General features: G+C 71.9%; 52 protein-coding genes and 1 pseudogene (1 of these 53 running past the window's edge). 19 read left to right on the forward strand and 34 right to left on the reverse strand.

Annotated elements, in window-relative coordinates; translation table 11 throughout:
• Positions 1-1276, forward strand: the 3' portion of a protein-coding gene (locus tag ACIBSV_RS00490; RefSeq protein WP_395858665.1) for an MFS transporter. The gene continues 254 nt to the left of window position 1, outside the view; the window shows 1276 of its 1530 coding nt (coding positions 255-1530); the start codon falls outside the window, past its left edge; its stop codon occupies positions 1274-1276.
• Between the two features lie 98 nt (positions 1277-1374).
• Here ACIBSV_RS00490 and ACIBSV_RS00495 read toward each other — a convergent pair whose 3' ends face one another.
• From ACIBSV_RS00495 to ACIBSV_RS00505, 3 genes are all read right to left on the reverse strand, one after another.
• Positions 1375-3024: an alpha/beta fold hydrolase gene (locus ACIBSV_RS00495; protein ID WP_395858666.1), complete on the reverse strand. Its 1650-nt coding sequence runs from the start codon at positions 3022-3024 to the stop codon at positions 1375-1377.
• Positions 3025-3225: 201 nt separating this feature from the next.
• Positions 3226-4020, reverse strand: a complete 795-nt coding sequence (locus ACIBSV_RS00500; RefSeq protein WP_395858667.1) for an SDR family NAD(P)-dependent oxidoreductase — start codon at positions 4018-4020, stop codon at positions 3226-3228.
• Positions 4021-4200: 180 nt separating this feature from the next.
• Positions 4201-5235: an LLM class flavin-dependent oxidoreductase gene (locus ACIBSV_RS00505; RefSeq protein ID WP_395858668.1), complete on the reverse strand. Its 1035-nt coding sequence runs from the start codon at positions 5233-5235 to the stop codon at positions 4201-4203.
• A gap of 189 nt (positions 5236-5424) precedes the next feature.
• On the opposite strand from ACIBSV_RS00505, the gene ACIBSV_RS00510 reads away from it, so the two are divergent.
• Positions 5425-6315, forward strand: coding sequence for a Gfo/Idh/MocA family protein (locus tag ACIBSV_RS00510; protein WP_395858670.1), 891 nt, complete (start codon positions 5425-5427; stop codon positions 6313-6315).
• Positions 6316-6346: 31 nt separating this feature from the next.
• Here the strand turns inward: ACIBSV_RS00510 and ACIBSV_RS00515 are convergent, their stop codons facing one another.
• Positions 6347-7192 (reverse strand): SAM-dependent methyltransferase, encoded by an 846-nt coding sequence (locus tag ACIBSV_RS00515; RefSeq protein WP_395858671.1) that lies wholly within the window; start codon positions 7190-7192, stop codon positions 6347-6349.
• A 178-nt stretch (positions 7193-7370) separates the two neighbouring features.
• Positions 7371-7652 (reverse strand): type B 50S ribosomal protein L31, encoded by a 282-nt coding sequence (locus ACIBSV_RS00520; RefSeq protein ID WP_395858672.1) that lies wholly within the window; start codon positions 7650-7652, stop codon positions 7371-7373.
• 177 nt (positions 7653-7829) lie between these two features.
• On the opposite strand from ACIBSV_RS00520, the gene ACIBSV_RS00525 reads away from it, so the two are divergent.
• Entirely contained in the window at positions 7830-8627 is a 798-nt protein-coding gene (locus tag ACIBSV_RS00525; protein WP_395858673.1) for a maleylpyruvate isomerase family mycothiol-dependent enzyme, read from the forward strand.
• Between the two features lie 89 nt (positions 8628-8716).
• Here ACIBSV_RS00525 and ACIBSV_RS00530 read toward each other — a convergent pair whose 3' ends face one another.
• The 4 genes from ACIBSV_RS00530 to ACIBSV_RS00545 all read right to left on the reverse strand — a co-directional run bounded on the left by ACIBSV_RS00530 (position 8717) and on the right by ACIBSV_RS00545 (position 12984).
• Positions 8717-9358, reverse strand: coding sequence for an SGNH/GDSL hydrolase family protein (locus ACIBSV_RS00530; RefSeq protein ID WP_395858674.1), 642 nt, complete (start codon positions 9356-9358; stop codon positions 8717-8719).
• Positions 9359-9484: 126 nt separating this feature from the next.
• Positions 9485-11572 carry a HelD family protein gene (locus ACIBSV_RS00535; protein ID WP_395858675.1) on the reverse strand — a complete coding sequence of 696 codons (2088 nt, stop codon included), beginning with the start codon at positions 11570-11572 and terminating at the stop codon, positions 9485-9487.
• 33 nt (positions 11573-11605) lie between these two features.
• On the reverse strand, positions 11606-12241 hold the full coding sequence (locus ACIBSV_RS00540) for a TetR family transcriptional regulator (RefSeq protein WP_395858677.1): 636 nt from the start codon (positions 12239-12241) through the stop codon (positions 11606-11608).
• A gap of 107 nt (positions 12242-12348) precedes the next feature.
• Positions 12349-12984 (reverse strand): hypothetical protein, encoded by a 636-nt coding sequence (locus ACIBSV_RS00545; protein ID WP_395858678.1) that lies wholly within the window; start codon positions 12982-12984, stop codon positions 12349-12351.
• 348 nt (positions 12985-13332) lie between these two features.
• Here ACIBSV_RS00545 and ACIBSV_RS00550 point away from each other — a divergent pair, with 348 nt between their 5' ends.
• Both ACIBSV_RS00550 and ACIBSV_RS00555 read left to right on the forward strand, forming a co-directional pair.
• Positions 13333-13935: an HD domain-containing protein gene (locus ACIBSV_RS00550; RefSeq protein ID WP_395858679.1), complete on the forward strand. Its 603-nt coding sequence runs from the start codon at positions 13333-13335 to the stop codon at positions 13933-13935.
• A gap of 223 nt (positions 13936-14158) precedes the next feature.
• Positions 14159-14626, forward strand: a complete 468-nt coding sequence (locus ACIBSV_RS00555) for a pyridoxamine 5'-phosphate oxidase family protein (RefSeq protein WP_395858680.1) — start codon at positions 14159-14161, stop codon at positions 14624-14626.
• Positions 14627-14712: 86 nt separating this feature from the next.
• On the opposite strand, the gene ACIBSV_RS00560 is transcribed toward ACIBSV_RS00555, so the two are convergent.
• The 9 genes from ACIBSV_RS00560 to ACIBSV_RS00600 all read right to left on the reverse strand — a co-directional run bounded on the left by ACIBSV_RS00560 (position 14713) and on the right by ACIBSV_RS00600 (position 26880).
• Positions 14713-15594 (reverse strand): LLM class flavin-dependent oxidoreductase, encoded by an 882-nt coding sequence (locus ACIBSV_RS00560; protein WP_395858681.1) that lies wholly within the window; start codon positions 15592-15594, stop codon positions 14713-14715.
• Positions 15595-15796: 202 nt separating this feature from the next.
• The gene (locus ACIBSV_RS00565) at positions 15797-17887 is read right to left on the reverse strand and encodes a fibronectin type III domain-containing protein (RefSeq protein WP_395858682.1); all 2091 of its coding nucleotides are present in this window, start codon (positions 17885-17887) and stop codon (positions 15797-15799) included.
• A gap of 150 nt (positions 17888-18037) precedes the next feature.
• On the reverse strand, positions 18038-19996 hold the full coding sequence (locus ACIBSV_RS00570; protein ID WP_395858683.1) for a fibronectin type III domain-containing protein: 1959 nt from the start codon (positions 19994-19996) through the stop codon (positions 18038-18040).
• 232 nt (positions 19997-20228) lie between these two features.
• Complete coding sequence (locus tag ACIBSV_RS00575; RefSeq protein ID WP_395858684.1) at positions 20229-21050, reverse strand: ABC transporter ATP-binding protein; 822 nt, start codon at positions 21048-21050, stop codon at positions 20229-20231.
• On the reverse strand, positions 21047-22057 hold the full coding sequence (locus ACIBSV_RS00580) for an ABC transporter ATP-binding protein (RefSeq protein WP_395858685.1): 1011 nt from the start codon (positions 22055-22057) through the stop codon (positions 21047-21049). The genes ACIBSV_RS00575 and ACIBSV_RS00580 overlap by 4 nt, the downstream gene beginning before the upstream one ends.
• A complete protein-coding gene (locus tag ACIBSV_RS00585; RefSeq protein WP_331770766.1) occupies positions 22057-22935 on the reverse strand; it encodes an ABC transporter permease in 879 nt (292 codons plus the stop codon). The genes ACIBSV_RS00580 and ACIBSV_RS00585 overlap by 1 nt, the downstream gene beginning before the upstream one ends.
• Positions 22932-23882 (reverse strand): ABC transporter permease, encoded by a 951-nt coding sequence (locus ACIBSV_RS00590; RefSeq protein ID WP_395858686.1) that lies wholly within the window; start codon positions 23880-23882, stop codon positions 22932-22934. The genes ACIBSV_RS00585 and ACIBSV_RS00590 overlap by 4 nt, the downstream gene beginning before the upstream one ends.
• A 43-nt stretch (positions 23883-23925) precedes the next feature.
• Positions 23926-25572: an ABC transporter substrate-binding protein gene (locus tag ACIBSV_RS00595; RefSeq protein WP_395858687.1), complete on the reverse strand. Its 1647-nt coding sequence runs from the start codon at positions 25570-25572 to the stop codon at positions 23926-23928.
• A 162-nt stretch (positions 25573-25734) separates the two neighbouring features.
• The gene (locus ACIBSV_RS00600; protein WP_395858688.1) at positions 25735-26880 is read right to left on the reverse strand and encodes a C45 family autoproteolytic acyltransferase/hydolase; all 1146 of its coding nucleotides are present in this window, start codon (positions 26878-26880) and stop codon (positions 25735-25737) included.
• Between the two features lie 200 nt (positions 26881-27080).
• Here ACIBSV_RS00600 and ACIBSV_RS00605 point away from each other — a divergent pair, with 200 nt between their 5' ends.
• Positions 27081-28010 carry a MurR/RpiR family transcriptional regulator gene (locus ACIBSV_RS00605; protein WP_395858689.1) on the forward strand — a complete coding sequence of 310 codons (930 nt, stop codon included), beginning with the start codon at positions 27081-27083 and terminating at the stop codon, positions 28008-28010.
• A 62-nt stretch (positions 28011-28072) separates the two neighbouring features.
• On the opposite strand, the gene ACIBSV_RS00610 is transcribed toward ACIBSV_RS00605, so the two are convergent.
• From ACIBSV_RS00610 to ACIBSV_RS00620, 3 genes are read right to left on the reverse strand one after another with little or no spacing between them, the layout of a single operon-like run.
• Positions 28073-28933 (reverse strand): ABC transporter permease, encoded by an 861-nt coding sequence (locus ACIBSV_RS00610; protein ID WP_395858690.1) that lies wholly within the window; start codon positions 28931-28933, stop codon positions 28073-28075.
• Complete coding sequence (locus ACIBSV_RS00615; RefSeq protein ID WP_395858691.1) at positions 28933-29760, reverse strand: ABC transporter permease; 828 nt, start codon at positions 29758-29760, stop codon at positions 28933-28935. Before ACIBSV_RS00615 ends, ACIBSV_RS00610 begins: the two co-directional genes overlap by 1 nt.
• Complete coding sequence (locus tag ACIBSV_RS00620) at positions 29757-30689, reverse strand: ATP-binding cassette domain-containing protein (RefSeq protein WP_395858692.1); 933 nt, start codon at positions 30687-30689, stop codon at positions 29757-29759. Before ACIBSV_RS00620 ends, ACIBSV_RS00615 begins: the two co-directional genes overlap by 4 nt.
• A gap of 123 nt (positions 30690-30812) precedes the next feature.
• On the opposite strand from ACIBSV_RS00620, the gene ACIBSV_RS00625 reads away from it, so the two are divergent.
• Complete coding sequence (locus ACIBSV_RS00625; RefSeq protein WP_395858693.1) at positions 30813-32027, forward strand: sensor histidine kinase; 1215 nt, start codon at positions 30813-30815, stop codon at positions 32025-32027.
• A complete protein-coding gene (locus tag ACIBSV_RS00630; RefSeq protein ID WP_395858694.1) occupies positions 32024-32674 on the forward strand; it encodes a response regulator in 651 nt (216 codons plus the stop codon). The genes ACIBSV_RS00625 and ACIBSV_RS00630 overlap by 4 nt, the downstream gene beginning before the upstream one ends.
• A 537-nt stretch (positions 32675-33211) precedes the next feature.
• Here ACIBSV_RS00630 and ACIBSV_RS00635 read toward each other — a convergent pair.
• Positions 33212-33550 (reverse strand): hypothetical protein, encoded by a 339-nt coding sequence (locus ACIBSV_RS00635; RefSeq protein ID WP_395858695.1) that lies wholly within the window; start codon positions 33548-33550, stop codon positions 33212-33214.
• Between the two features lie 192 nt (positions 33551-33742).
• Complete coding sequence (locus ACIBSV_RS00640) at positions 33743-34384, reverse strand: DUF7003 family protein (RefSeq protein WP_395859306.1); 642 nt, start codon at positions 34382-34384, stop codon at positions 33743-33745.
• Between the two features lie 257 nt (positions 34385-34641).
• Here ACIBSV_RS00640 and ACIBSV_RS00645 point away from each other — a divergent pair.
• A pseudogene (locus tag ACIBSV_RS00645) lies at positions 34642-34776 on the forward strand (glycoside hydrolase family 1 protein); the annotation flags it as partial.
• A gap of 195 nt (positions 34777-34971) precedes the next feature.
• Complete coding sequence (locus tag ACIBSV_RS00650) at positions 34972-35586, forward strand: GNAT family N-acetyltransferase (RefSeq protein ID WP_395858696.1); 615 nt, start codon at positions 34972-34974, stop codon at positions 35584-35586.
• 134 nt (positions 35587-35720) lie between these two features.
• On the opposite strand, the gene ACIBSV_RS00655 is transcribed toward ACIBSV_RS00650, so the two are convergent.
• The gene (locus tag ACIBSV_RS00655) at positions 35721-36080 is read right to left on the reverse strand and encodes a hypothetical protein (RefSeq protein WP_395858697.1); all 360 of its coding nucleotides are present in this window, start codon (positions 36078-36080) and stop codon (positions 35721-35723) included.
• A 196-nt stretch (positions 36081-36276) separates the two neighbouring features.
• On the opposite strand from ACIBSV_RS00655, the gene ACIBSV_RS00660 reads away from it, so the two are divergent.
• Entirely contained in the window at positions 36277-36789 is a 513-nt protein-coding gene (locus tag ACIBSV_RS00660; RefSeq protein ID WP_395858698.1) for a VOC family protein, read from the forward strand.
• Positions 36790-36881: 92 nt separating this feature from the next.
• Here ACIBSV_RS00660 and ACIBSV_RS00665 read toward each other — a convergent pair whose 3' ends face one another.
• The 4 genes from ACIBSV_RS00665 to ACIBSV_RS00680 form a co-directional block, all read right to left on the reverse strand.
• Positions 36882-37448 (reverse strand): dihydrofolate reductase family protein, encoded by a 567-nt coding sequence (locus ACIBSV_RS00665; protein WP_395858699.1) that lies wholly within the window; start codon positions 37446-37448, stop codon positions 36882-36884.
• Between the two features lie 172 nt (positions 37449-37620).
• Positions 37621-38871 (reverse strand): RNA polymerase sigma factor, encoded by a 1251-nt coding sequence (locus ACIBSV_RS00670; protein ID WP_395858700.1) that lies wholly within the window; start codon positions 38869-38871, stop codon positions 37621-37623.
• Complete coding sequence (locus ACIBSV_RS00675; protein ID WP_331770782.1) at positions 38868-39230, reverse strand: YciI family protein; 363 nt, start codon at positions 39228-39230, stop codon at positions 38868-38870. Before ACIBSV_RS00675 ends, ACIBSV_RS00670 begins: the two co-directional genes overlap by 4 nt.
• A 399-nt stretch (positions 39231-39629) precedes the next feature.
• Positions 39630-40877 (reverse strand): MFS transporter, encoded by a 1248-nt coding sequence (locus ACIBSV_RS00680; RefSeq protein ID WP_395858701.1) that lies wholly within the window; start codon positions 40875-40877, stop codon positions 39630-39632.
• Between the two features lie 88 nt (positions 40878-40965).
• On the opposite strand from ACIBSV_RS00680, the gene ACIBSV_RS00685 reads away from it, so the two are divergent.
• Complete coding sequence (locus ACIBSV_RS00685; protein ID WP_395858702.1) at positions 40966-41973, forward strand: DUF5937 family protein; 1008 nt, start codon at positions 40966-40968, stop codon at positions 41971-41973.
• On the opposite strand, the gene ACIBSV_RS00690 is transcribed toward ACIBSV_RS00685, so the two are convergent.
• Both ACIBSV_RS00690 and ACIBSV_RS00695 read right to left on the reverse strand, forming a co-directional pair.
• Positions 41963-42775, reverse strand: a complete 813-nt coding sequence (locus tag ACIBSV_RS00690; protein ID WP_395858703.1) for an SGNH/GDSL hydrolase family protein — start codon at positions 42773-42775, stop codon at positions 41963-41965. The genes ACIBSV_RS00685 and ACIBSV_RS00690 overlap by 11 nt on opposite strands.
• 137 nt (positions 42776-42912) lie before the next feature.
• Positions 42913-43911: a GlxA family transcriptional regulator gene (locus ACIBSV_RS00695; protein ID WP_395858704.1), complete on the reverse strand. Its 999-nt coding sequence runs from the start codon at positions 43909-43911 to the stop codon at positions 42913-42915.
• 156 nt (positions 43912-44067) lie between these two features.
• Between ACIBSV_RS00695 and ACIBSV_RS00700 the strand changes: the two genes are divergently transcribed.
• A complete protein-coding gene (locus ACIBSV_RS00700; RefSeq protein ID WP_395858705.1) occupies positions 44068-45003 on the forward strand; it encodes an NADP-dependent oxidoreductase in 936 nt (311 codons plus the stop codon).
• A 218-nt stretch (positions 45004-45221) separates the two neighbouring features.
• A complete protein-coding gene (locus ACIBSV_RS00705) occupies positions 45222-45764 on the forward strand; it encodes a hypothetical protein (RefSeq protein ID WP_395858706.1) in 543 nt (180 codons plus the stop codon).
• 32 nt (positions 45765-45796) lie between these two features.
• Here the strand turns inward: ACIBSV_RS00705 and ACIBSV_RS00710 are convergent, their stop codons facing one another.
• Positions 45797-46588, reverse strand: a complete 792-nt coding sequence (locus ACIBSV_RS00710) for an SDR family NAD(P)-dependent oxidoreductase (RefSeq protein WP_395858707.1) — start codon at positions 46586-46588, stop codon at positions 45797-45799.
• Positions 46589-46807: 219 nt separating this feature from the next.
• Here ACIBSV_RS00710 and ACIBSV_RS00715 point away from each other — a divergent pair, with 219 nt between their 5' ends.
• The 3 genes from ACIBSV_RS00715 (at position 46808) to ACIBSV_RS00725 (ending at position 51346) form a co-directional block, all read left to right on the forward strand.
• Positions 46808-48358, forward strand: a complete 1551-nt coding sequence (locus ACIBSV_RS00715) for an alkaline phosphatase D family protein (protein WP_395858708.1) — start codon at positions 46808-46810, stop codon at positions 48356-48358.
• A gap of 326 nt (positions 48359-48684) precedes the next feature.
• Positions 48685-50313: an ABC transporter substrate-binding protein gene (locus ACIBSV_RS00720; RefSeq protein WP_395858709.1), complete on the forward strand. Its 1629-nt coding sequence runs from the start codon at positions 48685-48687 to the stop codon at positions 50311-50313.
• Between the two features lie 85 nt (positions 50314-50398).
• Entirely contained in the window at positions 50399-51346 is a 948-nt protein-coding gene (locus tag ACIBSV_RS00725; protein WP_395858710.1) for a MerR family transcriptional regulator, read from the forward strand.
• A gap of 180 nt (positions 51347-51526) precedes the next feature.
• Here the strand turns inward: ACIBSV_RS00725 and ACIBSV_RS00730 are convergent, their stop codons facing one another.
• Both ACIBSV_RS00730 and ACIBSV_RS00735 read right to left on the reverse strand, forming a co-directional pair.
• Entirely contained in the window at positions 51527-53659 is a 2133-nt protein-coding gene (locus ACIBSV_RS00730) for an MMPL family transporter (protein WP_395858711.1), read from the reverse strand.
• Positions 53660-53968: 309 nt separating this feature from the next.
• Positions 53969-54514 carry a hypothetical protein gene (locus tag ACIBSV_RS00735; RefSeq protein ID WP_395858712.1) on the reverse strand — a complete coding sequence of 182 codons (546 nt, stop codon included), beginning with the start codon at positions 54512-54514 and terminating at the stop codon, positions 53969-53971.
• A gap of 244 nt (positions 54515-54758) precedes the next feature.
• Here ACIBSV_RS00735 and ACIBSV_RS00740 point away from each other — a divergent pair, with 244 nt between their 5' ends.
• Together ACIBSV_RS00740 and ACIBSV_RS00745 are read left to right on the forward strand one after the other, a co-directional pair.
• On the forward strand, positions 54759-55196 hold the full coding sequence (locus ACIBSV_RS00740) for a hypothetical protein (protein ID WP_395858713.1): 438 nt from the start codon (positions 54759-54761) through the stop codon (positions 55194-55196).
• Positions 55091-55807 (forward strand): MFS transporter, encoded by a 717-nt coding sequence (locus ACIBSV_RS00745; protein WP_395858714.1) that lies wholly within the window; start codon positions 55091-55093, stop codon positions 55805-55807. The genes ACIBSV_RS00740 and ACIBSV_RS00745 overlap by 106 nt, the downstream gene beginning before the upstream one ends.
• A gap of 63 nt (positions 55808-55870) precedes the next feature.
• On the opposite strand, the gene tsaA is transcribed toward ACIBSV_RS00745, so the two are convergent.
• A complete protein-coding gene (tsaA, locus tag ACIBSV_RS00750) occupies positions 55871-56287 on the reverse strand; it encodes a tRNA (N6-threonylcarbamoyladenosine(37)-N6)-methyltransferase TrmO (RefSeq protein ID WP_395858715.1) in 417 nt (138 codons plus the stop codon).
• Positions 56288-56359 lie beyond the last annotated feature (72 nt).

Consider the following 56359-nt stretch of genomic DNA (forward strand, 5'->3'; position numbering starts at 1 on the left):
CTTCATCGTCGGCCTGACCGGTTTCGCCGCCGCGTCCGCGCTCGGCGGCATAGCCGCGAGCACCGGCATGCTGCTCGGCGCCCGGGCGCTCCAGGGCGCGTTCGGCGCGCTGCTCGCCCCGTCCGCGCTGTCCCTGCTCGCGGTGATGTTCACCGACGCCAAGGAACGCGCCAAGGCGTTCGGCATCTTCGGCGCGATCGCCGGTGGTGGCGGCGCGGTGGGCCTGATCCTGGGCGGCGTGCTCACCGAGTACCTGAACTGGCGCTGGACCTTCTTCGTCAACATCCCGTTCGCCGCGGTCGCCGCGGCCGGTGCCGTACTGGTCATCAGTGAGCCCGCCGGGACCCGCAACCGCTCGCCGCTGGACATCCCCGGCGTGGTGCTGTCCTCGGTCGGCCTGGGCACCCTGGTCTACGCCTTCACCCGCGCCGAGAGCCACGGTTGGACCTCGGGCAGCACGGTGGGCCTGTTCATCGCCGCGGCCGTCCTGCTCGCGTCGTTCGTCTTCGTGGAGAGCCGGGTCAAGGCCCCGCTCCTGCCGCTGCGGGTGATCGCCGAGCGCAACCGGGCCGGCATCTACCTCTCGCTCGGCCTGGCCATCATCGCGATGTTCGGCATGTTCCTGTTCCTCACCTACTACCTCCAGATCGTCAAGGACTTCTCGCCGGTGATGACCGGCCTGGCGTTCCTGCCGATGATCGCGGGCATGATCACCGGCTCGACCCAGATCGGCGCGCGCCTGATGACCCGGGTCCCGGCCCGGCTGCTGATGGGCCCCGGCTTCCTGACCGCCGGTGTCGGCATGCTGCTGCTCACCCGGATCGAGGTCGGCAGTTCGTACGTCGGGCTGATCCTGCCCGCGCAGATCCTGCTCGGCCTGGGCATGGGCACGGCGTTCATGCCGGCGATGAGCCTGGCCACCCACGGCGTCCAGCCGCGGGACGCGGGTGTCGCCTCGGCGATGATCAACACCTCGCAGCAGGTCGGCGGCGCGATCGGCACGGCGCTGCTGAACACCATCGCGGCGAGCGCGACCACGGCCTACGTGGCCTCGCACACGGCCGGTTCGGCCGGCCTGGAGCAGCTCAAGATGCAGGCCATGGTGCACGGCTACGCCACCGCCATCTGGTGGGCGGTCGGCATCCTGGCGCTGGCCTCGGCGATCGCCTTCACGTTCATCACCGTCGGGCACGGCGACAGCACGGTGGTCGCCTCGAACGACAAGGACGCGGACACCGACGCGGACGAGTTGCCGGTTCCGGTGCTCGTGCACTGACCGCACGATCGGTGCCGCCGGGTCTTCCGGACCTCACGGCACCTCGGTCGCGGGCCCCATCGCCGTCGGCGGTGGGGCCCGCGCCGTGTCCGGGACCGCTATCCGGGTCCGGGCGGCCGAGGGTCGCGGCCCGCACGCGGGGGTTGCGGACCGGCCGCGCCGACCGGGTGCACGACGTCGTCCAGCGGGAGCGGCAGTGCCTCGCAGACCACCGTGCCCGGCCGGGCGCCGCGCGCGAGGTAGGCGTTGACCCGGGCGTCGACACACGCGTTGCCGCTGTCGTAGGCGATGTGGTTGCCCGCGTCCCGGACGAAGATCATCGGCTGGTGCGACTCGGCGGCGGCGATCAGCGCGCCGTCGGCGGGCGTCGCCGGGTCGAGCTGGTTCTGCACCATCAACATCCGGGGCAGCGTGGCCGCGTTCGGCACGACCGGGTGCGCGGTCGCGAACGGGTAGAAGGCACAAGGCTGTTCGGTGGCGAGCGAGCCGGCCAACGGATAGCGCGCGCCGAGCCGGTCACCCTCGGCGACCCAGCGGGCCGGGTCCCGCGGCCACCGGGCGTCGCCGCACCGGATCGCCCAGTGCGCTCCGCTGTCCGGCATGCCGACCGGCACCCTGGGCGCGGCGAGCAGGTCCACCGCCCGGGTCGGATCGCCGCGCAGCGTGACCAGCAGTTCGGCCCACCGCGGCCAACCGTCGGAGTTGTACAGCACGGTCGCCTGCGTGGCGTCCAGCGCCGTACCGCGCCCCTGCCCGGCGACGGCGGCGCGCAACTCCTCGTACGCGGCGCCCGCGGCCTCCGGGGTGTCGCCGAACCCGTACCGGTCGTGGTGGCGGGCGAGCCAGGGCAGGAACTGCACGTCGAAGCGGCGCCGGAAGCCGCGGGCCCACGACTCGACGAAGACCTCCTCCGGCGTGGACAACCAGTTCATGCTCGAATCGAGCACGAAGCGGTCCACCCGATCGCGGAACGCGGCCGCGTACCACACGCCCAGCCAGGTGCCGTAGGAGAAGCCGAGGTAGTCGATGCGGCGCTCGCCGAGCACGGCTCGGATCAGGTCCAGGTCCCGCGCGGTCTGATCGGTGGTCACATACGGGGCGAACGCCGCGTCCGCGCAGGCCTGTCCGACCAGGCGCGCGTTCGCGAGCTGCCGTGCGACGTTGGCCGGCGAGCGGTCGCGGGCGTCGGCGACCGAGTCGTATCGCGTCCAGTCCACGTCGCAGTCCAGGCTCGTGGAGGGCGCGACTCCCCGGGGCGCGAAGCCGATGATGTCGTGGGTCCGCAACAACTCGGGCTGGGACCGGGCGATCCGGGTCGCCGACGCCGAGCCGTCGATGCCGGGGCCGCCGGGGTTGACCAGGAGCACGCCGCGCCGCGCCGATCCGCCGGTGCTCGCCACCCGGGTCACCCGCACGGTGATCGTGCCCTTGCTCCGGTCGTACCAGTCCAGCGGCGCGCGCACGTCCGCGCAGGAAGTGACCGGGTGGTCCCGCCAGTCGGGATCGCGCGGGCCGGGCGAGGTGTACCAGTCGCACACCCGCCAGTGCGGACGCTGCGCGCCGAGGGAGCCGTACGGGTTGACCGCGCCCGCGTTCGCGTCGGCACCGGAGGCGGCCTGTGCGTCGGTGCCGACGAGGGTGCCGGCTACGCCGGCGAGCAGCGCCGCGCACGAAACGGCGATCCGCAGGCCGCGTCGGGGGGTGGTGCGGCGCCGGGCCGGCGGGAGCCGGGGGTCGGGGGACTGCATGGGGCTCCAGTCGAGCGGGGCCGAGAGCCGGGCCACAGGGGAGGTGGGGTGCCCCGCCGCGGCCGGGGGTGCCGGGGGTGGGATGGGGGTGGGGCGGGGGACGCCGGAAGTGTGCCGGGGGTGCCGGGGATCTGCGGTGGGGGTACCGCCGTGTTGTCCGGGAGGCCGGGTTCGCTCGGGCCCGACCCGGCCCGGCCTCGCTCAGGGGAGGATCGCGTCCACGTACCCGCCGTCCACCCGCAACGCACCGCCCGTGGTCGCCGACGCGAAGTCCGAGCTGAGGTAGACCACCATGTGCGCGATCTCCTCGGGCTCGATCAACCGCTGGATCAGCGACTGGGGGCGGTGGCGCCGCATGAACTCGCGCTGTGCCTGTGGCCACGGCAGCGCCGGGTCGACCAACTCGTAGACGAAGTCCTCGACTCCGCCGGTGTGGGTCGGCCCGGCGATCACCGAGTTGACCGTCACCCCGCTACCGGCCGCCTCTTTGGCGAATCCGCGCGACACCGCGAGCAACGCCGTCTTGGACATGCCGTATTGGATCATCTCCGCCGGGATGACCACCGCCGAGTCGCTGGCGATGTTCTGGATCCGCCCCCAGCCGCGCTCGCGCATCCCGGGCAGGTGGGCGCGGATCATCCGCACCGCGGTGAGCACATTCACCTCGAAGTAGCGCCGCCACTCGGCGTCGTCGATCTCCAGCGCGGGCCGGGCTCCGAAGATGCCGAGGTTGTTCACCAGGATGTCCACGTCCGGCGCCGCCGCCGATACCCGCGCGGCCCCCTCGTCGGTGGCGATGTCCCCCGGCGCCGCCCGGAACTCCCCGCCGGGCACCTCGCCGCGCATGCGCTCCACCGCCGCGTCCACGGACTCGGGGGTGCGCCCGTTCACGGCGACCCGGGCCCCGGCCCGGGCCAACCCCACCGCGATCGCCGCCCCGATCCCCTGGGTCGACCCGGTGACCAACGCGCTCTTCCCGGCAAGATCGATCAACACGCTGCGAACCCTTCGTCCGACACCCATCCCCGACCACGTCCAGTAGATCATTCGAGCGACCGGTTCGGAGTCGGCGACGGGCCGACCATCACGAGGGATCCGCGGATGCCGCGCCGTGCCACGAGCGCCGTGGGCACTCCCACCCGCTGCCGGGCGGGTGACAGCGCCGCCCGGCCGGCGTCACCGGAACGCCGGGATCACCTCCTTGCCGAACAGTGCGATCATCGAGGCCAGTTCGTCGAAGGAGCCGCGCGTGGACGTCGGGCCGGTGTCGCCCGGCAGGCCCGCGCCGAAGGCGGCGTGGATGTGGTCGCTGCCGGTACGGTCGCGGTAGTCGGCGATCTGGGCGATCACGTCCTCGGGGCCACCCCACAACAGCCGGTCCCGGGCGATTTCCTCGGCGGGGACGTGTTCGCCGGCGTCCAGGCGGTGGAACAACTCGCGCTCCGTGGCGTCCTCGGCCGATTCGCGCCAGTGCTCGAGCAGGCCGCCGACGTACGCGGGCAGCACCTCCTCGGCGACGGTACGGCGGTCCTTGCCGAGCCACGCGTACCGGCGCAGCACCCAGTCGGGTCGCCGGGCGTGCCGCGCGCACGCCGCCCGGTAGACCGCCAGGCAGGATCGTGCCTTGGCCAGGGACTGGACCGGGCCGCACAACCACGCGTCACCCAGGCGCGCGGCGCGCTCGACGGCGGCGTCCGCGACGCCCGCCACCCACAGCGGGATGCCCTCCTGCACCGGGCGCGGGTACACGGTCAGTTCGGGGAAGTCGTGGAAGCGGCCCCGATAGGCCACGTTCTCCCGGGTCCAGACCAGACGGAGAATCTCCAACGCCTCCTCCATCCGCGCACCCCGGGTGCGGAACTCGGATCCGTGCGCCGCGTACTCCAGCGGCCACCAGCCCAGTCCGACGCCGAGGGTGACCCGTCCGCCCGAGATCTCGTCGATCGTGGCGACCTGTTCGGCGACCCGCAGGGGATGGTGCACCGGGAGTTGGAAGATGCCGGTGCCCACCCGCAGGATGTCCGTCCGGGCGGCCACGGCGGCCAGCAGCGTGAGCGGGTCGCTCATGTTGCCCGGCATGAAATGGTGGTGGCCGACGGTGGCGGTGTCGAAACCGGCCTCCTCGGCGATCCGGGCCAGCGCGAACGTGCGGTGATAGGGCTGCGCGTGACCGGGATCGCGCAGCACGGGCAGGGACATGGAGAACCTCATGCGCACGACCTCATCCGAAGAGCCTCATGCGGGCGGAAGCTAGCAGCGACCTCGCGAGCTCTCCAGAGCCATGACACCGTCCGTCGTTCGATACCCGAGTGGCGCGGTCGCACGACGCGAACCGCCCGGTACGCTCGGCCGGCGGGAAGCGCCGCGGGCGCGGGCAGCACGACACCGGAGGCGAAGACGATGAGCGAGCAGGTCGCGGTGGGTCTGGTCGGGGCCGGACCGTGGGCGAGGCTGGTGCACGCGCCGGTGTTCGCGGCCGGGCCGGAGACCCGGCTCGCCGCGGTGTGGGCACGCCGGCCGGAGGCAGCCCGGGAACTCGCCGAGTCCTACGACGCCCGGGCGTGCGCGGAGTTCGACGAGTTGCTCGACGCGTGCGAGGCGGTGGTCTTCGCGATCGCCCCCGAGGCCCAACCCCCGCTCGCCGAGCGCGCGGCGCGGGCGGGCAAGGCGGTGCTGCTGGAGAAGCCGATCGCGGCCGACCCGGACACCGCACGCCGGCTGGCCGATGTGATCGACACGGCCGGGGTCGGCTCGATGGTCGCGCTGAGCGCACGATACGCGCCGCGTGTACGGGAGTTCCTGGCCCACCTGGAGAGCGCCGAGACGCCGTGGCGCACGGGCAGGTTGACCTGCGTCACCGGCGCGTTCCTCGGCGGTCCGTTCGCGGCGTCGCCGTGGCGACAGGCGCGCGGCGCGATCCTGGACGTGGGGCCGCACGCGTTCGACCTGATGAGCGTCGCGCTGGGCGACATCGTGGACCTGCGGGCCGACTCCGCGGGCGCGGGCTGGGCGGCGCTTCAGCTCGTCCACGCCGGCGGCGCGGTGTCCCAACTGGTGTTGTGCTGCTCGGCCGAAGGCGGTCACCGCTACGACGTGGACGTATACGGATCGGCCGGGGCCGCCACGCTGGACCTGTCCACGGCGATCGACGGGTCCGCCTTCGCGGTGCTGCGCGCGGAGTTCGCGAGCCTGGTCCGCGACGGCGGCCGGCACGTGTGCGATGTTCGTCGCGGACTGTACCTCCAGGAGATCGTCGCCCGCGCCGAACAACAACTCGCCGCGGCACGCTGAGTCGCGCGCCGCGACGCTCCGCCCCGGCGGATCAGGCCGTCGGCTTGCGGCCGATGCCACCGGCCATCAGCTTCTGACCGACCGTCAGCGGCTCCTCGACCGATTCCTCGGGCTGCCACAGCGGCAGGAAGACCACGCCCGGCTCGACCGGTTCGAGGCCGTCGAAGTACGCGGAGATCTCCTCGATGGTCCGGAATCGTCCCGAACCCAGGTCGGTGAGCAGCGCCTTCTCCAGCGCGACCGCGTCCGGGCTGGACGCGCAGAAGTGCGTGAGGAAGAGGAAACTGCCGGGCGGCAGCGCCTTCTTGTAGGCCTCCACGATCGCCTCGGGGCCCTCGTCGTCGTTGAGGTGGTGCACGACACCGACGAGCATCAGGCCGATCGGCTGGTCGAAGTCGATCAGCGCGAGCACGTCCGGGTGGGACAAAATCTCGGCGGGCTCGCGCAGGTCGGCGGTGACCACGGTGGTCCGGTCGTTCTCCGCGAGCAGCGCCCGGCCGTGCGCGAGCACGATCGGGTCCTTGTCCACGTAGACCACACGGGCCTCGGGCGAGTGCTCCTGCGCCACCTGGTGGGTGTTCTGCACGGTGGGCAGGCCGGATCCCAGGTCGAGGAACTGACGGATGCCCTGCTCCGCCATGTACCGGACCCCGCGCCCGAGTATCGCCCGGTTGTACCGGCCGACATCGCCTATCTCCGGGACGATCGCCAGCGACGCCTCGGCGATCGCCCGGTCCACCGGGTAGTTGTCCTTGCCGCCGAGCACCGCGTCGTAGACCCGCGCGATGCTGGGCGTGGAGATGTCGATGCCGACCGGTCGCCAGTCGTCGTCCGATCCGACCGGAGAGTTGCCCGCCGCTTGCGAGTCGTCTGCCATGAAAGGCTCCAACCATGGGGTGAGTGATGATCAGTTCCCGTTGACGGCAAGCCTATTGGTGCCGGACTCGGTTTGTTGGCCGGGGCAAGGACCAACGCCCACCCTCCCCCGTCACTCCGGAATGTCCTCGAACTCCCGTGCGAATAAAGCGAGATGACGGGAGATCAACACGCCCGGATCACCGCGATTCGCCCCCCGCGTCGGTATCCTCGCTCCCCTGGCCGCCGTAGCGGCGCTCGAATTTGGCGATCGCCCCTTCGGGGTCCACCGGGCGGGCATTGCCGGTGTAGAACGGATGGCTCTTCGAGGAGATCTCCACGTCGACGACGGGGTAGGTGTTCCCGTCGTCCCACTCGATCGTCTCCTCGCTGACCGCCGTGGACTTGGTGAGAAAGGCGTATCCGGCGGACCTGTCCCGAAAGACCACCGGACCGTACGACGGGTGCTTGTCCTGCTGCATCGCTGCTCCTCGGCTGGATCTCGATAGGCCACCGACCCGACGCGCGCCACACACGCGCTCTCTTCCGACGGCCTCGCCAACACCCTCGCGAACAATCCCCGCCCCCGCGAGACCACACACCCGTCCGGCTGAACGGAACCACCTGTCCGGCAACGCGAACCACCCGATAATCGAGGCATGGATCGCATCAGCCATTTCCGTCGTGAGGTCCGCGCGTTCGAGGCCGCCGCGCGACGATGCCTCGACGGCGGGGACGCGCCCGTCGTGCCGTCCTGTCCGGAGTGGACCATGTCCGATCTGGTCGTCCACCTCGGGGGTGTACATCGCTTCGTGACGCGGGTCGTCGACGCGCGGCTGGGCGAACCGCCGGATGTCTCCGACGTCGGCATCTTCGCGCTGCCCGAGGACCGCGCCGGTTGGCCGGACCCGGTGGGGCCCACGCCCACGTGGGGACCGCTCGCGCCCGGGCTGGTCGACTGGTTCGCCGCCGGGGCGGACGAGTTGGCTCGGGCGTTCGCGCGGACCGCGGCCGAGGAGCGGGTCTGGACCTGGTCCGACGAGCAGACCGTCGGCTTCTGGCTGCGCGTGCAGACCATCGAGGCCGCCGTGCACCGCTGGGACGCCGAGAACACGGTCGGGCCCGCGGCGCCGATGCACGCCGAGTTGGCGGCGGACGCCGTGGGTCAGCACTTCGAGGTGATGATCCCGGCCCGGCGAGCCCGAGTGGCGGCCGCGGCCGGGTCCGGGGAGCGCCTGCGGCTGCGGCGGATCGACGGTCCGGGCGTCTGGGCGGCGCGCTTCGCCGGCGATCGGGTCCTGCTCGGCGACACCGACCGACCCTGCGATGTCGAACTGGCCGGCACCGCCTCCGACTTGATGCTCTTCGTGTGGGGACGCCTCGCGGCGGACCGGCTGGAGATCACCGGCGACCGCGACGTGCTCGACCGCTACTCGACCCTCGTCCCCTCCGTGTAGGGCGGCGTCGACCCCGTCTCCGCCGGGAGCCCTCCGGCGTAGCCGCGCGTCGCCCGACGGCGCGGCGCGGGCCGACCCGGGCCCGGTGCTCAGTCGTCCGGCGGCGGGGCGTCCGTCGAGGCGTCCAGGACCCTGGGGAAGGGGCGCGGGTAGTGCACGCCGAGGTGGAATCGGTCGGCGAGGACGTCGGCGAACGCCGCCGCGATCCGGTACTCGCCGGCCGAGTTCGGGTGCAGGCCGTCGCCGGTGTGGTCGGCCGCGACGAATTCGGCGTCGGTGCGGGCCACCACGACCGGGGACTCGTCGGTGTTCAGGTCGGCCGCGATGGCGTCGATGCGGGCGTTGAAGCTCGCCGCGCGGGCGGCGAACTCCGGATCCGGGCCCGCCTGGTGGGTGGGCAGGACGTGGCCGAGCACGATCCGCAGGCTCGGCCCGGCTCGGCGGGCCTCGGTGATGAAGTCGCGCAGCTTGGCCTCGAAGGCGGCCGGCTCGATCGGGGGTCGGCGCAGGTCGTCGACACTCATCAGGACCAGGAGGTAGTCGGGTCGGTACTCGGCCACCTCGGCCCCGATGTCGCCGAGCGGATCCTTGGAGCCGACCAGGTCCAGGCGCACGTCGTGGGCGCGCAGGTGGCGCCACAGCCGGTAGCGCCAGGTCCGGTCGCCGCTGCCGACGTGACCGATCGAATCACCGGCGATCATCACCGGGACCTCGTGCCTCGCACCCGTCATCGTGCCTCCCGGGTCGATCCACCGGCCGCGTCCGGGCACCGGTCCTCCCCCAAACGGTAGGTTCGACTGCCCCGGGCCGCCCGCCCGACTACCGCGAACGGGTGGTGAGCGCCCGGGCCCGTCCCGTCATCCGACCGCCGTGCGCAGTACGTCCGGCAGCGGCCGGCTGTGCACGATGTGCAATCGGGACACCGCCCTGGTCAGCACCACGTACAGGCGGCCCGCGCCCCGCGCCTCGGCGGCCACGATCGCGGCCGGTTCGACCGCCACCACGTGGTCGTACTCCAGGCCCTTGGCCAGCGTCGCGGGCAGGACGGTCACCCGTACCTCGCCGGTGGGATCCGGCGTGTCGGCCGTGCCGGTGGCGATGCCCGCCTCGGCCAGCGCCGCGCGCAGCGGTTCGGTGCCCGCGCCGTCCGCGATCACCCCGATCGAGCCCTCGTGGGCGAGTGCGGCGCGCACCGCGGCGACCGTCGCGGCGACCGGGTCGGCCACCTCGTGCACGGTCAGCGCGCCGTCCTCGCGCAACGATCGGGCCGCGGGTACGTCCACGTCCAGGCTCGCGAGCAGACGGTTCGCCAGCGCGACGATCACCGCGGGCACCCGGAAGCCCACGGTCAGCGGGGCCACCTCGGCGTCGGGTCGACCCAGGTGGGCGAGCAGTTCGGGCCAGGTACGGGCCGACCACGGCGTGGTGCCCTGGGCCAGGTCGCCGAGCACGGTGACCGAACCGAAGCCGATCCGGCGGGCCAACGCGCGGCACTGCATCGGGGACAGGTCCTGGGCCTCGTCGATCACCACGTGGCCGTAGCCGGCCGGGCGCTCGATCAGCCCGGCGACCTCGTCGAGCAGCACCAGGTCGGCGGCCGACCAGCGGGCACTGCGCCACGAACGCGGCGGCTTCGCCCAGCCGATCGCGCGCTGCTCGTCGGCGGTGAGGATGCCGTCCGCCGCGGCGGCCAGCGCGTCCGGGTCGGCGAGGATCCCGGCCAGGACCTGTTCCGGGCCGGTCTGCGGCCAGCACCGGTCGACGAAGCCGCCGACCGCCTTGGATCGGCCCATTCGGCGCAGCCAATCACCGGTCGGCGGGCCGGAGTTGCGCTCGGCCTGGCGTTGCAGCACGGCCACCGCGCGGGCCCGGACCCGCTCCCGGCCGACCTGGTAGGGGGTGTCCTCGGCGCGTACCCCCTCGACGATCTCGGCCAGCTCCTCCAGGGTGATCCGCCGTCGATAGGAGCCGTCCGGTACGGCGACCGGTTCGCCGGGCGGGGCGATCCGCGCGTAGAGCGCACGACGCAGCACGCCGGCCATCCGGGCGTCGTGCTTGACCAGTTCGGCGGCCGGTTCGTCCCGGGCCCGGATCGGGTGTCGGCCGACCTCGTCGTCGATGGTGGCCTGGCGGATGCCGGTCTCGCCGAGGGCGGGCAGCACCTCGGCGATGTAGTGCAGGAAGGCCCGGTTGGGGCCGACGATCAGCAGGCCGCCGCGTTGCAGGCGTTGCGGGTGGGTGTAGAGGAGGTAGGCCGCGCGGTGCAGGCCGACGGCGGTCTTGCCGGTGCCGGGGGCGCCCTGGACGCAGATGGAGGCGGTCAGGTCGCGGCGGACCAGGTCGTCCTGCTCGGGCTGGATGGTGGCGACGATGTCGCGCATGGGGCCGACCCGGGGCCGGCCGATTTCGCCGGCCAGGATCGCGCCGGGGACGCCGGGTGCGCTCGCGCCGGGTGCGGGCCGGGCGTCGAGGTGTTCGTCCTCCAGGCTGGTCAGGTCCTCGGCGGCGCCCGTGCTCCACGGCGCCCAGCCGAACCGGCGGCGGACCGCGACGCCCTGCGGGTCGCGGGCGCTCGCCCGGTAGAAGGCCCGGGAGATCGGCGCGCGCCAGTCGACCACCAGCGGCGGGGCGGCCAGGTCGGTGGTGATCCGGCGCCGGCCGATGTGGTAGCGGCGACCGCGGTGCTCGCCCGCCGCCGCCGTCCCGGCGAAGTCGAGTCGGCCGAAGAACAGCGGGGTCTGCGCGAGTTCGCCCATCTCCTTGGCGCGGCTGCGCAGCGTGTAGCCCAGCGCCTCGGCGTCCGCGCCGGACGCGGAGACGTCGGCACCGGTGACGACGTGTTCGGCGGCGCCCGCGACCATCGCGGCCATCGCCTCGCGGCAGACCTCGTGGTAGTCGCGTTCCCGACCGAGTTCGGCATCGAGTGCGGCATCGAGTGACGTCATACCGACCAGGGTAATGCAACTCGGTTAAATATGTTACCGAGTAACGCTTCCGTAGCGGGTCAGCCCCGCCTCCAGTTGGTCGAAGGCCCGTTCCGCGGTCGCGCCGGCCACCGCGCGCAGGTCCGCCGCGCGCTCGCCCGCCGCGATCCGCCGCCAGTTCTCCCGAGCCAGGATCCGTTGCACCGCGATGATCTGGCCGGCCGCCAGGCGCGCCTCGACCTCGTCCGGGCCGCCCAGCGCGGCGGCCAGCGCCTCCTCGGCGCCCTCGGTGTACGCGAACACGCGGGCGAGCAGCGCGGGGGTTCCGTACAGCAGTCGGTGGAAGGCCAGTACCTGCGGGTCGTCGCTGAGTCCGGTCACCGGATCGTGCCGATCCAGCCCGGCCAGGAAGTGGCGGCGCAGCGCCGTCAGCGCGGAGACGTCCTCGGGTCGCCCGGCCACCACCCGGCCGGCCTCGTCCTGGTGGTCGGCGAACCGATGCAGCACCAGGTCCTCCTTGGTCGGGAAGTACCGGAACAGCGTCGGTTTGGAGACCTCCGCGGCCTCGGCGACCTCGGCCACCGACACCGCGTCGAAGCCCCTGGCCAGGAACAATCCGATCGCGACGTCGGAGATGTTCGCCGCCATCCGCAACCGCTTCCGCTCCCGCAGCCCCATCTCACCGCTCATGCGCGGCACCTTACGGGAGACCGCCGCGGTGGGCGTCGGGTGCTGCGCCGGGCGACGTGCACTCCTCCGGGGTCCGGGGCACCATCGCCGGCCGGGCCCGCGACGACCTATGCCGCGTCCACGACCCCGATCTCGCGCGCGTGCAGTCCGGCGAACACCACGTCCGCCACCGACCGCGAACCGCATCCGTCGATGTCGACCACGATCGCGTGCCGGGGATCTGCCTCGAGCGCGAGCGCGACGTGCGCCTCCGCGACCCGTTCGAGCGCGCCCCGGCGGGTGAGCCAGCCCCGGTCGTCGGCGGACAGCACCTGCTGCGCGGACAACCGGTCGCGCAGCGTGCGGGCCGACCCGGTGAGGTGGACGGTGACGGTCGGCTGCTCCAACACGGCCCGGTACTCGGCGACCTGGGCACTGAGCCGGGTCCCGTCGGCGCGGTAGATCGCCGCACCGTCGGCGGCGACTCCGGCCGCCCAGGTGTGCACGACCACCGGCCCGGCCGGCCGCTGCCGCTTGACGAGCGCGTCGGCCCGGAGCAGCCCGGCCAGGCCCAGGCCGTAGCCGGGTCGGGCATCCAGGCGGATCGATTCGGCGCGCCCGGCGATCGGCGTACAACCGAGCGCGGTGCCGAGGGTGTCCGCCAGCGCGGCGCCGCCGGCTCCGGGCGGTCCCTCGATCGCGATGAACGTGTGGTGGTCGGTGCGCCCGGCGGGAGCGCGCCCTGCGAGCGTGGTCGGGGTCATCGCGGTGTCCTGGTTCGCTGGGATGGCCGTCGGTCGCGGACGGACCCGCCCGAGCGTGCGAGCACGTCGCCGGCCGTCGCCCCTCCACGTTGCCCGATCCCGGGATGCCCCCGCAGGATCGACCGGGCGAACATCAGGCAACCACGAGGGTACCCGTCGGGGCGGCCGAACATCGAACTCGCGCTGCGTGAAGCCACGTTCACACGGGCACACGGCGCATTCCGGGACCGTTCCCGGCACGGCGCCGAGCCCCCGACGGGACGGCCGGTCGCGCCGCGGGCAGTTGCCGCCACGCGGGCCCGCCGCCCATGGGGACAAACCCGACGGCCTCTCGGTTAGGCTCCCCGAATGGCACAACTTCCGACGGTCGCCGAGATCACCGCACTGCACAAGGCCTACGCACCGAGCCGGGCGATCTTCGAGAAGGTACACACGCACTGCCACATCGTCTGGCGGATCGCCGATCACCTGACGGCCGGCCCCGGCGGCGCGGACGTGGACCGCGATCTGGTCCGGGCCGGGTGTCTGCTGCACGACATCGGGGTCTACCGCCTCTACGACGAGAACGGCCGACTGGACGGCGCCAACTACGTGCGCCACGGGCTGCTCGGTGCGGAGATCCTGCGCAAGGAGGGCCTGGACGACTCGCTGCACCGCTTCTGCTCGTGCCACACGGGTGTCGGATTGACCCGACACGACGTGGTGAGCCAACAGTTGCCGATCCCGGTCGACGACTACGTCGCGGAGTCCGCCGAGGAGCGGCTGGTGATGTACGCGGACAAGTTCCACAGCAAGTCGAATCCGCCGCGCTTCCTGCGCCCCGACACGTTCGCGGCCAGGATCCGCCGCTTCGGGGACGACAAGGTGGTCACGTTCGAGGCGCTGAAGGCGGAGTTCGGTACGCCCGAACTCGACGCGCTCGCGACCGAGTTCGGCCACCGGGTGAGCTGAGCGCGGCGGGTCGGGGGCCTGGCGGGTCGGGGCCTGGCGGGCGGGACGCGGGTCGGATCGCATCTGCGGCGTGGCGCTGCCGGGGCATCCGGAGTGCCGACCTTCACGGGTCCGTATCCGGCATGATCGATCGCCGGAAGATCCGTTCGCGACAATCACTCGCGACGATCACTCGCGAGAACCGCCCGACAGCCGAGAGCACCGATCCGGAGGCACCGTCATCGTGACCCCACCGCCACCCTCCGCCCGTACCGCCGAGCAGCGCAAGCAGGACACCCTCGATCGGCTCGAGAACGACGTCGACGCGTGGGTGGCCACCGCCGACGCGCAGACCGGAACGCCGTACCTGGTACCGCTGTCCTTCCTGTGGGAGGGCGAAACGCTGCTGATGGCCACCGCCTCGGCGAGCCCCACCGCTCGCAACCTGCTGGCCGGCGGCACCCTGCGGCTCGGTATCGGACCCACTCGGGACGTAGTGCTGATCGAGGCCACCGCCGAGGCGTTCCCGGCGGCGGACATCGCCGACGACCTCGGCGACACGTTCGCCGCCAGGATCGGTTTCGATCCGCGTGTACTCACCACGTCCTACCACTACTTCCGGGTCCGTCCGCGTCTGGTCCAGGCCTGGCGCGAGGCCAACGAGATCAAGGGCCGCGACCTCCTGCGCGACGGCACCTGGCTCGTTCCGTAGCCGGCACCGCCGCGGGCACCCACCGGCCGGAGTGCTCCCGCCGGTGGGATCCCGGCACTTCGCGGTCCGTGCGTCCGGGGCGTGTCCTAGGACTCCAACGCCTCGCGCGTGCGCTCGAGTTCGTCGGGGTCCGCCGTGGTGGGGACCAGGAAGAGTTCGTCGAAACCGGCCTCGCGGACGGTGTCGACGGCCTTGCGCAGCGCCTCGGGCGTGTACGCGGTGACGTTCTCGGCGACGGCCTCGCCGATCTGCTCACCGAAGACCTTCAGATAGTCGAACGCGTAGGTGCGCAGCCGGGATTCGGCGTCGGTACCCAGGGCGTACCACAGGCTCGTGGACAGGTGTGGTCGGTCGGTGCGGCCCGCGTCGCGCCACGCGCCCCGGACCCGCTCGGCGACGTCGCGCAGCGTGTCGGGATCCGGTGCCGCCACGGCGGAGCCGTCGTCGACGCCGGCGGCCCAACGCGCCGCCCGGGCGGTCGCCATCGGGCCCATGGCCCCGGCGACCAGCGGCGGTCCGCCCGCCTGGATCGGGGGCGGTCCGACCGGTTCCAGGTCGGGTGCGGGCGGCTCGCCGGCCCAGATCGAGCGCATCGTCGCGACCTGGTCGTCCATGCGTTGCCAACGCCGCTCGAACGGGGCGCCGACCGCGCGGTAGTCCTGTTCACGACCGCCGACCCCGATCCCGACGGTCAGTCGTCCCGCGCTCAGTCGGTCCACCGAGGCCAGGTCCTTGGCCATCCGGACCGCGTTGTGCGACGGCAGGATCACGATCGTGGTCCACAGCCGGACCCGCTCCGTCAGCGCGGCGGCCGCGGCGAGTTGCACGGTGAGCGAGTGGCTGGTGTAGGTGATGCGCTCCGGTACCGCGAGGCTCGACCACGGACCCTCGTCGATGCCGCGACACCAGCGCAGTACCTCGTCGCGTCCGTGGGGCAGCATGGTCGGCAGGGTCATCGCTATGTCCATGCCGCCGGATGGTGCCGCATCGGGTCGACGGGAACAATGGCCGGCGCGCCGGACGCGGGGTGGACCGGCCCGCCGCCGGTCTCTCGTGGGTGCCGGCGGCGGGGGTCGCTTCGGGAGACTCGGCTGCCGGGGGACGGCGGCAGCCGAGTCGCATCGGGTGGATCGGGCCGGGGCACGCCCCAGCGGCGGAACCGTGCTCCGGTCAGCTACCGAAGTAGTTGTCGAAGTTGCGGGAGAACTCGAGGTTGTTGAATCGGTCCCAGTTGATCGACCAGCTCATCAGCCCGCGCAGGTTCGGCCGTACGCCGCCGCGTGGCGTGTAGCTTCCGCAGTTGCTGCCCTTGGTCAGGCAGTCGAGTGCCTTGTTCACCTCGGTGGTGGACACCCAGCCGTTGCCCGCCTGGACCGAGGCCGGCATGCCGATCGCGACCTGTTCGGGCCGCAGTGCCGGGAACACGTTGTTGGTGTTGCCCGCGACCGGGAAGCCGGCGAGCAGCATGTCCGTCATCGCGATGTGGAAGTCGGCACCGCCCATGCTGTGGTACTGGTTGTCCAGGCCCATGATCGAGCCGGAGTTGTAGTCCTGGACGTGCAGCAGGGTCAGGTCGTCGCGCAGGGCGTAGATGACCGGCAGGTAGGAACCACAGCGCGGGTCCTGGCCGCCCCACTGTCCCGACCCGTAGTACTGGTAACCCATCTGCACGAAGAACGTCTCGGGCGCCATGGTGAGCACGAATCGGTTGCCGTACTTGGCCTTGAGCGTCTTGACCGCCGAGATCAGGTTGACGATCACCGGTGTGGTCGGGTTCTTGAAGTCGGTGTCGCCGGTGTTCAGCGACAGCGAGTGGCCCTCGAAGTCGATGTCCAGGCCGTCCAGTCCGTATTCGTCGATGATCCTGCCGACCGATTCGACGAACTTGTCCCGCGCGGCGGTGGTGGACAGTTGCACCTGGCCGTTCTGCCCGCCGATCGAGATCAGCACCTTCTTTCCGGCCGCCTGCTTGGCCCTGATGGCGGCCTTGAAGTCGGCGTCGCTCTCCACGCTCGGGCACTCGGTGACCGGGCAGCGCACGAACCGGATGTCGCCGGAGGTGACCGACGTCGGCTCGCCGAAGGACAGGTTGATCACGTCCCAACTCGCGGGTACGTCGGCCATTTTCGTGTAGCCCGCCCCGTTGGCGAAGCTCGCGTGCAGGTAGCCGACCAGCGCGTGCGGGGGCAGTTGGCCGCCTCCGCCGTCGGTGCCGGTGGTCGCCGTGACGGCCGCCGACTTGGCCGACTCGCCCGCCGAGTTGGTCGCGCTGACCTGGAAGTTGTAGGCGGTGGCCGGGGTGAGTCCGGTCACCGTGGCACTGGGCCCGGTCGCCGTCTGGGCCAACGTGCCGTTGCGGTAGACGTTGTAGCCGGTCGCGCCGGGCACCGCGGTCCACGACAGCGGCACGGTCGTGGCGGTCGGCGTACCGGCGGCCAGGCCGGTGGGGGTGGCCGGGACCACGACGACGCCGGAGGTGGTCGCGCTCACGGCCGCCGACTTGGCCGATTCGCCGGCCGAATTGGTGGCGCTGACCTGGAAGCCGTACGTCGTCGCCTGGGTCAGGCCGGTGACGGTCGCGCTCGTGCCGGTGACCGTCTGGGCCAACACGCCGTCGCGGTAGACCTTGTAGCCGGTCGCGCCGGGCACCGCGGTCCACGACAGCGGCACGCTGGAGGCGGTCGGCGTGCCCGCCGCGAGCCCGGTGGGCACCGCCGGGATCTGGGTGCCGCCGCCGGGGCCGGTCAGGGACAGGTCGTCGGCGTAGTAGGCGCCGGTGCCGTACCAGCCATGCGTGTACAGGGTCACCGACGTGGTGTTGGGGCCGGTGCGGAACGTGGTGGTCAGCCGGGTCCAGTCCGGCGCGGAGCCGGTCCAGGTGGCCGGGTCGGTGGTGCCGGTGCCACTCGCGCCGATGTATACGTAACTGCCGCGTACCCAGCCGGAGATCACGTAGTCGGAGGAGGGTTGCACGGTGACGGTCTGGACGCAGCGCGCGTTGTCGCTGCCGGCCGGGGTCGCCTTCAGGGCGGAAGTGCCGCCGTGCACTGGGGTGCTGACGGTGGCTCCGCTGCCGGCGCTACAGGTCCAGTCGGACATGCCGGACTCGAAGCCGCCGTTGCGGACGAGTTCGGCGGCATCGACCGCGTCGGCGGTGCCGCCGGCGGCGGTGAGCATGGCGGCGGTCAACAGGGCGGTGCTTGCCGCGGCCACGAGGGGGCGCAGCCGTTTGGGGGGACGAACGCTGGTGGATCCGGACATGGGAATCCTCGCGTGGTCGGAACGGGACTGGGCGGGGCGGGACCGAGCGTGGTTGAGCTGAGCCGGGCCGGCCGAGCGGGGGCCGGCCCGGGCCGAGCGGGATGGGGCCGCGCCCGGGCCGGTCGCGTGGTCCGGCCCGGGCGCGACGCGCTACGGGAGCGTGTCGAGGTGCGGGCCGACCGTGTTGGAGAACTGGTTGCCGTTCAGGGCGTCCCAGTTGGTCGACCAGGTCATCGCACCGCGCAGACCCGGGTAGGTCTTGCTCGGCTTGAACGTGCCGCAGCCGGTGCCCTTGGTCAGGCAGTCGAGCGCGTTGTTGACCACGCTCGGGGGCACGTAGCCGGATCCGGCGCCGCGCGGCGACGCGGGCAGACCGAGGCCGACCTGCGAGGGGGCCAGGCCGCCTTCGAGCTGGATGCAGGCGAGGCCGGTCATGAAGTCGACCGTGCCCTGGCTGTACACCTTGCCGTCACAGCCGAGCATCGCGCCGCTGTTGTAGTACTGGGTGTTGACGACGGTCAGGATGTCCTTGATCGCCAGCGCGGTCTTGAAGTACTCGGTGCCGGTGGACTGCATGTCCAGCGTCTGCGGCGCCATGGTGATCACCAGGCCCGCGCCGACCTTGCCGGACAGCGAGCGCAGCGCCTGGGTCATGTAGGTGGAGTTGATGCCGTTCTCCAGGTCGATGTCCACACCGTCGAACCCGTAGTTCTGGATCAGTGTGTACAACGTGTTGGCGAAGTTGGTCGCCGACGCGGAGCTGTTGACCGAGACGGTGCCCTTCTCGCCGCCGACCGAGATGATCACCTTTTTGCCGGCCGCCTTCTTGGCCGCGATGTCGGCCTTGAACGCCGCCTCGGAGTAGTTCAGCGCCGGGTCCAGGGTGAACGAGACGCCGCCCGGGGTGCCGGTGGCGTCCGCGAAGGAGACGGCGATGATGTCGTACTCGGCGGGCACCTGGGCGATGGTCTGCACGGTCGCGCCGTTGTTGAAGTTCTGCCAGTAGCCGGTGAGTACGTGCTTGGGCAGTTGGCCGCCGCCCCCGCCGCCGGTGGTGGTCGCGGTCACTGCGGCCGACTTGGCCGACTCGCCCGCCGCGTTGGTCGCGCTGACCTGGAAGCTGTAGGAGGTGGACGCGGTCAGACCGCCGGCGGTCGCGCCGGTCCCGGTCACGGACTGCACTTTGGTGCCGTCCTGATAGAGGTTGTAACCGGTGGCACCGGGAACGGAGTTCCACGACAGGGGGACGCTGGAGGCGGTCGGCGCGCCGGCCGCGAGGCCGGTGGGGGTGGCCGGGATCTGGGTGCCGCCGCCGGTGGTGGTCGCGGTGACCGTCGCCGACTTGGCCGACTCGCCCGCCGAGTTGGTCGCGCTGACCTGGAAGCCGTACGCGGTCGAGGGGGTCAACCCGGTGATGTTCGCGGTGGTCCCGGTCACCGACTGCACCTTGGTGCCGTTCTGGTACACGTTGTAACCGGTGGCGCCGGGAACGGGGTTCCACGACAGCGGCACGCTCGACGAGGTCGGCGCGCCGGCGGCCAGGCCGGTGGGCACCGCCGGGATCTGGGTGCTGCCGCCGGGGCCGGAGAGCACGATGTCGTCGGCGAAGTAGGCCGGTTGGCCGTACCAGCCGTGCGTGTAGACGGTGACCGAGGTGGTCGAGGCGCCGGTGCGGAACGTGGTGGTGAGTTGCTGATACGTTCCGGCACCCGGCGTCCAGGTGGACGGGTCGGTGGTGCCGGTGCCCGTTGCCCCCAGGTACACGTAGCTGCCCTGGACCCAGGCGCTCAGCGTGTAGGCCGAGTTGGGCAGCACCGTGACCGTCTGTGCGCAACGGGCGTTGTCGGAGCCCGCCGGAGTGGCCTTGAGCGCGCCGGTGCCGGCATGCGTCGGAGTGCTCACCGAGGCCCCGGAACCGGCCGAACAGGTCCAGCCGGCGAGGCCGTTCTCGAAGCCGGGGTTGCTCACCAGGTTGTCCGCGGCCTGCGCGCTGCCGGCGACCGCGACGGTCAGTCCGGCGCCGGCCAGGGTGAGCGCCGCGAGTGCGGCGAGGGTGGGGTGTCCGCGGCGAGGGGACTTCGCTCGCGGAACGTGCGAAACGCGTGCCACTACTGCCTCCGTGCGTGGAGAAGCGATGTAGGTGGAAGTCGTGCGACCGCGTGCGCGTCAGCCCGCCCTGCGCGCTAATGGTCTAGGCCAAAGTGGTCCAGACCAATAGAGCGTGTCAAGGTTTTCCCCGCGATCCGACTCCGTTTACCTCGCCGTCCCCAACCGGTTACGCTCCGCAGCGGTCAGATTCCCGTCCCCACGCCCGTTTTTCACCGCTCTCCGCGCACCCCGCTCACACGGTGAGTGCCTTGCGCAATCCGGCCACCGAGGCCGGGTCCCAGCCCGGACGCGGGGCGGATCCGACCAGGAGGCGGGTGTACGCGTGGCGCGGGTCGGTCAGGATGTCGGCGGTGGGTCCCTGTTCCACCGCGACCCCCCGATACAGCACCAGGATGTCGTCGGTGACCTGCTGAACCACCGCGAGATCGTGACTGACGAAGACCAACGCGACGTTCGTCTCCTTGCGCAGTTCGGTGAGCAGGTGCAGGATCTGCGCCTGGATCGACACGTCCAGCGCGGAGACCGCCTCGTCCAGCACCAGCACCCTGGGCCGGGCCGCCAACGCCCGGGCGATGGACAACCGTTGCCGCTGCCCGCCGCTGAGTCGGTGCGGCCGGGCGTCGGCCTCGCGGGTGCCCAGACCGACCTGGTCCAGCAGTTCGCGCACTCGCCGATCGCGATCCGCCTCGCCGTGCAGCCGCAGGACGCCGGCCACGCACTGGGCGGCGGTGAGCCTGGGGTCCAGCGAGACGTACGGGTCCTGGAAGACCATCTGGATCTCCCGGGCCCGACGCAGTCGTTCCGGACCGCCCTTGGCCCGCGCCGCTCGCGGGCGCCCGTCCACCGCGATGGTGCCCGCGTCCGGACGGATCAGCCCGACCAGCATCCGCGCGATCGTGGTCTTGCCCGAACCGGACTCGCCGACCAGGCCGAGCGAGCCGCCCGGCGGCACGGTGAAGGAGATGTCGGACGCCGCGACCGTGCGCTCTGCGCGCCGACCCGGGAGCGCGAACTCGCGGCACAGGCCGTGTACTTCAAGAGCAGGGGTGGTCATCCGAGCACCTTCTCCGCAGGGTGGTCCAGGTCGGTGCGGCGGCACGTCACCCGGCCGCCGTCGGGAAGTTCGCGGGCGACCGGCCGCCAGGTCTCGCACGCGGTCTCCGCCACCGGACAACGCGCCACGAACGGGCAGCCGGGGAAGGCGTCGTCCAGCGACGGCGGCCGGCCGGGGATGGGCCGGATCGGGCGCGGGTCGCCCAGCTCGGGCGTGCAGGCCAACAGACCGGCGGTGTACGGGTGACGCGGATCCTCGAACAGGCTCGCGGCGGTGCGCTCCTCGACCACGCGCCCCGCGTACATCACGTACACCCGGTCGCAGTAGGCCGCCGCCAGGTGCAGGTCGTGCGTGATGAACAGCAGACCCAGGCCGCGCCCGGTCCGGTGCTCGCGCAGGATGGCCAGGATCTCGGCCTGCGTGGTCACGTCCAGCGCGCTGGTCGCCTCGTCCGCGAGCAGCAGTTCCGGATCGCCCGCGAGCGCCGCCGCGATCACCACCCGCTGGAGCATCCCGCCGGACAGTTCGTGCGGGAACTGCCGCAACCGCTCGGCCGGGCGCACGATGCCGACCGCCTCCAGCAGGCGCAGCGCCTCGGCGTACGCCTGCGCCTTCGGCCGGTCCAGGGTGTGGATCAGTCGTTCGGTCAGGAAGTCGCCGATCCGGCGCACCGGGTTGAGCGAGGAGCGCGGGTCCTGGTGCACCATAGCCACCCGATGGGCCCGCAGTTCGCGCAGTTCGCCGGTGTCGAGGGTGAGCGCGTCACGCCCGGCCACGTCCACCCGGCCGTGGACGTGCGCGTCGCGCGGGAGCATCCGCAACACTGCCTTGGCGGTGGTGGACTTGCCCGATCCGGACTCGCCGACCAGGCCGACCACCTCGCCCCGGCGCACCCGCAGGTCCACCCCGTCCAGCACCGGGCGTCGCGCGCCCGTGCCCGGGAGTTCGACCGTCAGGTCCCGGATCTCCAGCAGTTCGTCCACCGCGTCCGTCTCGTTTTCGACCATCAACGTTCCCTCACCCCCAGGCGGTCGGAGATCCGCACGCCGACGACATTGAAGGCCACCACGACCAGGGCGATCGCGGTGCCGGGCACCAGGGCAGGCCACAACGCGCCCTGCACCAGCGCGGCCTGCCCCTCCTTGACCATCAGGCCCCATTCCGAGCTCGGCGGCTGGGCGCCGAAGCCCAGGTAGCTGAGCGTGGCCATGCCCATCAGTACCTGACCGAACATCAGCACCAGGTAGCCGATCAGCGACGGCGCCAGGTTGGGCACCAACCGCCGTACGCAGATCGCGAATCCGCCCATGCCCTGCACCCGGTAGGCGTCGATGTACGGTTTGGCCCGCTCGGCCAGCGCGATGCTGCGGGTGTACTTCGCCACCACCGGCGAATAGGCCAGCGCGAGCGCGATCACCGCGGTGGTCAGCCCGTCGCCGAACACCGACACGATCAGGATCACGAACAACAGCCCGGGAAAGGCGAACATCACGTCGGTGACGCGCGAGACGAACGCGTCCACCCAGCCGCCGTGCCACGCGGCCAGCGTGCCCAGCGCGATGCCGATCACCGACGCGAGCGCGAGCAGCGCCAGCGGCGCCACCAGGCTCGGCCCGGCGCCGTGCAGCACCCGCGAGAGCAGGTCCCGCCCGGACTGGTCGGTGCCCAACACGTGCGCGCCGTCCGGCACCGCGAGCGAGGCGTTCAGGTCGATCGCGTCCGGTTCGTACGGCGCCACCAGCGGCGCCAGGACCGCCGCCAACGCGGTCAGCAGCAGGAATCCGGCCGCGATCCGGAACGAGATCGGCCAAGTCCGCTTTCTGGGACGGGCCGGCTTCGAGGGCGCCGCCGGGACGGGCCGCGCGCCGGCTTGGAGAAGAGTCATGCGGCGCTTCCTTCGAGGCGCACCCGCGGATCGATCAGCGGGTGGACGAGGTCGACGAGCGTGGTGACGAGCATGTACGCGAGCACCATGAGCAGCAGCACGGCCTGGGTGACCGGGAAGTCGTGCGTGTTGATCGCCTGGACCAGCAGCGAGCCCATCCCGCTGATCCCGAACGCGGTCTCCACCACCACGGTGCCCGCGAACAGGCTCGCGGTGATCAGGCCGCACATGGTGACCACCGGCGCCAGCGCGTTGCGCAGCACATGTCGACGGATCACCTTGAACTCGGACAGGCCCGCCGCACGGGCCACGGTGACGTGGTCCTGCGCGTACTGCTCCAGCATGCTCTGCCGGGTCACCCGGCTGACCACGGCGAGTTCGCCCAGCGCGAGCGAGAGCGCCGGCAGCGTGAGGTGGTAGAGCCGGTCGCCGAAGCCCTCACCGGCGCCGGTGACCGGGAACCAGCCCAACTGCACGCCGAGGAAGGCGACCAGGGCCAGGGCCTTGACGAACTTGGGGATGGACGCGAGCAGCGTGGTGACGGCGACGATGATCGAGTCGACCCGCCCGCCGCGCACCGCGGACAACACGCCGAGGGCGATCCCGACCACCACGAACAGCACGGCGGAATAGCAGACCAGGAACAGCGTGGTGGGCACGCGCGAGGACACCAGGTCCGCGACCTGGTCGTGGTACTGCATCGAGCGGCCGAGGTCGCCGTGCAGGACGCCGCCGATCCAGTCCCCGTACTGCACCCACAGCGGGTCGTCGAGGTGGTAGGCGGCCCGGACGGCGGCCAGTTTCTCCGGCGTCGCGTCCTCCTGTCCGCCGACCAGGAACGCGGCCGGATCGCCGGGGGCGGCGTAGATCGCGCCGAAGATCACGAAGGACGCGGCGAACAGGGTGACGAGCAGCCCAAGGGTGATGCGCAGGGCGCGGGCGGGCATGGTGGTGACACCTCCGAAGGCGACGGGAACGGGCTTGGTGGGATCAGCCCTTGGCGCCGAGGTCGGCCAGCCACGGGTAGGCGACGTTGGCCATCGAGGCCGGCGCGCCGGTCAGCTTGGCGCTGGTGATCAGCACGTTGGGCACCTGGACCAGCGACAACCACACCGCGTCCGCGGTGAACCGGCGCTCGGCCTCCACCAGCAGCTTGGCCCGGGCCGCGTCGTCGGTGGTACGCAGTGCCTCGTTGACGACCTTGTCGTACTCGGGCGAGCTGAAGCCGACCCAGTTGTTGTTCGAGCCGGTGAGCGCGTTGTCGTAGAAGCCGGCCGGGTCGGCCTTGGAGATGTACCAGTCGTCGGCGAACATGTCGACGCTCTTGCGCAGCGCCTGGTCGGTGTACAGCGAGGTGAAGTCCGCGCCCGACATCGTCTTGATCTCGGCCTTGAGGCCGATTCTGCGGGCGGCGTCCACCACCGCGTTGGCGATCAGGTTGCGGGTGGGCGTGCCGTCGTTGGCGACCACCAGGGTCGGCGCGGCGGGGCCGACCTCGGCGATCAGCTTCTTCGCCGCGTCCAGGTCGGCGGCGGTGGGCTGCGCCGGAGCGCCTTGCAGTGCGTCGTAGCCGGCCTGGAAGGTGGCCTTCTCGTAGCCCCACGCGCCCGGTCCCAGCGGGGTCTTCCACGGCGTGGCGAGTCCGGCGAAGGCGGCCTTGGCGATGCCCTGGCGGTCCAGCGCGAGCGAGAGCGCGCGCCGCACGCGCGGGTCCTTCATCCCGCCGCGCTCGGTGGGGATCAGCGTCCAGGCACGTGAGGAGGAGCCGTAGGAGACGGTGAGCGCGCCGTTGCCGGCCAGCGGCGGCACCGCGCTCATCGTGGTGAGGTAGGTGCCGTCGGCGGCGCCGGTGGTCATGCTGTTGACCATGGCGTTCTCGTCCGCCCAACCGAAGGTGGCCGAACGCACCAGCGGCTTGCGGGACTTGTCCCAGTAGGCGTCGTAGCGCTCCAGGGTGATCCGGCTGCCGGCCTTCCACTCCTTGAGCGTGTACGGCCCCGAGCAGGCGTCGGTGCGCCCGGGCGTGCCGTAGTCCTTGCCCGCGGGCTCGGCCTGCTCGCGGTCGAGCACGATGCCCGCGTTGCCCGCCAGCGCCTTGGTGAACAGCGCGTCGGGCTCCTTGAGCCGCACGGTGACCTCGGCGTCGCCGGTGCGCTCGATGGACTGCACGCGCTCGAACTCGTCCGACTCGTTGTTGCCGTCGGCCGCGTGCCGGCGCAGGCTCCACACCACGTCGTCGGCGGTCATCGGCGAACCGTCGTGGAAGGTGACGCCGGCGCGCAGCTTGAGCACGAGCGTCGTGGGGTCGGTGTAGATGCCCGAGTCGGCCAGGTGCGGGCGCATGCTCAGATCGGGCTGGGTCTGGAACAGTCGTTCGCAGACGTTGGCGAGCACCGCGTTGGAGTCGCTGTCGGATCTGACGTCCAGGTCCAGTGACTTGGGTTCCTTGGCCAGCAGCCATTTGACGTTGTCCACCGCGCCGGCGGCCTTGGCGGTGGTGTCGGTCAGCGCGAGGTCGGCGGGCTTGCCGGGGGCGCCGGCCGCGTTGTTGCCGCCGGCGTTCTTGGCGGAACAGGCGGTGGTCAGGCCGAGCAGGGCGGCCAGTCCGAGCGCGGTGAGGGTGCGAGTGCGGGACATGCGACTCTCCGGGGGATGCGGGGGGAGGGTGGGGTGGGGCGCCGGGGCGGGCGTGCTTCGGGCGCGGCCCGGGACGGGTGTGGGCTTCGGGCGCCACGGGAGCCGGTGGCTTCCGGGCGCTGTCGGGGCGGGTGGCCTCCGGGCGCCGCCGGGGCGGGGCCTTCAGGCGCCGCCGGGTCCGTCGTGCAGGTTCCAGGGCAGGAGTTCGTATTCGTGGTCGCACGGGGTGCCGGCGGTGACGCGGTATTCGCCCGTGGTCAGGTCGACGCAACTGGAGAGCAGCGTCGCCCACTGCCGGACCGCCGGTCGAGCCGGATCCGGGTGGGTGCACAACGATTCGGGGTAGCCGAGGTGGTCGGACATCGCGGCGTGGATCAGCTTGCGGGTCTCGGCCGGGTCGCCGGCGTCCCGGCAGCGCCGCAGTCCGGCCTCGGCGCGCGGTACGCGAAGCAGCGAATCCGGAGCCGAGGGACGGTAGCTCGCGGCCAGTTGCGCCGGCATGAAGGCCTGGTAGTGGTTGCCGTGCACGAGCAGGCCGTCGGTGGGGTACATCCAGCCGTTCGCGCCGGGGGTGGTCTCGATGTCGATCGCGAAACCCTCGCGGTGGGTGAGCAGGGCGTTGCTGGCGATGTGCGCGCGGGTGCGGAAGAGCACGTCGAGCGCCTCGGCCGGGTTGGCGCAGTCCAGCACCCGGCGGCGGATCAGCGTCTGCGGGATGCCGACGGCGTGGTCGAAGCGCCCGCCGAGGCCGTTGGCGTTGAGCGCGATGCCGGCCGAGTTGGCACCCTGCCGGCCGATCTGGCCCGCCTCGACCTGCATCACCACGGTGGGCTTGCCGGGCTGCACGACACGCACGACCATGACCGTCTCGCGCACGCCGTAGCGCCAGTCCCAGTTCTGGCCCGCGTACACGTGGCCGTCACCGGAGGCCTGGTCGAGCAACGCGAAGGAGGTGCAGCCGTCGGGATTCTCCGCCGGCGCGGGTACTCCCATCTCGGCGAAGGTGTCGTCGTAGATGATCTCGCCTCGGGCGTTGAGCGCGAGGATGTCGAGCAGGTCGAGGCCGGCGCCCTCGGCGATCCCGGCCATCTCCTCGACCAGGTCGGGGGCGAAGGCGCGGGAGGGGGCGAGCCAGTGTTCGGCCCGCTCGGTGACCTGGCGCCAGGTCAGGCCACCGGCCGCGCCGAAGGCCTCGGTGTAGTAGTCGACGGCGGTACGAATCAGCGCGCTCGCCCCTTCGCCGTACTGGCGACCTCGGGTTCGAGGCTCGCCGGCGATCTCGATGGTGGGAAGGGACACGCCACTCACGTCGTCTCCTGGGGTGCTGGGGGTTCGGCAGCGTTGCGGGTGCTGCACGCTGTCCTGGGGTCCGCGAGTCCGGTGACGATCACCGCGACGCGTGTCGTGACACGTGTCGTAACGCTCGTCGCACTGCTCGTCGCACCACGTGTCGTAATGTTCATTACGAGTTCGCGGTAACATGTATTGCACGTTGCATGAGGAGAGTAATGGTTGATACCGGGGAGTCAAGAGGCGTGAGCGAACAACAACCGCAGAATCCGGCGCTGGCTCGGCTCCGGGCGGCGATCCGCGATCAGTGGGCCGACCTGTCGCCGGCCGAGCGGAACGTGGCCCGCTATCTGACCAACTGCTCCCCCGAGCAGGTGCTCTTCGCCAGCGCGCAGGACCTGGGCGCGAGCATCGGCGTCAGCAACGCCACGGTGGTGCGCACTCTGCAACGACTGGGCCTGGGCGGACTCTCCGCGCTCAAGCGCGACATCGCCGCCGACTTCAGCACGGACGTGGCCCCCGAGGTCAGGCTCCGGCAGCGGATCAGCCAGGTCGGCCAGGACCTCGACGGAATCCGGGCCCGGGTCTACGACGAGGCGATCGAGCGACTGGAGCACGGCCGGGCCAACCTCGACGCGGACGCCTTCCGGCTGGCCACCCAGTTGCTCGCCGACGCGAGCGAGGTGCTCGCGTACGGCGTCGGCGCCTCCGAACTGGCCGGCCGCCACCTCGCGCTCAAGCTCAACCGGATGGGCCGCCGGGCCCGCTTCGTCGGCACCACGGGCTTCGGACTGGCCGACGAACTACTCACGCTGCGCCACGCGGATGTGGTGGTGATGTTCGTCCCGGGCCGCTTCCTGCGCGACATGGAGGTGCTCCTGGACCACGCCCGGGTGGTCGGCGCCCGCATCGTGGTGGTCACCGACGAACTGGTCGAACGCCTGGCCGACACCGCGGACGCGGTCCTGTACGCGCCGCACACCCCGACCGGCATAACCGCCGAGTCACTGTCCGCGATCGTGCTCAGCGACGCGCTGCTGCTGGCGGTCGCCTCGTTGGACGAGACCCGCTCGGTCGAGCACTCCCATCAACTGACGGCCCTGCGGGCGCAGTTGCTGGAGCCGAAGGAGGGCCGGCCCCGGCGCTGAGGCGGGGCTTCGGCCGGGGCCGGCGCTTGGGCGGCGCGGCGCGGGGCCGGTGCGTCGGCGGGTCACACGTCGCGGCGGGCGACGACAGTCGTCGCCGCATACAGCACGGCGACCGGCCACAGGAGCAGGGCGAACCACGATCGCGGCACGGAGCCGGAGGTGTCCGTGCCGACCAGGGTCGTCCAGGCGTTCCGCGGCATCATCTCGGCCGCTTCGGCGACGACCCGGTTGCCGTCGGTCGGGACGAGTTCCGGCAGCACGACCGACAGCGCGAAGACCGCGCACAGCGCGCCCGCGGGGTGTCGCAGAAGTGCGCCGAGCGCCAGGCCGACGATCGCGGATACCGGCAGCAGCAGCGCGGCGGCGGCGAAACCGCGCGCCGCGCCGCGCTCGGTGATCGACACCCCCAGGTGTTTGCCGGACAGGACGGCCTGGGACGTACCGAACGACACCGCGGCCGTCACCACACCGACGGCCGAGGTGACGGCGGCCAGGACTGTCGCCTTGGCGAGCACCACCCGGCGCCGGTCCGGGACGGCGATGAAGGTGGTGCGGATCGATCCGTTCGCGTACTCGCCCGCGATGGACAGGGCACCGATCGTTCCCGCGCCGACCATCAGGAACGCCCAGATCCCGTGGTTGAACGAGGCGCTCACCCGATCGAGATCGGCCCGTCCGCGCGCGCCGATCACGTCCACGCGCGAGCAGGTCGACCACACCGCGCAGGCCGTGAACACCGGAGCCAGGAGCAACGGGAGGCGGAACAGGCGCCGGCAGGACAGCTTGCTCCACTCGGCGGCGAACAGATCGCGGAAACGCGCGCGGGGGTCGGCGTCGGGAACGCGCACGGCGGCCGACTCGGGAACGCACTCGCGTGCCCCGGTCGCCTGCCGCCCGCTTTCCTGTCGCGGCGCGGCGGGCATCAGACGTCCCGGCGGCGCAGCAGCAGTTGCACCGCGATCGCGACGAGGGCCCAGCCGGCGAGTGCGCTCCAGGCGGCGGTGACCGAGGGGATGCGTTCGACGACGTGGCTCGTGTTCATGACGGTCAACCGCCCCCACGCGTACGCGGGCATCGCGTTGACCACATCCGCGCTGTGCTCGGCGCCGAGCAGTGGAATCCGCCCCTTGGCGGCCACCGGGCCGAGCAGGAAGAAGACCAGGACCGCGAACACGGACCCCGCGGTGTTGCGGATGATCGACGCGATCGCCATCCCGATCAGCCCGCACACCGCGACCATGACGGTGGTGCCCGCGACGCTTCGGCCGACGCCGGGCGTGCCGGCGGAGAAGGTGGTGATCCGGTCCCCGTACGCGACGAAGGTGGCCGTCCAGACACCGACGCCGACGAGCAGGCCGAGCAGCGCCAGTACACCGGTCACCACCACCGCCTTGGCCGCGAGCACTCGGCCCCGGGCCGGTACCGCGATGAACGTGGTGCGGATCAGACCGCTCGCGTACTCCCCGGCGACGGTCATCGCGCCGATCGTGCCGGCCGTGGCCATCAGCAACAGGAACAGCGGGAAGCGGAAGGCGCCGTGCGCCGGATCGAACTCCTGCCGCTCGGACGCGGACATGGTCGGCCACGCCTCGTGGGTGACCGCGGCCGAGTCATGGGCGAACCAGACGTAGAACGGCACGAGCAGGCCGAGCACGACGGGAGTCGAGCGCAGCGAACGCAGTTTGATCCATTCGGCGCCGATCAGGTCGAGCCATCGGGCGGGCGTCGTGGCGGTCGCGAACGTGGTCATCGTCCCCGCGTCCCTTCCGCCGACGCGGCGGCGCGATGGCGCACGCTGTCCGCGGTGAGTCGCATGAACGCCTCCTCCAGCGTCGCACCCCGGGTACCCACCTCGTGGACCATCACCCGGTGGGTGAAGGCCAGTTCGTTGACCCGCTCGGCGGTCGAGCCGGTGACGGCGAGCGCGTCCGGGCCGGTGCGGTCGACCGAGGCACCGGCGTCGGTGAGCACCCGGGCCAGGGTGTCCGGTTCGGGGGTGCGGACGACGACCCGGCCGGTGCCGGCGCGGGCGGCGAAGTCGGCGAGCGACTCGTCGGCGATCAGTCGACCGGCGCCGATGACGACGAGCTGGTCGGCGGTGTGCTCCATCTCGCTCATCAGGTGACTGGAGACCAGTACGGTGCGGCCCTCCGCCGCCAGTTCGCGAAACAGCCCGCGGGCCCAGCGGATGCCCTCCGGGTCCAGGCCGTTGACCGGCTCGTCGAACAACAACACGGGCGGGTCGCCGAGTAGCGCGCCGGCGATCCCCAACCGTTGGCGCATCCCGAGCGAGAAGCCGCCGATCCGCCGCGCGCCGACCCCGCCGAGTCCGACCGTGGCCAACACCTCGCGGACCCGGCCTCGGGGCAGCCGGTTGCTGCGGGCGAGCGCCCCCAGGTGCGCGTTCGCCGTACGGCCGTTGTGTACGTCGTTCGCGTCCAGCAGCGCGCCGACGTGCCGCAGCCCGGTGCCGAACGCGCGGAAGGGGCGGCCGTCGATGGTGGCGGTACCGCTCGTGGCGGTGTTCAGGCCGAGCAGGACGCGCAGCGTGGTGGTCTTGCCCGCGCCGTTGGGCCCCAGGAACCCGGTCACTCGTCCCGGCCGCACGGAGAAGGTCAGGCGGTCCACGACCGGGGCGCCGCGGCCGTAACACTTGGTGAGTTCGTTGATGTCGATCACACCGTCGAGGCTGCCGCCGGCCGGGGTCGGCGCGCATCGGCCCGTGGCCCGCGCGGCATCCTTCCGCGGGATGCAGCCTGTGGGCTGATTCGCTCGCGGTCGGTGGCCGGCTAGGGTCATCGGGTGCCACGAGCCCTGAAGTCCTCGGCCCTGCCGGCCCGGTTGTCGTCGCCGAGCGGGTTGGCAACGCTCGGTTGGTGTGCAATGCCCGCGTTCGCGCTGCTGGTGTACGGCACGATGCCGCTGCCGCTGCACCCGGTCTTCCTGCCGCCGGATCGATTCGTGCGTCCGGATCTGTGGGCGCTGGGAGGTCTGGCCGTGCTGATCGCGCTGCCGATCGGCTGGGCCGGTCGTCGGCCCTTGCCGGTGCTCGGGCTGTTGCTGGTCGAGGCGTTCGTGGCGCGCACGTTCGGGGTGCGGACGTGGCCGTTGTTCCTGGCCGCGGACGTACTGGTGCTCCAGGTCGCGATCACCTGCGGGCGCCGGACCGCGGTCGCTGCTCTGGTCGGCGTGTTGGCCTGCTGGACCCTGGTGGTCGCCGCCTACCTACCCGCGGCCGCGGCCTTCGCCGCGCTCACCGGCCCGTCCTCGATGCTCGGCGTGACCACCGTCGGAGCCTGGGTCCTGGGCAGTTGGATCCGGCTGCGCCAGGACCACGCCGAGGAGTTGCGGGCACAGGCGGCGATCCGGGCGGTGCAGGCCGAGCGGCTGCGGATCGCACGCGAGCTGCACGACATGGTCGCGCACAGCATCGGCGCGATCGCGATCCAGGCCGGCGCCGCGAAGCGGGTGATCGAGACGCAGCCGGCCGGGGCGCGCGAGGCGCTGGGCGTGATCGAGACCACCAGCCGGGAGACGCTGACCGGGCTGCGGCATCTGCTCGGCGCGCTGCGCGAGCCGGACTCGGGTCGGCCGGTGGGTCCTGTGCCAGCCGCAGCCGCACCCGCCGCAAGCCTGGCGGATCTGGAGCGGTTGGTGGCCGGCACCGCCGATGCCGGGGTCCGGGTCGATGTGCGGTGGCGGGGGCTGCGGCGGCCGCTGGCGGCCGAGATCGAGTTGTCCGCGTTTCGGATCATCCAGGAATCGGTGACCAACGTGGTGCGGCACGCGAACGCCGCGCACTGCCGGGTGCTCGTCGAGTACGGGGCGGACGAGTTGTGCCTCGAGATCGTCGACGACGGGGGCGGGGGTAGGGTCGGCGGCCGGTCGGTCGGGCAGCCGGGGGCCGGTTACGGCATCGCCGGAATGCGGGAGCGAGTCGGCCTGTTGCGGGGGCAGTTCAGTTCCGGACCGCGGCCGGAGGGCGGCTTCCGGGTGGCCGCGAGGTTGCCGGTATGACGATCCGGGTCGTGCTGGCCGACGACCAGCCGGTGGTACGCGCGGGGCTGCGCATGCTGATCGCCGACATCCCGGACATCGACGTGGTGGGCGAGGCGGGCACCGGTACCGAGGCGGTCCGGCTGGTGCGCGAACTCGATCCCGACGTGGTGGTGATGGACATTCGGATGCCGGTGATGGACGGCATCGAGGCCACCCGGATCATCAAGGCCGAATCCGCGTCGACGCGCGTGGTCGTCCTCACCACGTTCGACGAGGACGAGAACGTCTACGGCGCGCTGCGGGCCGGGGCCGGCGGGTTCCTGGTCAAGGACATGGTGTTGGAGGACATCATCGCGGCGGTCCGGGTGGTCGCGGCCGGCGACGCGCTGATCGCACCCGCCGTCACCCGCCGACTGATCGCGGAGTTCGTCGACCGGGCCCCCGTACCGCGCACCCGGCGAGGCCGCGAGATCGACGGAATCACCGACCGCGAACGCGAGGTGCTGACCCTGATCGGACGCGGCCGATCCAACGGCGAGATCGCCGCCGAACTCTTCATCACCATGGCAACGGCCAAGAGCCACGTGGCCCGCCTCCTGGCCAAACTCGACGCACGCGACCGAGTGCAACTGGTCATCGCGGCCTACGAGTCGGGCTTGGTCTAACCACACGGCGGCCGAACCCCCTGCCCCGGCCACCCCTTCTGCCGTCGCGGGCAGGTCGCCGTGCGGCGGGCGCGGCCCGAAGCACACCCCGCGTCCGCCGGGCGGGCCGGCCGGCGCAGAGGGTGCCGCGCCGCAGTCGCGGCGGCGTGGGCGGGTCGGCGGCTCATCAGTGCGGGCCGAGGGAATTCGGAGCCGGGGGTGCGGGCGGGTTGGGGTTGGCTCGATGTGTGGGGGCGTGGCGGTTCCCGTGGGTGGGTCAGTGGTTGGGGGTGGCCAGTACGTGTCGCAATACGTCTTGGAGTCGGGAGTCGGGAGTCGGTGGGCGGATGCGGCGTGCGCCATGCGAGGTGGCCGTCGGGACGGATCAGGGCTGCGCCGGTCACCGGGATGCTGCAGGCGTGGTGGAAGGCGCCGGGTTCCTCCTCGCGCTCGTGGCCGTCGTTCAGGGGACGGGCCACTACCGGGAAGCGGCCTGCCCGGGCGGCTTCGGCCCGTCGGGACCAGGCCGGGTCGTCCGCATGATTCGAACCGTGGTGGTCATGCTCGGTCGGCCGTCGAGGCGGGTCCGGCGTTGTCGATCGGCGGGCCGGGCGTGGTGGATCGGGGGTCCGGGCGGCGGCGATGTACGACGACCAGGATGTCGGCCCAGGCGATCAGGGCCGCGGTCGCGCAGAGGGCGGCGGCAAGGATCCACAACGCTCGGGCGGCGGCCAAGTCGATGTCGGCCGCCACGGCGCACAGTGTGGCGGCCACGATGAAGACGGGCAGCGCGATTCCGGCCCAGGCCAGACGTGGGGCCAACGGGCCGGTCCCGACGGGTGGTCGGGGGCCGCCGGAATCGTGACCCGGTGTCGGGCGGGCGGCTGAGGCAGTCATGATCGAAACCTACCCAGGGGTGCGATAACCACGCGCCGGCGCCTCCCCCGATCCACCGCCGACCGCCGACCGGCGGCGGGCGGCGGGCGGCGGGCGGCGGGCGGCGGGCGGCGGGTAACCGTGACGGGGGGCGGGACCTCGTGGCGCGCCGAAGGACATGGGGCGGTTGTGCGGAACCCGGCCGTGCGGCGGCTACAGGGTTCCGGCGTACGGCCAACAGGACCAGTGGGTGTTCGCCGGAAGTGTTGGCCGGTATCGGGTCGGGTCCCCGGAGTCCAGCACCTCGGCGATCATCCGGAAGGTCTCGTGCCCGCCGGGCAGGACGCCCCCGAAGTCTTCCGGTTGATTCCACTCGTCCAGTCGGAGCAACTCCGGCAGGTCGGGGGGAATGTCGGCCCGCAGCTCCGTCTCGTCGGCGAGCAGGAGCCCCTTGTTGGCCGGCGCCAGTGAACGGAACACGTCCTGCAAAGGGGTACCGGCCCCGACCTGGACGCCGACCGCCAACGCGGTGCCACGGACCACCACCGGCACTCCGCCCGCATAGACCTCGGCCCCGTGGGGATCGATCTCGTCCATGTTGTCCACCCGTGCCAGGAAATCGCCGACGCCGGGTTCGCCGCGTGTCAGGCAGTTGCCGAAGCGGTACACGACGTCGATGAGATTGCCACCGCGCGGGTCGTAGCCCAGCAAATCCGCGACCATCGCCCAGCGCGTGGTGTCGCCGAACAGGCTGATCCGCGCGTCGACCGGGTAGTGGTAGCCGTTGTCGAGATCGGGGAACTCCGCCTCGTCCGCGCAGAGATCGAACTTTCCGAGAATCGAGGAGGTCCTCATCACAACCGCAGGCTACGGCCTGTCTCGACGCTCCGGTCGGGCCCCGGCCCTGCGCATCGAGTGAACCCGGCGCAGGACCCGAAGCGCGGCTGCGATGCGCGGCGTGATCGTGACGGGCGAGGGTTCGCCCACACGCCCACCCCGGTGCCGCATCCCATCGGGGTCGCGGCGTTTGAGAGACGACCTCCGTGTGACACCACCGCTCGAAGAGCGGGAGCAGGAGCCGTGGCGGTGGCGGGAACGCCGGCGGGATCCGGGAATGGGGCTCCTACCGACCCACGTTCGGCCTGATCGCGGTCGACCGCCGCACCTTCGCCCGGACCCCGAAGCCGTCCGCAAAGTGGCTCGCGGACGTGGGCCGTTCGGGCGCCCTGCCCCGAACCCGCCCCTGACCACCGGACTCGCACACGGGCAGCCCGGCGACCGGCCACCGGGCCCGTACGGGAAACCTCGCGAGCGACCACCGAACTCGCACGAGCGGCCCGGCGACCGGCCGCCGGGCCGAGCGCGGGTAACCACCGACTCGCCCACGGGGCCCGCCACGGCCCCTACCCGCCCCGAACCCGCCCGCTCACTAGGCTGACGCCGTGAGCACTCCCCTTACCCCGGTACCCGCACGAGTGGCAACGACTGACGACATCGACGCGATCGTCGCCACCCTGACCACCGCTTTCTTCGACGACCCCATGTGGGGCCCCGCGTTCCCGGACCGCGATCGGCGCGCGGTGCAGGCGGCGGCGTTGTGGCGGCTGTTCGCCACGTCGGCGCTGCGGTACCCCTGGGCGCTGGTGACCGAGCAGGTCGAGGCTGCGGCCCTGTGGATCCCGCCGGGCGGGACGGAGTTGTCGGCCGACGAGGAGGAAGGCCTGGAGCAGTACCTCGTCGACAGCGGCGATCGCACCACGGCGGACCGCGTCCTCCGCATCTTCGAACTGCTCGGCGCAGCCCAGCCCGACGAGCCGCACTTCTACCTGAGCCTGCTCGCCACCCACGACGACCATCGCGGCCGGGGACTGGGCATGGGCCTGCTCGCCGAGAGCCTGGACCGCATCGACGCCCTCGGCGCTCCCGCCTACCTGGAGTCGTGCAACCCGGCCAACAACGCACGGTACGGGCGAGCCGGTTTCGTCCCCCTCGGCACCGTCACACTCGACACCGGACACATCGTGACCACCATGTGGCGCCCCGCCCGCACCGCCTGAGAACCACCGCGTCTCGTACGGAGGTTCCGTCTCGTGACCGCCGAGTCGAACCCGGCTCCCGTCCGGCCGCCGCCGCACCGATCGTCGGCCGGACGGGAATCGATCGAGGCATGACGCGACGCGCCGATGCGGATTCAGCGGCGTGGGGCGGCCTTCGGAGCAGCGGTATCGGGGTGGGGTCGGGCGGTCGTGGTGAGCACTGCCGCGGTGGCGGCGATCAGCAGGGAGACGCCTGCGGAGATCCCCCAGACCGTCTCGTACGCCGTCTCGGAGGGGAACCGGCCGCCCTTGACGGTCGTGCCGGTCGGAATGGCGGCGAAAACGGCTCCGGAGATGCTGCCGCCGAAGGTCTTGGCGGTGCTGTAGGTGCCGGTGTCGCAGGTGAGCGCGCCGACGAGCATCCCGACCGACTGCCGGGTGCCCTCGGCGGTGAGGCGCCCGCGGACCAGGCCGATCTCCAGCGGCAGCAGCGCGGCGAGCGGGCCTTGGAGCACCCGGCCGAGCAGGAGAACCTCGAACGCGGGTCGGCGAGTACCCGCGCGACGACTTCCCCGGCGGCGCCCACCCTTCCGGCCCGCGGCCGACCGCCGATCCGCCGGCTCGCCACGACGCGGTGTCGGGACGGCCGTGTTCTCGATATCGTGCATGGTGCACCGAAGTTGCTCACCGTCGGGCGAACAGGAGCACGGCATGGCCGTACCGGTAGCGCTGAACCACCTCGCCTACCAGACCCGCGATCTGGTCGCGACACACCGCTTCTGGACCGAGGCGGTCGGTGCCGAACTCGTGGGCGCGGTCCGCGAAGAGTCCCGGACCACCAGCAGCGGCGAGGTCACCGCGCCCTTCCTGCACGTCTTCTACGCGCTCGCGAGCGGTGAGTGCATCGCGTTCTTCGACGTGGCGAAGGCGTACGCGCCCGTGCCCGACGGTCTCGAATGGTGGACCCGGCACGTCGCGCTCGCCGTGGACTCCGTCGCCGAAGTCGACGCGATGGCCGAGCAGATCCGTCGACACGGGGTCGAGGTCCGGGGCCCGATCGACCACGAAGGCGTCTGGTACTCGGTGTACTGCTTCGACCCCAACGGCGTGCACCTGGAAATCACCCACCAGTCCCGCCCGTTGACCGAACAGGACGCCGCCGAGGCCCGAACCGCCTTGGACGGCTGGCTCGCCGACCGCGCGGCCGGCAATCTTCCGGGCTGAGGGCTGAGGACTGGGGGCCGAGGACTGGGGGCCGCGGCCCGCCGGCTCCCGGGCCGAACCGCCGGGGGCCGCCGCCGAAACGGGGACGACCGCTACTCGCCCACTCGTTCGTAGCGCAGCAGGACGGTGCGCGCGTCGAACGTCCGCGACTCGACCAGCGCCAGCGGGTGCCGGGTCTCGTCGGCTCGGAAGACCGGCTTGCCGCCGCCGAGGATCACCGGGTGCACGAAGACCAGGTATTCGTCGATCTCGCCGAGCCCGGTGAGCGCGTTGGCCAGTCCGGCCCCGCCGGTGAGCAGGATGTCCTTGCCGGGCTCCCGCTTGAGCGCGGCGATGTCCTCGGCGAGGTTCGCGCCGATCACCTCGGCGCCCCACTCGGCCCGCTCCAGCGTGGCCGAGACGACGACCTTCCGGGTCGCCCGCCAGACCGGCGCGAACCGCAGGTCGTGCGGGTCGGTGGAGATCGTCTCGACGTTCGGCCAGTAGCCGGCCATCATCTCCCACACGACCCGGCCGTACAGGAACGTGTCGACCCCCGCGTTCAGCGTCTGCCCGAAGTCGGACAGCTCCGGGCCCATCACCGGCCAGTCGAATTCGCCCTTGGGGCCCTCGATGTAACCGTCGAGCGACTGGTGGACCATGTAGAGGATCTTGCGCATGTCGGGCTCCCGCAGTGTCGGTCTTCGGTGTTCTCACGGAGAGGTCGGAGCCGGGTCGCGGTCCTCGACACCTCCCGGCGGATTCCCGGGAAAAGTTTTCGAACCCCTGCACGAACGGGTGCACGGGCGGGCGAAGGTGCCCCGTGCCCGGGTACCCCGCCGGTCATCGGGATCACCCCTCGCCGGTCATCCGCGCCGCGCGTATCTCCAGGTAGCGCCGCTCCGGCAGGCTGGTGGTCCGGCGGGCAGCCGTGCGGTACGCCTCCCGGGCCGCTTCGCCGTCGCCCGCCAGTTCGAGCAGATGGCCGCGGACCGCCCAGAAACGGTGGTGCCCGGTCATCCACTCGTCCTCGGCCAGTGTGTCGAGCAGATCCAGGCCGGCTCGGGGGCCGTGCACCATCGCCGCCGCGACGCTCTGGTTGAGGGTGACCATCGGGCCCGGCGACAGGTGCGCGAGCAGTCGGTACAGCGCGAGGATCTGCGGCCAGTCCGTATCGTCGGCGTGCGCCGCCTCCGCGTGCACCGCGGCGATCGCGGCCTGCACCTGGTACGGCCCCGGCGGTCCCCACGTGAGCGCGTCGGTGACCAACTCGGTACCCTCGCGGATCGCCTCCGCGTTCCAGCGGCTCCGGTCCTGCTCGGCCAGCGGGATCAGTCCGCCGTCCCGGGCGGTACGCGCGGCCCGGCGGGCATCGGTCAGCAACATCAGCGCGAGCAAGCCGGACACCTCGCCGTCGTCCGGCCGCAACCGGCGCACCGCGCGGGTCAGCCGGATCGCCTCGCCGGTCAGGTCGGTGCGCAGCAGATCGGGGCCCGAGCCGGCGGTGTAGCCCTCGTTGAAGATCAGATAGAGCACGTGCAGCACCGCGCCCAGGCGCTCGATCGACTCGGGCCCGACCGCACCGCCGAACCGACCGCCGGCGGCCTTGATCCGCTGTTTGGCCCGACTGATGCGCTGCGCCATGGTGGACTCGGGCACCAGGAACGCGTCGGCGATCTGCGCGGTGGTCAGGCCGCCGACCGCGCGCAGCGTCAAGGCGACCTGCGAGGCCCCCGTCAGCGCGGGGTGACAACACAAGAACAGCAGGGTCAGCGTGTCGTCGCGGTTGCCGGGCGCGTCGTCGTCGGGTGCGGGCGAGACGTGCTCGTCGGCCGGGGCTCGCGCGGCGAGCCGCTCCTCGCGGTTGCGCCGCGCCCGCTCGCTGCGCCAGTGGTCGATCAGCCGCCGGTCGGCCACGGTGAGCAGCCAGCCCCAGGGACTGTCCGGGATCCCCTCCTCGGGCCACTGCACGGTGGCGGCCAGCAGCGCCTCCTGGACCGCGTCCTCGCAGGCGTCGAACTGGCCGTGCCGGCGGACGAGCACGCCGAGGACCTGCGGGGTCAGTTCCCGCAGCAGGCCCTCGACGTGCGCGTCCGGGCTCACATCTCCGTCCCGGAATCCGTCATCACCGGGCGTACCTCCATCGCCCAGTACCGGGCGTCCGGCCAGCGTGCGGCGATCTCGACGGCTCGCTCGGTGCTCTCGCACTCGACCAGCAGATAGCCGGCGAAGTGCTCCTTGGCCTCGACGAACGGGCCATCGGTGACCGCCGGTACACCGTCACGGACCCGGACCGTCCGGGTCTGCGCCGGATCGGCGAGCGCCTCGCCGCCGAGCAGTTCCCCGGACGCGGTCAGCTCCGCCATCAGGGCGTCGACCTCGCCGAACAACTCGGTGCGCTCCGCCTCGGAGAGTTCCTCCACGAATCCCGGGCGGTTGTGGATCAGCAGCATGAACTTCATCGGGTGCCTCCTGGTCGCTCTGGTCTGTTCGGGTCGGCCCACACGGTGCACACGATCCACGCGGTCCGCGCCCCCGCTCGGTCCGATCCGGGCGGCGGCCCGATCGGGGGTGCTCGGGATCGGTCTCCCGAATCCCCCCGGCGGGCCACTCGCAACCGGGTCGGAGCCGGCCGACGGTTCTCGACATCCCGGCGCACAGAATGTCGGATCGATGCGCCGAGGACGCTCGCGCCCTCCCGGAACCTCCGGGGTTGCGCCCTCCCGGACCCCTCCGGGGTTCCCCGAACGACCACCTCCCACGCCGCCCCCGGATGCCCCCCGAACGCACCGGGCTCCGGCCGAAGGCCGGACCCGGGATCCTCATCGACCCGGGTCCCGATCGGGAGTGGGGTCCGGGGGTCAGGCGACCCGACCCGGTTCGGCCACCGGAGCCGGTATCACCGCCCGCGCGACCCGGCCCGGCAACAGCACCCGGTGAATCGCCAGCGTGCCGGCGATCGACGCCGCCCCGACCAGCACGATCACATGAGCCGGTTCCAGCACCCCGGCCAGTGCTCCGGCGCCCGCCATCGTGAGGCCCTGGAGGGTCATCGTGCCGGTCATCGCCAGACCCATCGCCTGGCCGGTGCCGGCCTTCGGGACGGCCTCCAGGAAGCGGCGTTGCAGGCCGAGTTGGTAGGACAGACCCGCGCTGGACAGGACGAACAGGCCGGCACTCACCCACAGCGGCGGACCCACGGCGAAGAACAGCAGCGGGACGCCGAGTTGCAGGGCGAGCCACAGCGCCAGGCGCTCGCGGCGGGCCGGGCGTACGAAGCGCCCCACCACCAGGTCGCCGAGCAACATCCCGGTGGCGGCCGAGCCGTACAGGACACCGGCGTGACCGGGGGAGTACGGGACGACCACGCCCTCGGCGGCGACGGCCAGGTTGGCCGGGATCCACTGGGCCAGCAGCAGGCCGCGCACCGTGCGATCGCCGAGCAGTTCGCGATTGACCCGCAGCGTCGCGCGCACCGTGCCCTCGGCCCGGGTCGACCCGGTGCGCTCGGTGCGCGGCCCCGGCGCCAGGCCCAGGCGCACGACCACGGCGGAAGCCAGCGCGGTCGCCGCCGCGAACAGCAGCGCGCCGCTCGACCCGACCAGCGCGAGCAGCAGGCCGCCGACCGCGAAGCCGAGCACCTGCGTCGCGCCGGCGGTCATCCCGAACACCGAGCGCCCCAGTACGTAGGCGTCGCCGTGCAGCAGTTCGGGCAGTGTGCGCTGGCGCGCGGCGCCCGCGACCGGGCTGACCAGTCCGACGCTCGCGAGCAGCAACAGGACCGTCCACACCGGCAGTACGTCGAGCGCGAGCACCAGCGCGAGCGCGCAGCGGATCAGGTCGTACCCGGCCATCGCCGCGCGCACCGGCACCCGGTCGGTGAGCGACAGCAGCAGCGCACCGCCGAGCGCCTGCGGAACGAACCCGGCGACGTACGCGAGCGCGGACAGCGCCGGCGACCCGGTCCGTTCGTAGACGAGCACCGCGAGCGCGAGCATCCGCACGGTGTCGCCGATCAGCAGCAGGACATAGGAACCGAACAGCACCCGGAAGGCGCCCACCGCGAAGACCTCGCGGTAGGTCGCCGGTTTGACGTCGTCGCCGATCATGGGGACGAGCGTGCCGCGCCACGCCGCGCGCCGGCCAACCTTTCGGGCAGCACCGAAACCTGGCAGGCTGCCGAGTGGGAGGCCAGGCATGCTCAGGATCGAGGTCGGGCCGGCCGACGTGGCCCGCAGCAGGTTCGGCATCTCCCCGCTGGGCGAGACGGTGATGGTGCTGCGGACGTTGTCGGGAAACCATCAGGCCGGGCCGCTGCGGCCGTGGATCGAGCGGCTGCGGCCGGCGTACGAGCGACTGCGGCGGGAGCTGCCGGCGGTCGCGGCGATGACGACGCTGTATCGGCGCGGCGCCTACAACGCGGACTTCCTGCACCCGCCGCCCTCGGGGACCCCGGCCGGGATCGGGGACGAGCTCGCCGCGGTGCGGGCCACGTCGGCGGCCCGCGCCCACGGCGAGATCGCGCGCAACCTGGAAGGGTTGCGCCCGCCCTCGGCCTCGGTCCGGGCGCTGCTCGACTCCCCCGACGTGGTCGCCCGATTGGCGGACGCGATCGAGGCCGCGTGGACGACGCTGCTGGAGCCGCGGTGGCCGGCGCTGCGCGCGGTGTTGGAGCGCGATCTGGTGCGTACCGCCGGGCGGTTGGCGGCGTACGGCTGGGGTGCGGCGCTGAGCGATCTCTCGCCGCGGCTGCGGTGGCGCGACGAGGGCGTGATCGAGGTGACCGGCCACGCGGCCGACACGGTGAAGCTCGACGGCGCCGGACTGCTGTTCGTCCCGTCGGCGTTCGGTGCGTTCATCGCCTACGTGGAGCCGCCGTGGCCGTACGCCATCGTGTATCCGGCGCGCGGCGTGGCCGAACTCCTGGGTGCTCCGGCCCGCGCCGACGACGCCGCGCTGGCCGATCTGCTGGGCACCACGCGGGCGATGATCCTGCGCGCGCTGGCCACCCGGGCCACCACCACCCAGCTCGCGGCCCGGCTCGGCCTCGGCCTGGGAACGGTCGGCGACCACCTGGCCGTGTTGCGCCGCGCCGATCTGATCACCGGCATCCGGGTGGGCCGCTCGGTGCACTACCAACAGACCGCCCTCGGCGAGGTGTTGGCCGCGGGTTCGGACCGACCCGGCGGGACACTCAGCCGGTGATCGCCACCAGGCTCGGGAGGTATCCCCGGGATTGCCCCGTGACGGTCGGGTGGTACGACTCGTCGACCGGCAACGTCAGCCCGTGCAGCCACTCCTGCGCGCCGCACACCCCGTGCCCCGCGAACCGATCCCGGACGTCCGCGAAATCGGCGCCGCCGGCCGCCGCGCGACCCGCCGTGGTCTCCACCAAGGTGTCGGCCGCCTGGTCCAGCACGCGTCGCTTGCTCTCGCTCAACCCCAGGAGGCAGGTGCCGAGTTCGAACAGGCGCGGATAGCCCAGCACCACGAGCCGTGCGTTCGGCGCCTGCCGGCGGATCCGCGCGTAGGTGTCGTCCAGGTCCGCGGGAAGCCGGTCGCGCGTGTACGCCATCGACCGGGCCACCGCGTCCGAGCAGTCCCGGTCCCCGCCCAGGACGCAGGTCCTGATCGTCTCGGCGAAGCCGACGTCGTTGCCGCCCGCGCTGATCGTCACGAGCGTGGTGTCGCCGTCCAACACGGACAGTTGCCGTGCGCGCACCTCCGCCGTGGTCGCCCCGGAGCACGCGACGAAGTCGAACGCGGCCACCGCGTGCGCCTGTTGCCACAGCGCGGGGTAGGCGTTCGCGCTGCGCTTGCAATCGCCGCCGCCCGCGAGGTATCCGCCCGCGCCGACGCCCGAGCTGTACGAGTCGCCCAGTGCCGCGTAACCGCCCTCGGGCGCCGTGACGGCGGCGGGTGCCGCGGCCGAGGGCGCGGCGATCCCCGCGAGCGCGAGGGTCGCGGCGGCGGCGAGGGAGACGGCGACACGGGACGGCGACGGCACGAGTGGATCTCCTCCGGAACGTATGCACGTTGTCGGAGGTATCGGCCGCCCGGTCGGCCGACTTGATCCCGGTCACCCGTCGGAAGGACGCCCCGACCACCCCGCTCGTGGTCGGGGCGACGCGGGCGGACGGTCTCTCACCCGCGTGCGGGCACCTGATCGGCGGGCGCCCGGTCGTGGGTGCGGAAGGTCTGGCGGTAGGTCATCGGCGGCACCCCGATGGTGGCGACCAGGTGTTGACGCAGCGAGGCGCCGGTGCCGAAGCCGGCCCGGTCGGCGATCCGGTCCACGGTCAGGTCGGTGGTCTCCAGGAGCCGCCGCGCGTGCTCGACGCGTTGCCGGGTCAACCACTGGCCCGGCGTCATACCCACCTCGTCCCGGAAACGCCGGGTGAAGGTGCGTACGCTCATCCGCGCGTGGTCCGCCAACTCGGCCAACGACAGCGGGCGGTGCAGGTGTTCGAGCGCCCATTCCCGGGTCGCCGAGGTGGCCGCCGAGGACGGCTCCGGCACCGGGCGTTCGATGAACTGCGCCTGGCCGCCCTCGCGCCACGGCGGCACCACGCAGCGCCGTGCGACCCGGTTGGCCACCTCGCTGCCGTGGTCGCGGCGCAGCAGGTGCATGCACAGGTCGATGCCGGCGACCACGCCGGCGGCGGTGAGGATGTCGCCGTCGTCGACGAACAGCACGTCCGGGTCGAGGTCGACCCGGGGGAAACGCTTGCGGAACCGGTCGGCCTCGTTCCAGTGCGTGGTCGCCGGGCGACCGTCCAGCAGGCCGGCGGCGGCGAGCACGTAGGACGCGGTGCAGATGGACACGATCCGCACTCCCGGGCGCAGCCCGGCCAGGGCCCGGCCCAGCGGTTCGGGGAGCCAGTCCGGTTCGGCGTTCTCGTCCACGCCGCACACGAAGGGCGGCAGTACCAGTGTGTCCGCGGTCGCCAGTGCCTCGATCCCGTGCTCGACGGCGATGGTGAAGTCGGCGCTGGTGCGCACCGGTCGGCCGTCGAGGCTGCACGTGATCACCTCGTACAGCGGTTCCCCGTCGGTGCCGGTGGCGGTGCCGAAGATCCGGACCGGGATGCCCAGTTCGAAGGGATAGACGTTTTCCAGGGCCAGGACCACGACGCGATGCATGGCCTGATCCTTGCACATATTGGCCATCGGGCCACTCGATGGGCTCCGGCAGCCCCGACAGGGTTGGTCCCACGCCGGGCGCGGAGAACCGGCGAACGGTCCCGGTCACCGCGCCGGGCACGATCGACCCGAACACGGCAGGGGAATGTGATGACGATGCGCGCCATTCGACAGGAGACGTTGGGCGGACCCGAGGTGCTGAGGGTGGTCGAGGTGGAGCGCCCGTCGCCCGGGCCGGCCGAGGTCCTGGTCCGGGTGCACGCGGCCGGGGTGAATCCGACCGACTACTGGCACCGGGCGAGCGGCGGGCTGATCGGCGACACTCCCGTCCCGCTGGGCTGGGACGTATCGGGCGTGGTCGAGGAGGTCGGCCTGGGCGTCAGCGTCTTCCGGCCCGGCGACGAGGTGTTCGGGATGCCCCGACTGCCGCTGCCGGCCGGTGCCTACGCCGAGTTCGTCACGTCCCCGGCGCGCCACCTGGCCCGCAAGCCGGCCGGCCTGTCGCACGTGCAGGCCGCGGCGCTGCCGCTGGCCGCGCTCACCGCGTGGCAGTCGCTGGTGGACGCGGCCAGTGTACGCCCCGGTCAACGGGTGCTGATCCACGCCGCGGCGGGTGGCGTGGGCCACCTCGCGGTCCAGATCGCCAAGGCGCGCGGCGCGTACGTGATCGGCACCGCCCGCGCGGCCAAGCACGAGTTGGTGCGCGGGCTCGGCGCGGACGAGGTGATCGACTACACGGCCGTCGACTTCGCCGAGACGGTACGCGACGTGGACGTGGTGCTGGACACGATCGGCGGCGAGTACGGGCCGCGCTCGCTGCGCACGCTGCGGCCGGGCGGCTTGGTGGTCTCGCTGGCGTCGCCGGCGGAGGTGGGCCTGGTGCCGGTCGCGGAGGCGGCGGGGCTGCGCGCGGGGTTCACCATCGTGGAGCCGGATCAGGGTGGGCTCAAGGAGATCGCGGCGCTGGTCGAGGCGGGTCTGCTGCGGCCGGTGATCGACGCGGTGCTGCCGCTGGAGCAGGTGGGCAAGGCGCACGAACTGGGCGAGGGCGGGCGCACTGCGGGAAAGATCGTGCTGAGCGTGGTGGAGTAGTCGGGCCACCGGGGCCGAGCCGATCGGCCCCCACGCACGCCGCACCCCGCTCGGCGCGGGGCCGCCGGGCGACGTGCGCGGCGGTTCGGCTCGGCGCTCTCGACATAAGTCTGCGTGTGATCGACCTTCGGCCGCTGCGGGCGCCGACCGGGTCTCCCTAGCATCGAGGTGGAGGCGGACCGATCCGGCCGCCCACCGGGAAAAGGGAAGGGCACGCCATGGCCGAGGAGCGATCCGCCCACACGGGCGGGTGGGCGGCGCAGGCCGCCGAGAGGCGCACGGTCCTGGGCTACTCGCGCGCGGATCGGGTGGCGATCTTCGGCGGGCTACCGGCGCTCGGACTGTTGCTCGGGTTCGTACTGCCGCCGCTGGCGCGGTTGGCGCTTGAACTGCCGGTCCTGCCGATGCGCTCGGTCGTGCGCCTCGTCGGCACGGCGGAGCAGCCGTCGCAGGTCGCCATTGGCGCGGCCCTCGGCTTGATCCTGGGCCTGGGCGTCGCGTTCGTCGCCGTCGCCGAGTCGACCCGCTTCACCCTCACCGACACCCGGGTCCTGCTCGAGCACAACGACCGGACCACCACGATCGAGCGGACCGGGATAGGCGCGGTCCGGCCCGACGGCAAGCGGGTGGTCCTGTTCGACCACGACGCCCACCCGCTCGGCGGGGGCCTGCCGCGGGTCGGACGGCGTGCGGTGGCCCGGGCGTTCCGAGCACACGGTTACCCCTGGCGCGAGCACGGCACCACCGACGAACCCGGGTAGCGCGTGCCTGGGACGTGTCTTCGATCCCCCGGTCAGCGCGGTGTCAGACGGTCGCGCATCGCGCGCAGGAAGGCGTTCGGGTCGGCGTTCTTGGTCCGCGCCGTCTCGGCGTCCCCGGCGGTGGCGTAGGTGACGAACGCGTCGTCGCCCACGCAGTCCAGGAGTGCGGCGGCCACCTGCTCCGGCGTCGCGGCGCTCCTCGGGTCGGCCGGGAACGGCGGGTCGTTGCCCTCGCGTTCGGTGCTGAACTCGGTGAGCGTGGTACCGGGCACGAACAGGTGCGCGGCCACGCCGGTGCCGGCCAGTTCCAGATAGAGCGCCTCGGTCCACAGTTCGAGGGCCGCCTTGGAGGCGGCGTAGGCGCCGACGCCGTAGCTGAACATGTGCACGCCCATCGACGACACGTTGACCACGTGTCCGGTGCCGCGGGCCAACATCGCGGGCAGCAGCGCGGCGGTCAGCCGGACCGGCGCCTCGTAGTTGACCGTCATCACCTCGCGCAGATCCTCGCCGGACAACTTCGCGCTGCGCCGCCGCTTGGGGATGCCGGCGTTGTTCACCAGGATGTCCACCCCGCCGAGTTCCCGCTCCACCGTCGCCGCGAAGTCCGGGAGGGCCTCCAACGCGGCCAGGTCCAACGGCCACATCCGCGAGTCGGGGCTGTCCTCGCGAAGGTCGGCCAGCGCCCGCGTCAGCCGTTCGGTCCGGCGCGCGCACAGCCCGACCACCGCGCCCTCGCGGGCGAACGCGCGTGCGGTCGCCGCGCCGATCCCGGAGGACGCGCCGGTCACGAGCACCCGCTGTCCGTCGAACCGTGCGCCCATGCCGTGGCCCACCCTTCGTCACGGCCGGCCACCCGCCGCGGCCGGCGCCCGCGTGGAACGGATCATCGGCGCAGCGGCCGACGGAAACAAGAGACCCTTCGCCCGGGCCGCCGCCCGCGCGCCGGACCGCTCGGTCGCCCCCGGCCCGCCGACCAGACTTGACGAGCCGGCAAGCCGGCGTTCGCCGGTACGTCGCCCGGCGCCACTACACACATGTCCATGACCTCAGTGGACAGAAGGACCCTCCTGCGCACCGGTTCCGTCGTCGGCGCGGGCCTGGCGATCGCCCCGGTTATGGGCGCGGCCTCGGCCTCGACGTCGGACACGCCCGCGTACGTGGCCTCCGGCCGGCCGAGCCTGAGCCACGGTGTGCAGAGCGGCGACGCCACCGCGTCCTCGGCGATCGTGTGGGGCCGCGCCGATCGGCCGGGTCGGCTGATCGTCGAGTACGGCACCCGGCCCGACCTGCGCGACGCGCACCGTGTGCGGGGTCCGTGGCTGACTGCGGCCGGTGACCTCACCGGCCGGGTTCGTCTGCGCGACCTGCCGGCGGGGCGGCGGATCCACTACCGCGTCCGGGTCGAGGGCGAGCGCGGCGCGGCGGGCGAGGCGGTGACCGGTTCGCTGCTCACCGCGCCGAGCGAGCGCAGCCGCTCCGACGTGCGGTTCGTGTGGTCCGGCGACACCGTCGGCCAGGGCTGGGGAAGCAACCCGGACATCGGCGGCATGACCATCTTCGAGCAGATGCGCCGCCTGCGTCCGGACTTCTTCCTCAACAGCGGCGACACGGTCTATTCGGACGGCCCGCTGGTGGAGAGCGTCCCGCTGCCCGACGGCCGGATCTGGCACAACGTGGTCACCCCGGAGAAGTCCAAGGTCGCCGAGTCGCTGACCGAGTACCGGGGCCAGTTCGCCTACAACCTGCTCGACCGCAACTACCGGGCGTTCGCCGCCGAGGTCGCCCAGATCGTCCAGTGGGACGACCACGAGGTGCGCAACAACTGGTACCCGGGCCAGATCCTGGACGACGCGCGCTACACCGAGAAGCGCGTCGACGTGCTCGCCGCGCGCGCCAGGCAGGCGTTCCGCGAGTGGGTACCGATCGGTGACGACCGGGTCTACCGCAAGCTCTCCTACGGCCGGCACCTGGACGTGTTCGTCCTGGACATGCGCACCTACAAGGACCCCAACGGCGACAACCGCTACGCCGACCCCGAGCGCGGGCTGCTCGGCGACCGGCAGCGGCGGTGGCTGATCGAGGGCTTGTCGCAGAGCCGGGCCACCTGGAAGGTGATCGCCAACGACCTGCCGCTGGGCCTGGTGGTGCCGGACGGCGCCGCCGCGCAGGAGGGCGTCGCGCAGGGCGACCCGGGCAAGCCGCTGGGTCGGGAGATGGAGTTCGCCACGATCCTGCGCACCGCGCAACGACGCGGCGTGCGCGGCATCGTCTTCCTGACCGCCGACGTGCACTACACCGCGGCGCACCACTACGACCCCGCGCGGGCGGCGTTCAAGGACTTCGACCCGTTCTGGGAGTTCGTCTCGGGTCCGTTGAACGCGGGCGCGTTCGGCCCCAACGCGCTGGACGGCACGTTCGGCCCGAAGGCCGAGTTCGTGCACGCGCCGCCGCGCGCGAACTACTCGCCGCTGGAAGGCTTCCAGCACTTCGGCGAGGTCGAGATCGACGGCCCCTCGGGCGATCTGACGGTCCATCTGCGCGACGGCGCCTCCACCGTGCTGTGGAGCAAGACCCTGCGGCCGGTGCGCTGACACCCGCGGCGCCGCGCATCCGGCACCGGGCACCGGGCACCGGGCACCGGGCACCCGACAGACATCAGGCACCCGACCTCGGCACACCGCCCGGAAGCCCTCGCACGGACGAGGGCTTCCGGGCGCGGTCGATCAACCGGACCAGGCGATAAGGAACTTGCCCGCGAGCACCGTCGGGGCCCCGCCGAGACCGCGCCGGAGCCGCGCCGGGCGAAACATCCATCAGTACCCGAAAAAGCGCGACAAAGATCGTTCACGGCTTCGATTATGCTCCGCCACCGGTTGCCCCTCGGGGGTCGACGCACAGATCGAAGCGAGGCACAGACATGGACACGAAACGCGTTGTACCGGGCCCCGACGCCCCGGCCCGGGGCCCCGCCGGCGGGCGCGCCTTCCGTACCGTGATCCCCGCCGTCGCCGCGTGCCTGCTGCTGGGCGCGTGCGGCGGCGGCGAGGACAAGGCGGCCAAGGACACGGACACCTCCACGGTCATGCCCAAGAGTGGTGGGACGCTGACCGTGGCGATGGCGAGCGACATGCGCTCGATGGACCCGTTCGGCGCGCTGAGCAACTCCTATACCGACAACACCCGGCTCAACGCGGTCTACGACTCGCTCTTCTGGCACGAGGCGAAGACCGGCAAGGTGATGCCGCAAATCGGCGAGAGCCTGACTCCGGACCCGGGCAACGCCTCGTGGACGCTCAAGCTCAAGCCGAACGTCAAGTTCTCCGACGGCACGCCCTACGACGCGGCGGCGGTGAAGTTCACCTGGGACGAGCACGCCGCGCCCGCGCGCAAGTCGTACCAGGCGGGCACGATCCAGGCGGTCAAGGCCACCGAGGTGGTCGACCCCACCACGCTCAAGATCACGCTGAGCGGCCCGAACGCCAACTTCGACCACATCGTCGCGTCCAATCTGTCCTTCATCGTCTCGCCCACCGCGTACCGCAAGGACCCGGCCGGCTTCGCCCGCAACCCGGTCGGCGCCGGTCCGTACACGTTCAAGGAGTGGACCAACGGCGACCACATGACGTTCGTCAAGAACCCGGGCTACTGGCAGGGCGCGGCCAAGCCGTACGCGGACACCGTGGTGTTCAAGATCATCCAGGACAGCACGCAGGCGCTGGAGACGGTCTACTCCGGCGGCGCCGACCTGAAGGTCTCGGTCAACGCGGAGGACCCGGTCAAGGCCAAGCAGAAGGGCCTGGAGACCAAGGTCGTCACGATCATCGGCGGCGAGTCGCTCTACTTCAACAACAAGCGTGCTCCGTTCGACGACGTCCGGGCCCGCCGCGCGGTGCAGCTCGCGCTGGACGCGAACGAGGTGAACAAGATCTCCTTCAGCGGCAACGGCACGCCCACGCACAGCATCTTCCCGCCGGACAGCCCGCTGGTGGAGCCGGGTACCGAGACCGTTCAGCGCACCGACCGTGCGGAGGCGCAGCGGCTGCTGAACGAGTTGGCGGCCGAGGGTAAGCCGCTGGACTTCACGTACTCGATCCCGCAGAACGCGAACGCGCAGCGGACCGCCGAGTACATCATGACCTCGCTCCAGGGCCTGAAGAACATCGGCGTCAAGATCGCGCCGATGCCCATCGCCGCGTTCCAGACCGACATCGTGATCAACAAGAACTACCAGGCCGCGATGTTCAGCTACTACCTCTCGGACGCCGAACCCGGGCTGTACGTGAACCTGTACAGCACCAGCCCGAACAACTACCTGCTGTACGCCAACCCCACCGTGGACCAGAACCTGGACAAGGCCCGGACCACCAACGACCCGGCCCAGCGCAAGGCCGCGTACACGGCGGTCGCCGCGCAGCTCAAGCAGGACGCGCCACTGTGGACGTACCAGTCGTCCGTGGTCACCGGGTTCCACCGGTCGACGGTGGTGGGCATGGTGCTCACCAACGACGGCATGGTGCTGATGGACCGGATCGGGCTCAAGGGCTGATCAGGGCCGCTCCCCGGGCCGCGAACTCGTAGGCTCGGGCTCCGGACTTGAGTCTCCACCCGGTGGAGACGGCACGGTGAGGGACATGGACGGCGCGACCCTGTATTCGATCGGCGACCTGGCGCGGCGGACCGGCCTGTCGGTTCGCACGATCCGGTTCTACGCGGACGCGGGTGTCGTGCCGCCCACTCAACGAAGTCCCGCCGGCTACCGGCTGTACGACCTCGACGCGCTGGTCCGCCTCGAACTCGTACGCACGCTGCGCGACCTCGACATCGATCTGGAGACCATTCGTCGCGTGTTGGCGCGCGAGGTCACCGTCGGCGAGGTCGCGCGGGCGCACGCGAACGCGGTGGACACGCAGATCCGCACCCTACGGCTGCGTCGGGCCGTGCTGCGCGCGGTGGCTCGGCGGGGATCGAGTCCCGAGGAGTTGGAACTGATGCACAAGCTCGCGAAACTGTCCGACGAGGAGCGCCGGAAGATCGTCACCGACTTCCTCGACGCGACCTTCGCCGACCTGGACGTCGACCCGGATTTCCTGGCCAAGATGCGCTGCGGATTGCCGAACCTGCCCGACGACCCGACCTCCGAGCAGCTCGAGGCGTGGGTCGAGCTCGGCGAGTTGGTCGCCGATCCCGACTTCCGCGCGTCGATTCGGCGGATGGCCGAGTACCAGGCGCAGGCGCGCGGCCGCGGCGACGACGTCGCGCCGGACGCGCACGAGCGGCTGACCGCCATCACCCGCGAACTGGTCGAGGCGGCCCGTACGGCCGGCGTCGAGCCGACCTCGCCCGAGGCCGAACCGGTGGTCGCCGACCTGCTCGCGCGGTACGCCGGCACGTTCGGTCGCACTCCCGACGCGGCCTTCGTCGCCTGGCTGGTCGAGCGCTTCGAGATCGGCACCGACCCGCGCGCCGAACGCTATTGGCAGTTGCTGGGCGTGATGAACGGATGGCCGTCCTGGCCGAGCATGACGCCGGTCTTCACCTGGTTCCTCGCCGCGCTCCGCGCCCGGAACGGCACCGCCTAGTCCCCGGCACGCCGCGGGCGGCGCAGGTTCGCGGCGTTCGGCCTCACCGTGGGCGGACCCGCGCGTTGCCTGCCCGGGCGCGACGGATTCCCCGTACGAACACGAAGAGGGTGGTGGGCGAATGCGATCCGCCCACCACCCTCGATCATCCGGTGCCGGTGGAACCGGCCCCGCGATGGATCAGCTCACCAGGACGCCTTCCCGGTCGCCGTCGCCGCCGGCCTTCGGCTCGTCCTCCTCGTCCGGGCGCTGCGCGAGCTTGCTCGGCCACCAGATCTTGCGGCCGATGTCCAGACCCAGCGCGGTGACCAGGACCGAGCGCACGATGAAGGTGTCCAGCAATACGCCCAGCGCGACGGTGAAGCCCATCTCGGCGAACGAGACGATCGGCAGCGTGCCGAGCACCGCGAACGTGGCGGCCAGCACCAGGCCGGCCGAGGTGATCACACCACCGGTCGCGGACAGCCCGATCAGCACGCCGCGCCGGGTCCCGTGCCTCTTCGACTCCTCGTGCACCCGACTCATCAGGAACACGTTGTAGTCGATGCCCAGCGCCACCAGGAACACGAACACGAACAGCGGGAAGCTCACGTCCGTGCCCTTGAAGCCGAACAGGTGCTCGAAGAGGAACACGCTGATACCCAGGGCCGCGGCGAAGGACAACACCACGGTGGCGATCAGCACCAGCGGTGCGATCACCGCCCGCAGCAGCAGGCCGAGCACGATCAGCACCACGAGGAGGATGAGCGGGATGATCACCTTGTCGTCGTGCTCGGACGCCTTGGCGATGTCCATCTGGGTCGCCGTGCCGCCGCCGACCTTGGCCGCGCCGTCCGGTACCGCGTGCATCGCGGTGCGGACCCGGTTGACGGTCGCCTTGGCCGCCGCCGAGTCGGGCGAGTCGCTCATCACGCCCTCGATCTGCACCCGCCCGTTCGCCGCGCCGGTCTGGCGCACGCCGTTGGGGGCGATCCCGGGGGTCGCCTGAAGCGTCTGCATCAGCGTCGCCCCGGCCGACTCCCGGCCGATCACCACGATCGGGTCGCCGGAGCCCGCCGGGAAGTAGCGCTCGGAGACCTCCTGGCCGCTGATCGACTGCGGCTTGTTGGTGAACGAGTCCTTGTTGGCGATGCCGTCGCCGTTGAGGTTGGTCAGACCGATGGTCATCACGCCGAGGATGACCGCGGTCACGATCCACACCACACGCGGACCGCGGGCGATCTGCCGGCCGACCTTGGCCCAGATGCCGTTCTCGTCGTGCGTGACGGCGTCCGGCTCGTACGCCGGGCGGATCGGCCAGAACACCCAGCGGCCAACGATCACCAGCAGCGCGGGCAGCAGCGTGGTCATCGCGACCAAGGCGACCAGCACACCGAGCGCGCAGACCGGCCCCAGGCCCTTGGTGGACTGCATCTCGGCGGCCATCAGGCACAACATGCCGACGCCGACCGTCGCGGCGCTGGCCACGATCGCCGGACCGGCGCGAAGCAGCGCGGCCGCCATCGCGTCGTGCCGGTCCTCGTACCGGTGCAGCTCCTCGCGATAGCGCGCGATCAGCAACAACGCGTAGTCGGTGCCGGCGCCGAAGATCAACACGGTCAGGATGGCCGCGCTCTGCCCGTTGACGACCAGACCGGCCTTGGTGAACAGGTACACCACGGCCTGCGCCATGAACAGCGCCGCGACCGCCGAGATCACCGGGAGCAGCCACAACACCGGGCTGCGGTAGGTGAACAGCAGGATCAGGACGACCACGCCCAGCGTCGCGTACAGCAGCGTCCCGTCGATGCCCTCGAACGCGGAGGCCTGGTCCGAGCCGAGTCCGGCCGGGCCGGTGACGTACGACTTCAGGCCCTCCGGATTGTCCTTCAGGGCTTCCTTGAGTTGATCGACCGCGTCACCGAGGTCGTTCCAGCCGCCGTCCTTGACGGTGATCGGGACCAGGGTCTGCGCGGCCTTGTTCAGCGGATCGAACGTCGGCTGCTCGACCTGGCTCGTGACACCCTTGGCGGTGCCGAACTTGGCCTGGTCCTCGGCTATCGCCTTCGTGTCGTCCGGCGTCAGACCGGACTCCCGCTCGTAGACCACGACGGCGGGAACCGTCGTGTCCGGACGGAAGTCCTTCTGTTCGTGAATGACCTTCGTGGATTCGGCCTCGGCGGGCAGCCAGGACGAGACCTCGTTGTTCTGAGCGTCGGTCAGCTTGCTCGAGAGCGGCATTGCCACGACGAGCAACACCACCCACAAGGCCAGCACGACCCACTTGGATCGACGCCCGCACGGCAACGCCGCAAGCGCCTTGATCCGGTTCATGTTTCCCCCAGCTGATGGGCTGATTCCAAGGAAGCAGCGGTCGATCGACAACATGGAGTCAGCTCGACGCCGGGTTTGACGGCCGGTGATCGAGACTGTCCACGACACCGTCCGGAGCCAACCGGACGGTGTCGAAATAGTTGTGTTGCATACAGGAGTTCAGACTGCGCGGCGCCCCGAAACTCATCGCTTGCCGACAGCCCGACGGCGGATTGTCCTGGATGGATGGCACTACCGTCCACCCAATACCGCCCAGTTGGGCACAGGGCGGGTTAATTCCTGGTGAACTCGCCGAATTAGAGGCGTGATTCACCGTCGAATCATGACGGAGTGGGCACGCGAGCCTACCGTCCGGTCCTCGTGGCTCGTCGTCAGGTCTTGCCGGTCGAGTCGGTCGAGTCGGTTGGTTGGTTCCGGCGAACCGGTCGGGTCGGTTGGGTCCGGGTCGGCCCTCGTCGTCCGGGGCAGCATGGCCGGGCCGTCCAGAAAACGTTCGAGGACGAACTCGAAGCGTGCGTCGATGCCCGGCCCGGTGAGTTCACGCGCGGTCGCCACCAGGTTCGGGTAGGTGTCCGCGGGCAATGCCTCGATGGTGTCGCCGATCGCGCCCACCGCCTCGCCGATCGGCACTCCGGCGGCGGCCGCGGCCATCCCGGGACCGGTCGGGAAACGACCGATCAGTACCCGTACCGAATCCCGCCTCCGGTTCAGGAACGCGCGGAACGCCCAGGCCAGTTCGCGCAGTTCGATCCGCCAGTCGCCGCGCAGCGGCGGCAACGCGGAGACGCCGAGCCCGAGCAGCCCATCGGCGAGCAGGTCGAGCAATTCCTCCTTGTCCCGCACGTGCCAGTACAACGACGGTGCCCGCCCGCCGGCGCCCGGCCCTTGCCCGTCATGCCCACTCCCTGTCGTCGACCCCCGCGGGCGTCACCGCCGAACCGTCGGGTCGATCGTCGCGCGGATTCAGGTCATTCTCCTTCCTCATTCGGGCCGCCGCCGCTCCCGGATCGCATCGATCCTCTTGCGTCGGCGCCCGACGAAGTGCAATCCAACACCGTTAAACGGCAACTAACAGCGTTAGGGAGCGGGCTGGGCCAGTGTGTTCTGGATCAACGTGCCGATCGGCGTCGCCGGAATCCTGGTCGGCGCCGTGGTCCTGCCCGAATTCGCCGAGCGTCGCGGCCGGTTCGATGTGCCGGGGCTCGTCCTGGGCGTGCCGGCCATCGGCGCGCTGGTGTTCGCGCTGATCGAGGGCCCGACCCAGGGCTGGGGCTCGGTCCGGGTGCTCGCCGCGGCCACGCCGGCCGCCGGTGCGCTGATCGCCTTCGTGTTGGTGGAACTGCGGGTCCCCCAACCGATGCTCGACGTCGGCTTCCTGCGTGACCGGGTGATCGGCGCCGCGGTGTGGGGCGGATCGCGGTGGGCTTCGGGATGTTCGGCGCGCTGTTCTTCCTCGGCCTGTACATGCAGGACGCGCTCGGCTACTCGCCGACCCGGGCGGGCTTCGCGTCCCTGCCGTCGACCCTGGCGATCATGATCGCGGCGCCGATCTCCGGGCACCTGGCCGGCCGGATCGCCCCGCGTGTACCGCTCGCGTCCGGACTGGCGCTGTGCGCGGTGGCGCTCGGTGGGCTCTCGTTCTACGGCAAGGACGTCTCCTATCTCGAATTCTTCTGGGTACTGCCGTTCCTCGGCGCGGGCATGGGCCTGTGCTTCACGCCGATCTCGGTCGCGGTGATGTCCCGCGTCGAACCGGCCCGCGCCGGCATGGCCTCCGCAGTCACCAACACCGCCCGCGAACTGGGCGGTGTGGTCGGCATCGCCGCCCTCGGCGCGGTGCTCACCGCGCGGTTGTCGAGCCGACTGACCGAGCTGTTGGCCGACGCGCGGGTCCCGGCGGACGACGCGCGCCGCATCGTCGACGCCGGCACGTCGGGTGCCGGCGGCGGGATCGGGCACCTGGGCGACACGCCGGCGGTCGTGCGCGACGCCACGACGACCGCGTTCATGGACGGCCTGCACCTGGCGCTGTGGACGGGCTCGGCGATGCTGCTGGTATCCGCGGTGCTGGTGGCGTACCTGATGCGGGATCGGCCGAAGCGGCCGGCCGCGAAGGACCCGGCCCGGATCGCGAACCTCGTCGGCTGACCGCATGCCGGCCGGGTACGCGGTGCAGGACCCCGTCCCGGCGGGTACGCCGGGACGGGGTCCTCAGCGTTCGGATGTCGGGCCCAGGACGGGCTTGAGGTCCAGGATCGGAGTGCCGTCGATCGCCTCCAGGTTGCGTACGTGCACCCTGAGGCCCTCCACCCGCACGATCACGATCCGGTGCAGCCCGATCGGGTTCGGCCGGTCCGGTGAGCGGGTGCTGAACACGCCGGTGGCCGGCCGCTCCCGGTCGCCGCGCGGATGCACGGTCAGTACGTCCCGGGCGGCGCGGTCCAGCCAGGTCAGCAGCACCGCCTCGTCGCCCGCGCGCAGGTCGCCGAGTCCCGCGCGCACCTCCTCCGCGAACACCAACCACGCGTCCGGCGCCCCCTCGTCCGCCTGCCGGGGCGCCGAACGCCGGTCCACGAGCACCGATTCGACCCTGCCGATGGGTCGCACCGCGTACGAATCCCGGATCACCGGGACCACCTCCTCATCCTCCACACCGACCGGTGACCCGCCGAGCACGCGGCCGGCGGGTCACCGTCGGTG

The organism is Embleya sp. NPDC050154, from assembly GCF_044460165.1.
Classification (GTDB): Bacteria; Actinomycetota; Actinomycetes; order Streptomycetales; family Streptomycetaceae; genus Embleya.

Bases quoted from the DNA above. Each gene is read 5' to 3' on its own strand.
- ACIBSV_RS00585 (WP_331770766.1), bottom strand. From the start codon at position 22,935: ATGACTCTTCTCCAAGCCGGCGCGCGGCCCGTCCCGGCGGCGCCCTCG.
- ACIBSV_RS00640 (WP_395859306.1), bottom strand. From the start codon at position 34,384: ATGAGGACCTCCTCGATTCTCGGAAAGTTCGATCTCTGCGCGGACGAG.
- ACIBSV_RS00560 (WP_395858681.1), bottom strand. From the start codon at position 15,594: ATGGACATAGCGATGACCCTGCCGACCATGCTGCCCCACGGACGCGAC.
- ACIBSV_RS00540 (WP_395858677.1), bottom strand. From the start codon at position 12,241: ATGAGCGGTGAGATGGGGCTGCGGGAGCGGAAGCGGTTGCGGATGGCG.
- ACIBSV_RS00630 (WP_395858694.1), top strand. From the start codon at position 32,024: ATGACGATCCGGGTCGTGCTGGCCGACGACCAGCCGGTGGTACGCGCG.
- ACIBSV_RS00715 (WP_395858708.1), top strand. From the start codon at position 46,808: ATGACCTCAGTGGACAGAAGGACCCTCCTGCGCACCGGTTCCGTCGTC.
- ACIBSV_RS00675 (WP_331770782.1), bottom strand. From the start codon at position 39,230: ATGAAGTTCATGCTGCTGATCCACAACCGCCCGGGATTCGTGGAGGAA.
- ACIBSV_RS00595 (WP_395858687.1), bottom strand. From the start codon at position 25,572: ATGTCCCGCACTCGCACCCTCACCGCGCTCGGACTGGCCGCCCTGCTC.
- ACIBSV_RS00725 (WP_395858710.1), top strand. From the start codon at position 50,399: ATGGACGGCGCGACCCTGTATTCGATCGGCGACCTGGCGCGGCGGACC.
- ACIBSV_RS00695 (WP_395858704.1), bottom strand. From the start codon at position 43,911: ATGCATCGCGTCGTGGTCCTGGCCCTGGAAAACGTCTATCCCTTCGAA.
- ACIBSV_RS00660 (WP_395858698.1), top strand. From the start codon at position 36,277: ATGGCCGTACCGGTAGCGCTGAACCACCTCGCCTACCAGACCCGCGAT.
- ACIBSV_RS00665 (WP_395858699.1), bottom strand. From the start codon at position 37,448: ATGCGCAAGATCCTCTACATGGTCCACCAGTCGCTCGACGGTTACATC.
- ACIBSV_RS00730 (WP_395858711.1), bottom strand. From the start codon at position 53,659: ATGAACCGGATCAAGGCGCTTGCGGCGTTGCCGTGCGGGCGTCGATCC.
- ACIBSV_RS00520 (WP_395858672.1), bottom strand. From the start codon at position 7,652: ATGCAGCAGGACAAGCACCCGTCGTACGGTCCGGTGGTCTTTCGGGAC.
- ACIBSV_RS00575 (WP_395858684.1), bottom strand. From the start codon at position 21,050: ATGACCACCCCTGCTCTTGAAGTACACGGCCTGTGCCGCGAGTTCGCG.
- ACIBSV_RS00495 (WP_395858666.1), bottom strand. From the start codon at position 3,024: ATGCAGTCCCCCGACCCCCGGCTCCCGCCGGCCCGGCGCCGCACCACC.
- ACIBSV_RS00700 (WP_395858705.1), top strand. From the start codon at position 44,068: ATGCGCGCCATTCGACAGGAGACGTTGGGCGGACCCGAGGTGCTGAGG.
- ACIBSV_RS00615 (WP_395858691.1), bottom strand. From the start codon at position 29,760: ATGACCACGTTCGCGACCGCCACGACGCCCGCCCGATGGCTCGACCTG.
- ACIBSV_RS00590 (WP_395858686.1), bottom strand. From the start codon at position 23,882: ATGCCCGCCCGCGCCCTGCGCATCACCCTTGGGCTGCTCGTCACCCTG.
- ACIBSV_RS00565 (WP_395858682.1), bottom strand. From the start codon at position 17,887: ATGTCCGGATCCACCAGCGTTCGTCCCCCCAAACGGCTGCGCCCCCTC.
- ACIBSV_RS00580 (WP_395858685.1), bottom strand. From the start codon at position 22,057: ATGGTCGAAAACGAGACGGACGCGGTGGACGAACTGCTGGAGATCCGG.
- ACIBSV_RS00510 (WP_395858670.1), top strand. From the start codon at position 5,425: ATGAGCGAGCAGGTCGCGGTGGGTCTGGTCGGGGCCGGACCGTGGGCG.
- ACIBSV_RS00605 (WP_395858689.1), top strand. From the start codon at position 27,081: ATGGTTGATACCGGGGAGTCAAGAGGCGTGAGCGAACAACAACCGCAG.
- ACIBSV_RS00705 (WP_395858706.1), top strand. From the start codon at position 45,222: ATGGCCGAGGAGCGATCCGCCCACACGGGCGGGTGGGCGGCGCAGGCC.
- ACIBSV_RS00685 (WP_395858702.1), top strand. From the start codon at position 40,966: ATGCTCAGGATCGAGGTCGGGCCGGCCGACGTGGCCCGCAGCAGGTTC.
- ACIBSV_RS00610 (WP_395858690.1), bottom strand. From the start codon at position 28,933: ATGCCCGCCGCGCCGCGACAGGAAAGCGGGCGGCAGGCGACCGGGGCA.
- ACIBSV_RS00745 (WP_395858714.1), top strand. From the start codon at position 55,091: ATGTTCGGCGCGCTGTTCTTCCTCGGCCTGTACATGCAGGACGCGCTC.
- ACIBSV_RS00635 (WP_395858695.1), bottom strand. From the start codon at position 33,550: ATGACTGCCTCAGCCGCCCGCCCGACACCGGGTCACGATTCCGGCGGC.
- ACIBSV_RS00515 (WP_395858671.1), bottom strand. From the start codon at position 7,192: ATGGCAGACGACTCGCAAGCGGCGGGCAACTCTCCGGTCGGATCGGAC.
- ACIBSV_RS00535 (WP_395858675.1), bottom strand. From the start codon at position 11,572: ATGACGTCACTCGATGCCGCACTCGATGCCGAACTCGGTCGGGAACGC.
- ACIBSV_RS00720 (WP_395858709.1), top strand. From the start codon at position 48,685: ATGGACACGAAACGCGTTGTACCGGGCCCCGACGCCCCGGCCCGGGGC.
- ACIBSV_RS00505 (WP_395858668.1), bottom strand. From the start codon at position 5,235: ATGAGGTTCTCCATGTCCCTGCCCGTGCTGCGCGATCCCGGTCACGCG.
- ACIBSV_RS00530 (WP_395858674.1), bottom strand. From the start codon at position 9,358: ATGACGGGTGCGAGGCACGAGGTCCCGGTGATGATCGCCGGTGATTCG.
- ACIBSV_RS00525 (WP_395858673.1), top strand. From the start codon at position 7,830: ATGGATCGCATCAGCCATTTCCGTCGTGAGGTCCGCGCGTTCGAGGCC.
- ACIBSV_RS00545 (WP_395858678.1), bottom strand. From the start codon at position 12,984: ATGACCCCGACCACGCTCGCAGGGCGCGCTCCCGCCGGGCGCACCGAC.
- ACIBSV_RS00680 (WP_395858701.1), bottom strand. From the start codon at position 40,877: ATGATCGGCGACGACGTCAAACCGGCGACCTACCGCGAGGTCTTCGCG.
- ACIBSV_RS00550 (WP_395858679.1), top strand. From the start codon at position 13,333: ATGGCACAACTTCCGACGGTCGCCGAGATCACCGCACTGCACAAGGCC.
- ACIBSV_RS00710 (WP_395858707.1), bottom strand. From the start codon at position 46,588: ATGGGCGCACGGTTCGACGGACAGCGGGTGCTCGTGACCGGCGCGTCC.